The following is a 46134-nucleotide window of genomic DNA, read 5'->3' as shown; positions in this document are numbered from 1 at the left end:
CACCATCCGCGGTGATGTCACGATTCAGGGCACCGGCGGCGCGATCACCCTGCGCCCGTTTCGGGTGAACCACGGGTCGATCGACGCGCTGGGGTTTCGTATCAACGACCTGGCCTATCTGCCCGATGTCGCCGAAATGCACGAAGAAAGCTGGCCGATGCTGGAAGGGCTGGATTGCCTGATTTTGGATGCGCTGCGTCGCACTCCCCATCCCACGCATATCCATCTGGCCAAGGCGCTGGACTGGATCGCACAACTGGCCCCGCGCCGCGCGATTCTGACAAACATGCATATCGACCTGGATTACGCCACGGTCGCCGCCGAAACGCCGGATCATGTGACCCCGGCACATGATGGGCTGATCATCAGTTACGATCTGTAGATGGGCACGCTGATCGGGATCATTCTTCCGGTCTTTTTGGTGCTTGGCTTTGGATATGCCGCCGCCTGGCGCGGAGTGATGAGCGAAGCCGCCATTGATGGCATCATGCGGTTCGCGCAGACGATCGCCCTGCCCTGCCTGTTGTTTCGGGCGATTTCCCAGCTGGATCTCGGCCACACCTTCGATCTGCGCCTGCTGTCCAGTTTTTATACCGGCGCGACCATCTGTTTTGTTCTGGGCATTCTGGGCGCGCGGCACCTGTTCGGGCGCGCCTGGATCGACAGTATCGCGATCGGCTTCGTTGCCCTGTTTTCAAACTGCGCGCTGCTGGGGCTGCCACTGACCGAACGCGCCTTTGGTGCAGGAAACCTGACCGGCAATTACGGGATCATCTCGATCCATTCGCCTTTCTGCTTTGGGCTGGGCATCCTGACCATGGAGATCGTGCGCAACCGCGGAGGCGGCATTCTGCAAACAGCGCAGGCGGTGATCCGGGCCATGTTTTCCAATCCGTTGGTGATAGGCATCGGGCTGGGCTTTGTGGTCAATCTGGGCGGCATACCCATCCCCGCCTTGCTGGCCGAGTCGCTGGACATGATCGTGCGCGCGGCTATTCCGACCGCGCTGTTCGGCATGGGCGGCGTTCTGATGCGCTATCGCCCCGAGGGTGATCTGCGCATCATCGCCTATGTCTGCGGCCTGTCGCTTTTACTGCACCCGACGATCACCTGGGGCATGGGCCGCGCGGTCGGGCTGGACCCGTCACTGTTTCGCTCGGCGGTGCTAACCTCCGCCATGGCGCCGGGCATCAGCGGCTATCTGTTCGCCGGAACATATGGTGTGGGCAAACGGGTGGCGGCATCGGCCGTGCTGATCGGGACGGCCACGTCGGTGGTGACGGCCATGTTCTGGCTGAACCTGCTGACCTGACGAAGCACCCGAAAAATTCTTTCGTTTTTCAAGCTCATCGCGCATAACTGGCACCATCGAAACAGCGCCGAACGACATGGAGCCCCGATGACCAGCCAAGCCCCCGCCTATAAAAAGGCCAAACGCCACGGGCTGAACAAGCTTTCACTTCTGCGGAACGTCCTGGTGGGGATGAAGCGGCTGTATTACACAAGGCTGTGGGGAATGGATATTCACCCCACAGCCCAGTTTTCGCTGTCGGCCAAGTTCGACCGGACCTTTCCCAAGGGTGTACATGTCGGCGAACACAGCTATGTGGCCTTTGACAGCCGCATTCTGACACATGACCGCACGCGCGGTCTGTATCTGCATACGCGCATCGGCAAGAACTGTTTCATCGGCGGGCAGAGCCTGATCCTGCCGGGGGTCGAGATCGGCGATAATTGCGTGATCGGGGCCGGGTCGGTCGTCACCAAGTCGATCCCGCCACGATCGGTTGCCGCGGGCAATCCGGCGCGCATCCTGCAATCGGATATCGAGGTTGGCAGCTATGGGCGTTTTGCAACCGCCGACGCCACCGAAAGCGCATTGGCCGAAAAAGGTGAAGCCTAGCCGCGCCCTTTCCGCCGTCGCGCTGATCCTTGTCCTGATTGGCGCGGGCTGGCTGTTGCGGGGCGCAGCGCCCGGCGCGGTCGATCGCCCGATCCGGCCGTTTGATGATGCCGTGCAGCCGGCCCGGATCGTTGCATTCGGCACCAGCCTGACCGCCCGCCCCGACTGGCCCCAGCAACTGCAAAGCGCATTGGCGGATTGTCTGGGCCACCCCGTCACCGTTATCCCGGTCGCGAAGGCGGGCGCGAATGCCTCATGGGCGGTCACGCAGATGGATAGTGTGATCGCATTGAACCCCGATGTGATCCTGATCGAATTCGCGATCAATGACGCCGATCTTGGCGACGGGTTATCGCCCTGGGCCAGCCTGGCCGCGCACCGGCAGATACTGACAGGTCTGACCGGCGCCCTGCCCCAAACCCGGATCGTGCTGATGACCACAAGCCCCGCCCATGGCCTGCGTGGCATGATCCGGCCGCTGCTGGGCCGATACTATGCCTCTTATCGCGATCTGGCGGCTGAGTTTGATACCGGCCTGGCCGATATCTATCCGCGCTGGCTGGACCTGCCGCGCAGCGCGCGCGGGCTGCAGCGTGACGGATTGCACCCCGATGCCACAATTGCTGCCGAGATGATGCTGGGCGTGTTGCTGCCGCTTCTGGGAGAGGCCGCCGGCACGCAGTGCGACCTTTCGCCCCGATCACACTGACGGCCCGCACCGGCGAAAGGCATATGCCATGCGATCCGGACTTTTGCAGATGATCCAATCCGCCTATAGTCCGGGAAAACGCAATGGCAGGGGCAGATGCAGGCAGGGCGGCAGAACTTTAACATCGTCATCGTCGCCCAGGGCGGGCGCCTGCAATACGAAGCGGTCCTGTTCGCGGCATCACTGCGCCACAGCGATCCGGGCTTTTCAGGCCGCCTTCTGGTGGCGGAACCGCAACCGGGGCCGGCCTGGCCCAGCGATCCACGCATCAGCCACCCTGAAATTCGCAGCCTGCTGACTGCGCTGGACGCCGAGATCGTGCCCTTCACCAGCCAGAGCTTCGGCGCAACCTATCCTTTCGGGAACAAGATCGAGGCCCTGTCCGCCCTGCCCACGGATGCGCCTTTCGTCTTTTTCGACACGGATACGCTGATAACCGGCCCGGTGTCGGATATTGCCTTTGATTTCGACCGCCCATCCGCCTCGATGCGGCGCGAAGGCACCTGGCCCGAGATAGAACTGTATGGCCCCGGATATGGCGAGATCTGGAAATCGCTTTACGACAAGTTCGGGCTGGATTTCGAAACCTCGCTCGATCTGTCGCGGCCCGACGAATACTGGCAGCGATACCTTTATTTCAACGCCGGATGGTTCTTTCATCGCGATGCGGCGGTCTTCGGTGCACGGTTTCGGGACTATGCAACGGCGATCCGCGACGATCCGCCCGCAACACTTGTGTGTCAGTCGCTGAACCCCTGGCTGGACCAGATTGCACTGCCGCTTGTCATTCACGCATTGGGCGGCGGGCGACCCGGCCCCGATCTGGCCGGGCTGGATGGCGATGCCAGTTGCCACTGGCGCGTATTGCCGCTGCTTTATGCCCGTGAAAGCGATCACACGGTCGAGGTGCTGGAAACCGTCACCGCGCCCAACCACATAAAGAAGGTTCTGAAACAATATGATCCGATGCTGCGAATGATCTATCAGGGGCGCGGTCAGAAAGTGCGCGCGATGTTCGATCGTGCAAACCTGCCGCCACGTGAACAGATGATCAGAAATCAGATCAAGAAGGCCGGGTTTTGGATGCGCTGAGCAGAACGTCGTTCAAGGAATTGGATAAGCCAGCTCTCGCGCCTCAAAGCGATACGAATAACGCGCCGAAGTTATGACCCTGAAGCCAATATCCGGCGCGTTATTCGTGTCCCCCTCCCCGAGGTAAGGCAGAGTTTCCGTTGCTCGAAGGCCGCAGTCAACAATTTCGAAAGGGTTACGACGAATAAAATGCGGCCTTCATGTTTGGAGCACTTCAAATCATACAGATGTCGCATATGGCAGAAAAATTGATGACAACCTGTGCCGCAACCTATCTGACATTCACTGAAGTGAACGAAGTTCAATGGTCCAAAGCCAAGCATTCGAATCACATCCCCTCTGAACAGAGGCCCTGAAAGGCTAATGCGCGATCGCAAAAACCATGCTGATTGATGCACGCAAGGTCAGTTCCCCTTCGGCGATCGGCAGGGCCTTGTCCGCCCGCGCGGCTTCCATCATCATCATCGGGGCAGGGCTTGACCCGCCCTGCTCGGTCAGGCTGATGACAGGGCCCAGCGCCAGATCGGCGGCCTCGGCATATAAGCGAGCCTTGCGCAGCGCATCTGCCACGGCGGCGCGGCGGGCCTCGTCCTGGGCCTGCTCGGGATCTTGCAGACCAAATGTCAGCCCCTGAAACATATTCGCCCCCTGCGTCAGCGCGCCATCCAGCAGCCCGCCCAACATCGACAAATCGCGCACCCGCACCGAAATGGTATTGCTGGCCTGATACCCTGTGATACGCGGCGGCTCCGAATCCGAGCGGCGATTGTTCCATAGCGGCGAAAGATTAAGACCGCTGGTCTGCATATCGCGCGGCGCAATGCCTGCCTTGGCAAGCGATGCCAGAACGTCGCTTGCCAACCGGGCATTATCCTTCATCGCCGCTGCGGCTGTTTCGGCCTGGGTTGCAACGCCAAGCGTAATCGTTGCCATGTCGGGGGCCAGCGTCACCATGCCTTCGCCCGCGACGCTGATCGTCGGTGGCATGTCCTGGGCCCAAGACATGCCAGACAGGAATATGGTCGCGGCAAGAACAATAACAAATCGCATGGAACACCTCTTTTGAACAGGCTTCAGGTCTTTGATCGTCAATACAAGCCAAGACTGGTTTTGGCCCCTCGTCGTCGGCAATTTCCTGCTATAGTCTGACTCGCGCGCGGGCAGGTCCTGCCCTTTCGATCCTCACCCCTATAGACAGATAATATGAAACCGCGCTTTGCCCTTACACTATCTCCCGAAGGTATCGTGCTGCAACATCGCAGTGCGGGGGGCTGGCTGCGCGTTGGCCAGGTTTCGCCGGCTGATCCAGATCTGAGCAGCGCCATGAAGATGATGCGCGAAACCGCCGCCGAGCTGGACAGCGGCGGTGTGCGCAGCAAACTGGTTCTGCCCGACGAGCAAATTCTTTACACCCGCATCACCCTGTCAGGAGACGCCCCGCCAGAAGACCAGATACGTGCAGGTCTGGAGGGGCTGACCCCCTATGACGTGGCTGATATCGTCTTTGACTGGGCGCGTGACGGCGACACGGCGCGCATTGCCGCCGTGGCCCGCGAAACCCTGCAAGAGGCCGAAAAATTCGCGGCGCAACACCGTTTCAACCCGGTCTGCCTGACCGCGGCCCCACCGGCTGATCTGTTCCCGCGCGAAGCATGGTTCGGGCCTACGCAGGCCGCGGCGGATCTGCTGGCCGCGGGCGATGCGCCGGAACGTGAAACCGCTCTTGCTCCGGCCACACCTGGCACGCCTGTCACTGATGTGGTGGCCACCCCGTCGATCCCGCCCGCAGCCATGCCGCAACAAGCTGCCGGATCGTTCCGGGTTGGCAGCGTCGTGGTGGCTGTGGGGTTGGCCGCGATTCTGATCATCGGGGCGGTGTTGTTGTGGAACATCGTCTTCGACAGCCCGCAAAATGCCCCGCTGCAATCGTCACAAGACATATCGATGCCCGCACCGGTCGCGCAGGATGTCCAACCCCCTGTGCCGCAACTGCAATCTGAACCGTCTGCGGCCGATACCGTGCAGCCGGATCAGACGGCGGCAGCCCCGGCCCCGCAACCGGGGCCTTATGAGGGCGATGTAATTTCCCTCTCGGCCCAGACCCAGCCTGGTGCCCCGGCTGCCGACGATCTGGACCGGCTGACCATTGCGGCCATCGACCCGGTGATCCTCAGCCAGGACGCCGGCGCGCTGCGCGCCGAAGAAGGGGCACTGCCGGATGATCAGATGCCGCCGCCCGCCCCGCTGGCCGGACCGGGGCAGAAATTCGATCTGGATGAGCGCGGGCTGGTCATCCCGTCGCCGCAAGGCACACGCAATCCCGACGGCGTACTTGTGTTTGCGGGGCCGCCGCCACTGGTTCCCCGCGCCCGCCCGACCGCCAGCGCCCCGGCTGCGGTCGATCCACAGCTTGCACAGCGAATGGCGCAGCTTGCTGGCTTTCGCCCCAAGGCGCGCCCTGCCAATCTGGCCCAGCGTCAGGAACGCGCCGAGAACTTTGGCCTGACACGGGCGGATCTGGCCACGCGTTTGCCCCGCCCCCGTCCCGATCTTCCGCCGCAGGCGCAACCTGTGCCCGTGGCCCCTGCAGTGGTTGACGATGGCGCTGCAATGGCAAGCTCGCGCATCCCCGCAGCACGGCCCCGAAATTTCAGCGCCGCGGTTGACCGCGCCCTGAAAGAGGCCGCACCCCCCCCTGCCGCTGCCGTTGCAACGGCGGTCAAACCGGCTATCCCCACCAAGGCGTCGGTGGCAAAGCGCGCAACCCAGACCGACAAGATCAACCTGAGAGCCATCAACCTGATCGGAGTCTATGGCGGATCCGGCGACCGGCGGGCGCTGGTTCGGCTGACATCGGGGCGCTATGTGAAGGTGCAGGTTGGCGACAAGATTGATGGCGGCAAGGTCGCCGCGATCGGCGACAATGACCTGCGCTATATCAAGGATGGTCGAAGCGTGGTCCTGGTGGTTCCCAGCGGTGGCTAGCCATTGCCGGAAAGAGCCGCAAACCGCCCGCCAGACGGGCATCCCCCACCGCAAACGCATTTGCCGCGTATGGATGCTCATCAAAGATATACCTCACGCGACCAAGATGAAATAACACCGTTACGGCGAGTGACGGGCACCTGCGGAATCTGGAACGGTTAATGGAAAGTTTTCTTCTGTATGCGACGATTTACCTGACGGCCGCAGTCATCGCTGTGCCGATCGCCACACGTCTGGGGTTGGGGTCGGTGCTGGGCTATCTGGTGGCGGGTATTGCAATCGGTCCGATCCTGGGTGTCGCCGGGTCCGAAATGGAAGACCTGCAACATTTCGCCGAATTCGGTGTGGTGATGATGTTGTTCCTGATCGGGCTGGAACTGGAACCCCGCGCCCTTTGGGACATGCGCCACAGGCTGTTGGGCATGGGCGGCCTGCAGATCGTTCTGACAACGACGGCAGTGATGCTGGTTGCCATGCAGATGGCGCTGGATTGGCGCACGGCGCTGGCGGTGGGGATGATCCTGGCACTGTCGTCAACCGCTATCGTATTGCAGACACTGACTGAAAAGCGGCTGGTGCGAACGCCGGGGGGGCGGGCGACATTCTCGGTGCTTCTGACGCAGGATATCGCGGTGATCCCGATGCTGGCACTGCTACCCTTGCTGGCCATCGCCTCACCCATGGCTTTTGCGCCCGATGGATCGGTGCAGCGGGCTGAGCCCGGAGCCGCCGATGCGCATGGCCCGGCAATGTCATTGGTGGCAGAATTGCCCGGCTGGGGCGTAACGCTGGTCACATTGGGCGCGGTCGTCGCGATCATCCTGGCCGGTCACTATCTGTCGCGCCCGCTGTTCCGGTTCATCCACGCAACCAAGCTGCGCGAAATGTTCACCGTTGTCGCCCTGCTGATCGTGGTGGGCATCGCCGTCACCATGATCGCCGTCGGCCTGTCGCCCGCACTGGGGACATTCCTGGCCGGTGTGGTTCTGGCCAACTCGGAATTCCGGCACGAACTGGAAAGCAATATCGAACCCTTCAAGGGGCTGTTGCTGGGTCTGTTCTTCATCACCGTGGGGGCAGGCATAAACTTCCATGTTCTGTTTGCCGATCCGCTGCGCATTGTTGCGCTGACGCTGGCGCTGATGATCATCAAGGGAATAATCCTGTATGGGATCGCGCAGTTGTTCAAACTGCGCAGCAGCAACAAATGGCTTTTCACCCTGGGGCTGGCCCAGGCGGGCGAATTCGGCTTCGTTCTGGTCAGCTTCACGCTGCAAACGCGGGTGATCACCCAGACGCTCGGCCAGACGCTATTGTTGGTCATCGCGCTGTCGATGCTGCTGACGCCGCTGTTTTTCTTTCTGCATGATTACCTGTCCCGGCGCATGTCCGAGGGCACCAAACCGCAAGAGGCTGATGAGATCGACGAACAGCAGCCCATCATCATCGCTGGCGTTGGCCGGTTCGGGCAGGTCGTGAACCGGATGCTGCAGGCCTCCGGCTTTCGGGCCACGGTGCTGGATCACGATCTGGCCACCATCGAGCTTATGCGCAAATTCGGCTTCAAGGGTTTTCTGGGCGACCCCACCCGGCCGGATCTTCTGCATGCCGCCGGCCTGGATGATGCCAAGGTCATCGTCGTGGCGCTGGATGACAAGGATGCCGTAACGCGAGTGGTACAATACGTTCGGCGCGAACGCCCCGATATCAGCATCGTCGCCCGCGCCCGTGACCGGGTGCATGTCTATGAACTGTATCGCGCCGGCGCCGATCACATCGTGCGCGAAATGTTCGACAGCAGCCTGCGCGCCGCGCGTTATGTATTGGAGGATATGGGCCTGACCGATTTCGAGGCCAACGAGATGGAAACGGCCTATTACAGGCATGATCGCGAAACGCTGCGCGAACTGGCCGAACTATGGAAACCGGGCGTGCCGCTGGACCAGAACCAGGCCTATATCGAACGGGCGCGCGCGCTGGACAAGGAACTGGAAACCGCGCTGGTGCGACAGGATCAGGCCAAGGATGGCGCGGGCTGAAACAAAAGGGCCGCGCCAATGATGGCACGGCCCCCTGTCAAGACTGTCAGGCGCGATCAGGCGGCGCGGGACACCAGGACCTCGCCCACATGTTGCTGGGCAGATCCTTCATCCATACCGCTGACAGCGGCCACTTCACGGGTCAACCGTTCCAGCGCAGCCTCATAGAGCTGGCGTTCGGAATAGCTTTGTTCGCGCTGATCGTCGGTGCGGTGCAGGTCGCGCACCACTTCGGCGATCGAAATCAGATCGCCGGAATTGATCTTCTGTTCATATTCCTGCGCGCGGCGCGACCACATGGCGCGTTTGACGCGGGCCTTGCCTTTCAGCGTGGCCATGGCGCGCGACACCACATCGGGCGACGACAGCGACCGCATACCGACCTCGGTGGCCTTGTTGGTGGGCACGCGAAGGGTCATCTTGTCCTTTTCGAACGAGATCACGAACAGTTCCAGCGAGATGCCGGCGATTTCCTGTTCCTCGATCGAAATGATCTGGCCCACACCATGCGCCGGATAGACGACATATTCGTTCGGGCTGAATTCAGACTTCTTGGTCTTGCTCATTCAATGCTTCCTTAACAGGGACACCAAATTCTGGCGACAAAACCTTGTCCGAAAACCAAAGCTTTCGGCTGCAAGGCAATCTTGGCGTCAGAAGTCCACATCACAGGCGAGCAGCACTGCGTATGGCAAATCAGGTTTTCACGTCCAGTTGTAACAAGAATATAGCAAAAAAATCGGGCAATTTAAACTGCCACGTGACGTCACAGGCGGCAAACCGCTGTGTTCACAAGATATATTTCGCGAATGCAGCGTAAATTCCCGAAAGAATCCGCTTGGTCGCCACATTATAACCCGATTCGGGCCTCAGCCGCCCTCGCCCGCTGATTCGGAAAAATATTTTTCCAGTTTTCCGGTTTCACCGTCGCGCTCCTCTGCCTCGGGTAGGGGGTCTTTCTTGGTGACAATGACCGGCCAGGCCTCGGAATACTTGCGATTGAACTCGACCCATTTTCCCATGTCCGGCTCGGTATCGGGGCGGATCGCATCGGCGGGGCATTCGGGTTCGCACACGCCGCAGTCGATGCATTCATCCGGGTGGATGACCAGCATGTTCTCGCCCTCATAGAAACAGTCTACCGGGCAGACTTCGACACAGTCGGTATATTTGCAGGCGATGCAATTGTCGGTGACGACATAGGTCATGCGCGTGGTCCTGTATCCGCTTTACAGCCGTTAGCTAGACCAGCGGGCCGCATCATTCAAGCGGCGGCCGGCGGGTAAGATCAAGGCTGCGGCGATCTTTCTTAGTAGGACGTCCTTTTCCGTCGAAACCGGGCGCATTCGGAACACTGTCCCGCGCAGGGGTCATGTCGTCGTATAATGTTTGCGCCTCGAATGCCGGGCCGCGGCGGGTGCCGACCGCCAGAACGCGCACCACGCGAATCTGGTCGCCCTGCACTAAGGTCAGCGCATCGCCCGGCCCGACCTGCTGGGCCGGCTTGCCCACCTTTACACCGTTCACCCGGACATGCCCCGCGGCGATCAGGCGGGCCGACAGGCTGCGTGTCTTGAAGAACCGCGCCTGCCACAGCCATTTGTCCAGCCGGATCAGGGGGCGCGGCGCGGTCACCTATTTGTTGACTTTCAGCCCCATCAGGGCGGCCGCAAACGGATTGTCGGGGTCGATCGGCTTTTCATGGCGCGGCGGCCGGGCCTGCATCGGCTTGTCACGATCTTCGCGCGGAGGGCGCTTGCCGCCCGGTTTACCCTTGCGGGGACGCGGGGCACCATCGGTCTGTTTTGGCCGGTCATCGCGCGGTTTTGCCTGCCCGCGGCCTTGCCGTTCGCCCTGTTCGCCACGCGGGCGACCGCCGCCCTGCCGCCGCGGCGCCCATTTGAACGTATAGAATACCTCGGTCGCGGGCGGTTCCTCTTGGGCCGAAGCATCTGAAGCGGCACCGTCATCGGGTTGATCTTCCTGCGCCGCGACCTCGACCGGGGGTGCGGCATCAACCGCCGCATCAGAGGGCGCGGCCTGTTCAGCCACAACCGCCCTGGCCTTTTCGCGTTCGCCGCGCTCGGCGCTATACCCAAGCCCCTGCATCAGATCGGCGAACTGGTCCAACGTCATGCCTGTGATCGACAGCATGTCCGGGTTGGCTTCGAATCCGGCGCGGCTGTCCTTGGCGCGCAACAGATCGGCCAGACGTTCCAGCATGTCGATACGGATCGCCCGCTGCCCGGCAGCACGATAGCCGGCCATGGCGTAATATCCGTCGGGCATGTCAGTGATATTGGGCACCGTCACCAGACCCGGTGGCGGGCTTTCGGGAAATTCCTGAAACCCCCGGGCCAGCGACCACAGCACCAGCCGCAACCGTGTAGGTGCGGGTTTCAGCAGCAGGGGCATGAATACGGTGAACTGGCCGAACCGGATGCCATGCTTGCGCAGCGCGCCGCGTGCGTCCTGATCCAGCTCTTTCACCTCGGCCGCGACCTGATCGCGCGGGATGATCCCCAGACCTTCGACCAGGCGGAAGGCAAAGCCACGGGCCAGACCGGTCAGCGCCTCATCGCGTTGCAGAGCCAGCATCGGTTCAAACAAGGCGGCGATCTTGCGGTCTATGAAATGCTGCAAACGGCGCTTGACCTTGTCGGCGACATCGGGGCCGGCTTCGTCATCGACGAAAACCTCGACCTGCGGCTTCAGGGCGTCTGGCCCTGCCACCAGTTTGCCGATGGCGTTGTCGCCCCACATCAACCCGCCCTGTTCGGTAAAGTCGATTTCAGTGTCTGGCGCGTTATAGAAACGGTCGGCACGCAGATGCAGCGCGGGGCGCAGGGCGGCGGTGCTGGCCTGTCGCAGCGTCTTGGCCTCATCCGCGCTGGCGCTGGCATCCTGACGAAAGCGGAACCCTTCCAGACGACCGACAAACTGGCCCTCGACCGTCACTTCACCCTTGTCATTCACTTCGGCCACCAGGCTCTCCTTCTGCTTCAACCGGCGAAGCAGAACAGAGGTCCGCCGGTCAACAAATCTTTGGGTCAGCGCACCATGCAGCGCATCTGACAGGCGATCTTCTACAGCGCGAGTCGCGTCACGCCAATGCGATTCGTCAGCCACCCAACCGGTGCGCTGTGCCACATAGGTCCAAGTGCGAATATAGGCCAAACGTTTCGACAATGTATCAATATCGCCATCGGCCCTGTCGATGCGCCGAATCTGGCCGGCAATCCAGTCATCCGGCACCTGCCCGCCCCCATGCAGAAAGCCGAAGATCCGATCCAGCAACCCCGCATGTTCCGCCGGCGATATGCCGCGAAAATCCGGTATGCGGCACACATCCCACAACAGGCGCACATCCGGCCCAGTGGTCACACGGGCGCGGATATCGGCGTTTTGCGACAGGGCGCGCAGGGCCTGCAGATCGTCCACCTCACGCGTGCGTGTCAGCCATTCGTCATGGGTAAACGTCTCAAGCGAGGCAATCAGCCGGTCGATACCGCCGAAATCCAGCGCCGCATTGCGCCACTGCAATTTGGTTACCGGTGCAAAGCGGTGATTGGTGATGGCCTGCACCACATCATCGTCCAGCGGCGGCGCCTCGCCGGTTACGCCGAAGGTGCCCGGCTGCATATACCGCCCCGCGCGCCCGGCGATCTGGGCCAATTCGCCCGGTTGCAAGGGCCGCATCCGGCGTCCGTCGAATTTGCGCAACCCTGCAAAGGCGATATGCTTGATATCCAGGTTCAATCCCATTCCGATGGCATCGGTTGCCACCAGGAAATCGACATCGCCATTTTGATACAGTTCCACCTGCGCGTTGCGCGTGCGGGGCGACAGCGCGCCCATCACGACGGCGCAGCCGCCCTTCTGACGGCGGATCAATTCGGCGATGGCATAGACGTTCTCGACCGAAAATCCGACGATCGCCGATCTGGGCGGCATGCGGCTTATCTTTTTCGAACCTGTATAAGTCAGCTCTGACAGGCGTTCGCGCCGGGTGAATTGCGCCTCGGGCACCAATGCTGCGATCGCGCCGCGCATCGTATCGGCCCCCAGGAACAGGGTTTCATGCAATCCCCGCGCCCGCAACAGGCGATCGGTAAAGACATGGCCGCGTTCGGGATCGGCACATAACTGAATCTCGTCGATCGCCACGAAATCGGCGCCGATCTCCTGCGGCATCGCCTCGACGGTGCAGACCCAATATCGGGTGCGCGGGGGCACGATACGTTCTTCGCCCGTCACCAGCGCCACCACCGACGGGCCGCGCAGCGCCACGATCCGATCATAGACCTCGCGCGCCAGCAGACGCAGCGGCAAGCCGATCACCCCGGTGCGATGCGCCAGCATACGTTCGATTGCATAATGAGTCTTGCCGGTATTGGTCGGCCCCAGGACCGCCACGACCCTGCCGTTCTGCCGCATCGGATTGCCCTTCAGAGAGTGACGCCGCCGGTTGCCTTTTCCAGCCGTTCGATGGCGTCTTTTAGGTCTGGTTCATGCGGATGTATAGCGGCAGCGGCGCGGAAGGCCGCCAAGGCGTCACCGGTCCGGCCGACCTCTTCCAGAATTGACCCCAGCCCGATCATCGCGCCGAAATGCTGCGGGTTCAGCACAAGCGCGCGCTGGATATCCGCCAGGGCAGGACCGAACAGCCCGGCCCGGAAATAGGCGGTGGCGCGGGCATTGAATCCTTCGGCGAAATCCGGCGCATGATCGGTCAGCGCTGTGAAATGCGCGATGGCAGTGGCGATATCGTCAGCCTCCAGCGCATCGCGCCCGCGCTGCAGCAGCAGATCCATCGCCGCCGAACCCGATCTGGACCATTCCGCCCATATCTCGGCCTCGACCATCTGCCAGTTGGGCAATTCGGGGCTGCGCAATTCCTGCAACAATCCTTCGACTCGCGCCTGATCTGCCCGCACCGGCGCACCCGAAGCGCCGGTCAGTAAAATTGCCGCGAGGACAGCATTGAGTAAGAGGCGCAAAGATACCATAACAATACCGATAGTAATACATCGGCCGGGAAAGCCAAGCACCCCGCCTTTCACATTCGGAGGATCGCCATGAGCGACTTGATCGACGCCGCCGTCAGCACGCTGAAACAAAAGATGCAAGGCGGGCTGGATGATGGCACCGCGAAATTCGTGATCGGCGACGAGGGCGCGATCATGGTTGATGCCAATGGGCCGCGCGCCGGGGATGAACCTGCCGATGTGACCCTGACCGCCGATGCCGAAACATTTCAGGCCATCATGGCAGGCGACATAAACCCGGCCGCCGCCTTCATGACCGGCAAGCTGTCGGTTGATGGCGACATGGGGCTGGCGATGAAACTGGGTGGCCTGATCGGCTGATCCATGCAGCCTGCCCCGCTTCATGACGACGTGGCCGATGGCCCGCCGGAGGGGCGGGCTTTTTGGCTGCGGGCGAAGGACGGGGTACGGCTGCGGATCGGGGTCTGGTCCTCGGGCACCCGCGGCACGGTTCTGCTGTTTCCCGGCCGCACGGAATATATCGAAAAATACGGCCGCGCCGCCACCGACCTTGCCGCACGCGGCTTTGCCACGGTGGCCGTAGACTGGCGTGGTCAGGGCCTGGCCGACCGGCTGTTGCCGGATACGGCGGTGGGCCATGTCGGGGCTTTTGGCGATTACCAGCGCGACGTCGCGGCCGTCATGGCCGTCCTGCCCGCGCTGAACCTGCCGCAGCCGCTGTTCCTGCTGGCCCATTCCTTGGGTGGATGTATCGGGCTGCGGGCGCTGATGCACGGCCTGCCGGTGCGCGCCGCCGCCTTTACCGGGCCGATGTGGGATATCCTGATGCCGGGCGCGATGCGGCCGCTGGCCTGGATTATCGGCGCCGGGTCCGGGCTGCTGGGCAAAAGCGGCGCTTATGCGCCCGGCACATCAGGCCGGCGCGCCTATGTCGAGGCCGCAGCGTTCGACGGTAATTCGCTGACCTCGGATGCGGATATGTATCACTATATGCAGGCACAGCTTGCGGCCCATCCCGGGCTGCGGCTGGGCGGGCCAAGCATCGGCTGGGTGCATGCTGCACTGGCAGAAACACGTGATCTGGCGCGGCGCCCATCACCACCGTTGCCGGCCTTGTGTTTTCTGGGCAGCGACGAACAGATCGTGGCCCCCGACGCCATCCGGTCACGCATGGCGCGATGGCCGGGCGGGCGGCTAGAGGTGATAGAAGGTGCCCGGCACGAGATCATGATGGAGACGCCCGCCATTCGCGCCGCCTGTTTCGACAAGATCGCCCGGTTTTTCGAAACGACCCCCTGACCGCAGGCCTGGCCTTGAACCTGCCCCCCGACCCCGCCTATGTCTGGAATGAACAGCTGAAAGGTAAACCAATGCACCCATTTCCCCGCCCTGTTTTCGATGCACATACCGGCTCCGGGGGCGCTTTGGGTGATTTGCCCGAATGGGATCTGACCGATCTTTATACCGCCGAGGACGCCCCCGAACTGGTCCGCGACATGCGCTGGCTGGAAACCGCCTGCGCCGGGTTCGCCGCCGATTACGAAGGCAAGCTGGCCGGGCTGGACGCCGCCGGGCTGCTGGACTGCGTGCAGCGCTATGAACGGATCGAAACCATTGGCGGTCGGATCATGTCCTTTGCCGGTCTGCGCTATTACCAGAACACGATGGATGCCGACCGGGGCAAGTTCTTTTCCGACTGCCAGGACCGGATCACGACGTTCACCACGCCGCTGGTCTTTTTTACCCTCGAAATCAACCGGCTGGACGATGCGGCGCTGGACGCGCTGTTCGGCCAGAATACCGATCTGGCCCGCTATCGCCCGATCTTTGAACGACTGCGCGCGATGCGGCCCTATCAATTGTCGGACGAGCTGGAAAAATTCCTGCACGATCAATCCGTGGTCGGGGCGGCCGCCTGGAACAAGCTGTTTGATGAAACCATCGCCGGGTTGCAGTTTGTTGTGGATGGCGAGGAATTCAACATCGAAGGCACGCTGAATTTCCTGACCGATCCCGACCGCGACAAACGCGAAGCCGCCGCGCGCGAACTGGCAAGCGTTCTGGGCGAAAACGTCAAGCTGTTCGCCCGTGTCCACAACACGCTGACCAAGGACAAAGAGGTCACGGACCGCTGGCGCAAGATGCCCACGCCGCAGACCGGACGCCACCTGTCCAACCATGTGGAACCCGAGGTCGTGCAGGCCCTGCGCGACGCCGTTGTCGCGGCCTATCCCAAGTTGTCGCACCGCTATTACGCGCTGAAGGCGAAATGGCTGGGGTTGGAGCGGATGCAGGTCTGGGACCGCAACGCGCCGCTGCCGCAGGAGAATCCGGCGCTGGTCAATTGGCCGACCGCGCAGAAAACCGTGATGGATGCCTATGCCAGCTTTGCGCCGCAAATGGCTGATATCGCAGCGCCATTCTTCAGCAAGGGATGGATAGATGCGGGCGTGAAACCCGGCAAGGCGCCCGGTGCCTTTGCCCATCCGACCGTCACGGATGTGCACCCTTATGTGATGCTGAACTATCTGGGCAAGCCACGCGACGTGATGACGCTGGCGCATGAGCTGGGCCATGGCGTGCATCAGGTTCTGGCCGCGGGTCAGGGTGAATTGCTGTCCTCGACCCCGCTGACGCTGGCCGAAACCGCCTCCGTCTTTGGCGAGATGCTGACCTTTCGTAAGCTGCTGTCGCAGGCCGAAACGCCCGCCCAGCGCAAGACCCTGCTGGCCGGCAAGGTCGAGGATATGATCAACACCGTGGTGCGCCAGATCGCGTTCTATGACTTTGAATGCAAGCTGCACGAAGCCCGGCGGAACGGCGAACTGACGCCCGACGACATCAACGTCCTGTGGATGAGCGTCCAGGCGCAAAGCCTTGGCCCCGTTTTCGATTTCATGGATGGTTATGAAACCTTCTGGGCCTATATCCCGCATTTCGTGCATTCGCCGTTCTATGTCTATGCCTATGCGTTCGGCGATGGTTTGGTGAACGCGCTTTATGCCGTTTACGAAGAAGGCGGCGCGGATTTCCAGGACAAGTATTTCGACATGCTGCGCGCGGGCGGGTCCAAACATCACAAGGAACTGCTGGCCCCGTTCGGGCTGGATGCCAGCGACCCGAAATTCTGGGACAAGGGCCTGTCGATGATTTCCGGGATGATCGACGAGCTTGAGGCCATGGAGGGGTGAGCCTTTGCGGCCCGCGCATCGTTTTCCACGTCGCTGGCCATATGGCAGGCCGCGACGGGCAGGATCTGCCGGGCTTTCTGAAAAAGCTGCATCGTGGCTTTGGTGGCCTTGGGGCAGAAACGACGATCCTGCCCCGCGATCTGGACGTTCTGAACAATCTGGGCGATACGCGCGACCTGCATATTGTCCATAACGGGCGTATCCGACACCCGGCCGTGCTGAATACCGGTTTGGCCTATATCCAGCCCTTCTGGTATCTTGATCCGGCTGGGGTCTTCGCCGACTCCAGCCTGACAGAGGCCCGGTTCGACCCGTCCTTGGTCGATCCAGCACAGGCGCAGGCCTTTCTCGGCCGCCTCGTTCATCGCCTGCGCGACCGGCGGATCAGCCGCTATGACCAACCGCAAGCCCGTCAGGCAGTGCCACCCGATTGTATCGCGGTTTTTCTTCAAGGCAGGTCAGATCCCGTGACGCGCGCGCGGCACATGCCTGACGACAGGATGATCGAAACGATAATTGCGCATCGCGACGGGCGGCCCGTGGTCATCAAACCCCATCCCCGCACCATAGACCCTGACATGATAACGCTGGTCGATGCGTTGAAAGGCCGGCCCGGCGTGACGATCAGCCAGGCCAATATACATGACATCCTGTCCGTCGCGGCAGTGTCGGTATCGGTCTGTTCGGCGGTGTCGCTGGAAGGGCTGATGCATGATGTGCCCGCGATCCTGTTCGGCCGGTCAGATTTCCACCACTGCGCCGAAACCGTGCGTGATGCGGATGACTGGCCCCTTGCCCTGAACCGCGCGCTGTCGCGGTCCTATCCTTTCGCGGCATTCCTGTACTGGTTCCTGGGCCAATCCATGATCGCGGCAGGGCGCGACGATCTGATGATGCAGGTTCTGACCCGAATGCGCCACCTCGGGCTGTCGCCAGCGCGCTTCGGTCTGCGCGAACCGCGCTGATCCTCAGGGCACCGCGATTTCGGCCAGCAACCCGCGATGGTTCGACCCAAGATCGGCCCCGAAAGGCCGCAGCGACACCAGCCGCGCCCCGTCACGCACCAGCATGTGGTCAATCGGAAGTCCCCAGCCGCCAAGCCCTATCGGCCAGGTGCCGACCGGCAGGCGTGGCGGGGCCAGACGCCCCTGTTTGAATACCTGCCTCATCGACCAGCTCCAGGGGGCGGCGTTGAAATCGCCCATCACCAGCAGCGGATCATGGATACGCGACAGGCGCGAAAAAAAGTTTTCATGTTCGTGCACCGCCGGATCCTGATACCAGGGCTTGGACATGTGCACCGCCATCAGGTGAAACGGCCGCCCCCCCGGCAATGTCAGCCACAGTTCGGCCCGCCGATCCGGGCGCATGTCGGACAGGGTTGCAATTTCCATCCGGTCGGGCTGGCGCCGCGACAACATCAGCAATTCGCACCGCGTTTCGCAGCCCACATTCCAGGGAAACGCCGCGCGCAGCCGATCCAGTTGCGGCACCAGCGGCAAGGCCTCGGAAAAGACCACGATATCGGGATTCTCGGCAAGCACCGCATCGACGATGCGCGCGGGGTCAGTGGTGTTTTCAAACAGCGAGTTGAACCAGATCACCCGCAAATCGGCGCGCAGGTCGGGGCGCAGGGGTGCCGATACCCCCAGATGCTGACCGACCAGCCAGATTGCCGCCAACAGCGACCCCGCCAATGTCACACGCCCCACCCAGCGCGCGCGCAACGCCAGCAATATCAGCCCGGCCAACGCCGAAAACGTGATAAGTAATGGCGACAGGCTGTCAAAGACCCGCGCCAGAACGCCCAGTGTCGGGTTTGATCCTACGCTGGGTGCACCAGTCGCGATCAACAGCGCCAGCGCGCCCAGAACGAATACGCCACCAATCATCCGCTGCCTGACGACCGCCACCCGGTTCTGCATCCCTGCCCCTTGCGATTTGCGATTTGCGATTTGCTGCGCTGCAGTGTGGCGCGAAATCAAGGCGATGCAAGGGCCGCCGTCAAAACACAATATGATCTTCAAAACATTCCGGCAGCTTGCCTGCCGGAACCGTCAGAAAATCCTTGGGCAGTTCAGCCACCATGGCGGTACGAACAGGTTCCGCCAATTCGGCGCGCAACGCCCCCAGCATCTTTGGCGGCGCGGCCAGAACGGCGCGATCAAAACCGCCTCCCTGCCAAAGCCGACTCACCTCGGCCGCCAATTCTGCGGCAAAACTGGCGCGATCCTGTGCCTCTTCACTGGTGCTGCGATCCAGCCCATGCCGTGCAACGCCCGGTACAGCCGTTCCGCGCCCCGGCGCATCGGCATAGCGGGTCTTGTCCGGCTTGATGAAATCAGCTTGCTCGACCAGCCCCTTGCCCGGCCCCTGATTGATCAGGAACCGCGCCCGGCGGTCATCCGCCAATATGACAAGCGTTCGGATCGTTTTCATTATGAAGCCCCCTGTATCGACAAGCGGCATCAAGCCCGATTCTGCCCGATGCCGCCTTGATTCAGTTCAAGCAAAAGTAAAATCAGACCTCGGCCAGCATACCTTTTTTCCTGGCCAGTTCCGTCATGCGCTTTTGCAGTTTTTCAAAGGCCCGCACCTCGATCTGGCGAATCCGCTCGCGGCTGACGCCATACTGGCCGGACAGGTCTTCCAGCGTCACGGGCTGATCCTCCAGCCGACGCTGCATCAGGATGTCACGCTCGCGCTCGTTCAATACGTCCATCGCCTGCATCAGAATTTCGCGCCGGTTTTCAAGTTCGTCCCGCTCGGCATAATCCGAGGCCTGATCGGCATCTTCATCCTCCAGCCAGTCCTGCCACTGGGCAATGCTGTCGCCATCCGCAGCGCCGACCGTCGCATTCAGCGACGCATCGCCGCCCGACAACCGGCGGTTCATGCTGATCACCTCTTCTTCGCTCACGCTCAGATCATGGGCGATGCGGGCCACGTGTTCGGGCGTAAGATCGCCCTCTTCCAGCGCACCAATCTTGGCCTTCGCCTTGCGCAGGTTGAAGAACAGCTTTTTCTGCGCACTGGTCGTGCCCAGCTTTACCAGGCTCCAGGATCGCAGGATATATTCCTGGATGCTGGCACGGATCCACCACATCGCATAGGTGGCCAGACGAAAGCCCTTTTCGGGATCGAACCGCTTGACCGCCTGCATCAACCCGACATTGGCCTCGGAAATCACCTCGGCCTGCGGCAGGCCATAGCCGCGATAGCCCATGGCGATTTTCGCCGCCAGGCGCAGGTGGCTGGTCACCATCTTGTGGGCGGCCTCGGTATCTTGATGATCGACCCACCGCTTGGCCAGCATATATTCTTCTTCCGGATCGAGCAGCGGAAACTTGCGGATTTCCTGAAGATAGCGGTTCAGCCCCTGTTCCGGGCTGGGTGCCGGCAGATTTGCGTAACTGTTCATGGCTGTCCTCTCAATCGCTTTGGGAACAAGATAGGACACGCGGGCGTCCCTTCAAGTTAACCCTCTTAACATTATTAAACGGCAGTTGTGCGAGTTTCCGTCGAAATTTCTTTAACATTTCGTATTTTCACGAAATCTTGCACGGATCAGCCCCGCAAGGCCTGCAATAGCGCCTGCATATCTTCCGGCAGCGGTGCCTCGAATTCAAGTTTTTCGCCCGAAACAGGATGGTCGAACCCCAGGATCGCCGCATGCAGCGCCTGACGGGGAAACGCGGCAACAGCCGCCACGGCACCGGCACCGATGGATTTTTCCGACAGCTTGCGCCGCCCGCCATAGGTCTGATCCCCGATCAACCCGCAACCCACATGGGCCATATGCACCCTGATCTGATGCGTGCGCCCGGTTTCCAGCCAGCAATCCAGCAAGGCGGCAACCGGCGGCGCGCCAAAGGCTTCCTCGACCCGCGCGCGGGTGATGGCATGTCGCCCACCGGTAAAGACAACCGCCTGCTTCTGACGGTCGGTCTTGTGCCGCGCCAGATGCGTCGTCACCTTCAGAATATTGCCCGGCTCAAAGCTGACCCCCCTTATCCCGCGCAATCGCGGATCGCCCGCATCGGGCAGTCCATGCACCACGGCCTTGTAATGACGGTTGACCGTATGCGCCTCGAACTGTGCGGCCAGCCCCTGATGGGCGACATCCGACTTGGCCGCAACGATCAGCCCGCTGGTATCCTTGTCGATCCGGTGCACGATGCCCGGCCGCCGCTCGCCCCCGATCCCAGACAGGGTATCGCCGCAATGGGCCAGCAATGCGTTGACCAATGTGCCAGACGGGGTGCCGGGTGCCGGATGCACCACCATGCCCACCGGCTTGTTCACCACGATCAGCGCATCATCCTCATAGATCACATCCAGCACGATCGCTTCGGCTGCGGCGGCCACCTCGGCCACCTCGCCAAAGCAGATCTCCAGCACGTCGCCCTCATCGACCCTGGCGCGCGGGTCGGCCACCACCACCCCGCCCCGGCTTATGCCACCTTCGGCAATGATCTTGGCCAGGCGCGACCGCGACAGCCCCACACCCTCTGGCACGTCACGCGAAAGCGCCTTATCAAGACGAGAGGGCGGATTTGGCCCGATAACCACCGAAAGCCGGCGCATGACAGACATGGAAAAAGGCTCACTTCCCGGGGACGTTCCCCCCAACCTGCGGTTTCTGCGTGTTCTCGTCACGGTTCTGACGGCAACGATGATCGCAGGGCTTGTAATCGTGATCGCCCTGCTTGTCATCCGCCTGTCCCCCGAAAAGACATCCGTGCCGCTGCCCGACCCCATCCGGCTGCCTGCGGGGAAAACGGCAGTCGCCTTTACCCGGGGAACGGGCTGGTATGCCGTGGTGACAGAAGACCAGCACATCCTGATCTTCGACAGCATGACCGGAACCCTTCGCCAGACCGTCTCGATCGAATCTGGCGACTGACCCCTCTTCTGGGCCCAAATACTCTTGCCGAAGGCATCAAAGTTTTCCTGAAAACTTTATCCCTTGCCGAAAACCTGCCAGGCCAGCAAGACACGCGCCCCGGCCGTCACAAAGCACAGCGCACCGAACACCCAGGCCAGCGGTGCAAACCAGCCAGGCAACAGGCAAAGCAACACGAAAAACAATATCGTTTCGGTCCCCTCCAGCAAGCCGCCGGTAAAGTATAGCGACTTTGCACCCCGCGCCGCGCTGACCATCCGGCCCTTTTCGGCCAGAACCGCATAGCCCAGGAAAGAAGCCCCGTTGGTGTAAAAACTGGCCAGCAGAAACGCCCCCGCCGCGCCATTTCCACCCGGATCGGCCCAGACGAACCCCATCGGCACTGCCCCGTAAAAGGCGAAATCGCTGACGATATCCAGAAAACCGCCGAAATCGGTGCGCTGCGTGGCGCGTGCCACGGCACCGTCCAACCCATCCGCCAGGCGCGACAATCCCAGCGGTATCAGCGCCCACCCCGGCACGCCTGATGCGATCATCGCTGCTGCGACCAGCCCCATTACCAGCCCGGCCAACGTGATCTGATTGGCCCCCAGGCCGGTCCGCGCCAACAACCGCCCCGCCCGGTTCAGCCCCGGATCAATGATCTTTCTGACAGCCCCATCCAGCATCGCATTCTCCGAATTGCATCAGGGTGTCGGCCATAAAGCCGCCATTGCGCAAGCCCGCGCCGCCCCATTTGCCGGCAATGTGAAGGATGGTACCACCTCCTGGTCTCGAACCAGGGACCTCTTGATCCACAATCAAGCGCTCTAACCAACTGAGCTAAGGCGGCACTGGCGCGGGATTTAGCGCCACAGGCAGACAATTGCAAGGGTGCAAGACCTGAAAACGATGCGCCCCTTGCCAGTGCCGTGATGACGGGTTACGCCCCGATCGGAACAGACCGGAGGCCAAAATGGGCATCGACAAGCAAAGCGATATCGCGGCCAATCTTCAGATCGGACCGACGACCGAAGGCATGGTGCGCATCTATGTCGAGGGCAGCGGCATAGACCTGCCGCTGGATTTCGACCCCGAAGAGGCCGAAGAGATCGCCGAGGAAATCCGCGCCGCAGCCGCCCGCGCCCGGGCGATCGGCACAGAACAAAAGCCGAAAAAGAAACGCTGAGCGGTCAGCCCCCTGCACAGATGCAAAGTTTCGTGTCACGCACGAATCACATGATCACGCCGCCGGGCCCCGGATCGCGCAGCGCCTGCAACCGGCTGGCGGCGTGGCGGGCGAATTTCTGCGTCATGACCTTGCGCCTTGCGGGGGGCAGGCGCGATTCCGTGCCAAAACGCAGAATCTCGGCATCATACCCATCCGCGATCATCAATCCCGTTTCGTCAGGCAACAGATCCACGGGAAAATCGGCATCGACCGCCCAGAAAAACCTGTCACACCAAGGCAGATAACCCTGCCATTTGCTGTCGGCCAGAAAATCGCCGCGCGAGGATTTGCATTCAATCACCCAGATTTCCCCGCCTGGCCCCAACGCCATCACATCAACCCGCAGCCCGCGCGTCGGCACCAGTTCCTCGACACTGACAAAACCGTGGCTGCGCAAGTGGCGGCAAACGCCACGCGCCAGAATCTGTCCGGGTTGTCGAAACTCATTCATCAGCACAAATATGAACAATACGTGAACATCTCGCAACCCTTGCTAAGGCCAGAGCAGAGGCTTATCTATCGCGATGGCGGGTTCTGCCCTTCTCGTGCCGAGGTCAAATTCCGGTGGCCTTAAGCAACTCCGAGGGAACTGGCTCTGTCCGGACCCTGGTCCGGTTACCCGGTTCCCACCTGTAAGAACAGGTCCTCGGGAATTAGCTTACCTCTACGGTTGTCTGGTGGTTCCCGCCGCTTCACCGACACCCCGGCGAAGATTCCGCACCGGCACCGGCTGCAATTCGAGTGCCACGTTCCTGGGGCGGCTTCCGCCATCGGGGGGCGTATCTTCAGCCATCCGCATGATGGTGATCCCGAACTGGACGCCGGAAAACACGATGCCATTGAACATGAACAGCATGAACCCGGCCAGCCAGCCAGCCGATGACCCTGACACCAGATGCCACAGATTGGCAACGTTCAGCCACAAAAGCGCGGCAACGAACACGCCCGACAAGGCAAAGCCGATCAGCGTGTGATGAATGTAAAGGCGCACGAGCTTTGGCATGACACATTCCACTATAAGAATATTAATAACATAGCGCAGCCCATGACGTTTCCAAGCGTCAATATCGTCGCATCAGCGGAATTTGCCGAAAAACGCCCGGTTCAGCCGGACGAATTCTTCGATCAACCCGCTGAGCCCGCCAAATTCACGCTTTTTCAGCCAGAAGAAGCCGACCAGTGCCACGATACCGGCACTGATGGCATCAACGATCAGATCACCCATCGTATCGTCCAGCCCGGATTTCTGCATGTTCATGCCAAAGGCCTTGTCCATGCCGAATTCGAATATTTCCCATAATGCACCGATGGTCAGTGCAAAGCTGAACGAGATCAGCGCCATCGCCCAGGCCGGCGCGGCATAGCGGTCGCCCTCGAACAAAAACAGCGCGAACAGGAAGCCAAGTATGCTCATCCCGGCGGCCGAACCGCTGTGCAGCAGCAGATCCCACCACCAATAGCGCTCGTAAAAGCCGGATGCCTCGCCCAGAAACAACGTGGCAAAGACGAAAAGCGTGATGGCGGCGATGAAACTGACAGGCAGCTGCACATTGAAACGGCGCACGACCAGTTGCGGCAGCATCGACAGGACCAGCGTCGCCAGCGCGACAAAAACCAGCGGCATCTTGCCCAGGATCGCGGCGCGCAATGCCTCGGCAATCAGGATCGCCCGGATACCATAGATAATGATCGGATCACGGCGCATACGCATCCTGCCAGACTAGGCGCGGTCCGTCTCTGCGGCAAGGCCGGTGAAGACGGGCTTTTCTGGCGGCATGCGCACCACCATATGATATTCATGCTTCATACCCGTCCGGACGCCGCCTCTGTCAGGCTGGCCAGCTATAACATCCGCAAATGCGTGGGCCTTGACTGGCGCCGCCGTCCCGGGCGCACGCTTGATGTCATCGCCGCCATCGGCGCGGATATCATCGCCCTTCAAGAGGCCGACAAACGGCTTGCGCCGCGCCATTCGGCGCTGCCCCTGGACGAGATCGCCGACCGGACCGGTCTTGCGCCCGTGGTGCTGGCAGACAATGACACCAGCCTGGGCTGGCATGGCAACGCCATTCTGGCGCGGCCCGGTCTGGCAGTGCGCCGCACTGAACGCATCGCCCTGCCCTCGCTGGAGCCGCGCGGCGCGGTGCTGGCCGAATTCGCGCATGCCGCTGGGCCATTGCGGGTTATCGGAACGCATCTTGGCCTGACCCGCAGCCATCGGAAACGGCAATTGACGGCGCTGGCCGCGCATCTGGCGGCCTTGCCGCCGATGGCCACCGTGATTCTGGGGGATTTCAACGAATGGTCTGCCCAAGGCGGGCTGGCGCCACTTGCCCCGGCCTTCCGCATCCACGCGCCCGGCCGAAGCTTTCATGCCGCGCGCCCGCTTGCGGCGCTGGACCGGATCGCCTTTTGTTCGAATCTTTCGTTGCGGGCATCGGGCGTGTCGGAAACCGCGCTGGCCGTGCGGGCCTCGGATCACCTGCCCATCTGGGCCGATCTGGATTTTGCGGGCTGACCGGCTTGCGGTGCCTCAGAACCCGTCCGGTCGGGCCTCGTGCGCCATATGGTCCAGAACGGCATTGACGAATTTGGGTTCGCGCCCTTCGGGAAAGAAGGCCCGCGCCACATCGACATATTCGGTGATGATCACCTTGGGCGGCACCTGGCTGGCCACGAGTTCGGCGCCCGCCGCCCGAAACAGTGCACGCAGGGTGGGATCGATCCGGTCGATCGGCCATTTGGCGACCAAGGCGCGGTCGGTCATCTGGTCGATATCGGCCTGGTGTTCGACCACTGCCTCCAGCGTGGCGCGAAACAGCCCGATATCGGCCTCGGCCATTTCATCGCCCTCATAGACAGCGCCGATGCGGTGCGTCTCAAACTCGTCACGCACCGCATCCACGGTCTGGCCGGAATGTTCCATCTGGAACAGGGCCTGCACGGCATAGAGCCGCGCGGCCGATTTCATCAGACGCTTTTCGGAAATGCGGCTCATGTGCGGGTCGATCCGTCATCGGCGACCTGAAAACCGCCCCCCGGAACAAAGCCCACGCCCTTGGTGGCGCGGCCCCAGCGGCGTGACAGCGCGATCAGATGCAATGCAGCCGCCGCAGCCCCGCCCCCCTTGTTCTGGCCCTGCGGATCGGCGCGCACCACCGCCTGATCGCGGTTTTCGACGGTCAGGATACCGTTACCCAGACAGGCCCCCTGCAAGCCCAGCATCGTCAGCGCGCGCGCGCTGTCATTGCACACGGTATCGTAATGTGTCGTCTCGCCCCGGATCACGCAACCCAGCGCGACATAGCCATCGAAATTCGACAGCCGGTGCGCCAGCCCGATGGCGGCTGGAATTTCCAGCGCGCCGGGCACTTCGACCAGATCGAAGGTCGCCCCGGCCTGCTGCAGCACGTCACGCGCCCCCGCCACCAGATTATCGGCGATGTCCTTGTAATATGGCGCCACGACAATCAGCAGCTTGACCGGCTTGTCGAAGCCCGGCAAGGGCAACTGGTGATGGATTTCGGTTCCGGCCATGTTCAGTCCTCTTGCGTGATTCTGCGGGTGCCCGCGATGGACAGCCCATAGCCATCCAGCCCGACCAGCCTGGGCCGCGGCGCATCTGTCAGCAGGATCAGGTTATGAATTCCCAGCGACGCCAGGATCTGCGCCCCGATTCCGTATTGGCGCAGCGTCTGCGGCGAGGCCGAACCGCCGGTCACCAGCTTCATCGTGGTATCGCGCAGCAGAACGATCGCACCACGACCTTCGGCGCCGATGATCTCCATCGAGCGCCCCGTTTCATTCACGCGCGCCGGATCAAGGCCCAGCACATCGCGCAGCGGGTCCATTGCGTGGATACGCACCAGCGTGGGTTCGTTCCCGCTCAGATCGCCCTTGGTCAGCACGATATGTTCGGCGCCCTGGGTTTCGTCGGTATAGACACGCATCATCCAATCGCCACCATGCACCGAATGCACCGATTGCACAGCGGTTTCCTTGACCAGATTGTCATGCTTGCGCCGATAGGCGATCAGATCGGAAATCGTCCCGATTTTCAGATTGTGCCGCTGGGCAAAGGCCACCAGATCCGGCAGGCGCGCCATGGTGCCATCCTCGTTCATGATCTCGCAGATCACACCAGAGGGATTCAAACCTGCCAGCCGCGACACATCAACGGCCGCTTCTGTATGGCCCGCACGCGACAGAACGCCACCATCACGCGCACGCAACGGGAAGACATGACCGGGCGTTGCGATATCGCCCGGGCCCTTGCTGGCGTCGATGGCGACCGCGACTGTATGCGCCCTGTCATGGGCCGAAATGCCGGTGCTGACACCTTCGCGCGCCTCGATCGACACGGTAAAGGCAGTTTCATGGCGCGAAGAATTCTGCGAGGCCATCAGCGGCAGGCCCAGTGCATCAATGCGCGCACCAGGCAGCGCCAGACAGATCAACCCCCGGCCATAGGTCGCCATGAAGTTGATGGCCTGCGGCGTCGCCATCTGCGCGGGGATCACCAGATCGCCTTCGTTTTCACGATCTTCGTGATCGACCAGAATGAACATCTTGCCGTTGCGGGCATCTTCAATGATGTCTTCGATCCCCGAGATCGCGTCCGTGTATTCGGTTTGTGACATGACCGCCCCCCTGTTGCTTCGCGCCGGGATACTGCAAGTTTTACGCCTTGGCCAGTGCGCGCAGCATCCCCGTGTCAGGCGGGATCTTGCGCGATCAGGCGCCGAATTCCGCCAGCCGGGCCACATAGCGGGCCAGCGTATCTATTTCCAGATTGATACGGTCGCCCAGCGCGATATCGCCCCAGGTCGTGACCTGCTGCGTGTGTGGTATGAAATTCACCCCGAAGTCACATCCGTTGACCTCGTTCACGGTCAATGATGTGCCGTTCAGGGCAACCGATCCCTTGGACGCGATAAAGCGCGCCAGCGGCGCGGGCGCGCGAAAGGTCACGCGCAGGCTGTCGCCTTCCGGGATCATGGCCACAATCTCGGCCACGCCATCGACATGGCCCGAAACGATATGCCCCCCCAGTTCGTCACCCAGCCGCAGCGCGCGTTCCAGGTTGATACGTTTGCCCTTGCGCCAGCCCCCGTCACCCAGATTGGATTTCGATACGGTCTCGGCCGAGATATCGACATCGAACCAGCCGCCCTGATCATCGCTGCCGCGGTCGGTCACCGTCAGACAGACGCCATCACAGGCAATCGACGCCCCGATTGCGATGCTTTCGGGCGGATAGGCGGTGGTGATGCGGGCGGTCAGATCGCCCTTTTGCGTAAGATCGCGGATTATTCCGATATCGCTGATGATACCTGTAAACATGGGCCGTCCCCTTTTGCCTTGTCCTGACCTAGCCCCGGATCGCGCGCAGGGCAAGACGGTGCATCACAATGCCGCCGCGCGCGGGACGAGGATGCCAAAGCGGATGACAAACCCGTGGATTGCAGGCAAGACTGTCGGCAATGAGGGACAGACGCGCAGATCACACAGGGCCAGACGCCCGACACAGGCGCTTTCTCATGCTGCAGGGGCCGCATGGGCCGTTTTTTCATCAGCTTGCCATGGCACTGCGCCGTGCCGGTGCGCAGGTCTGGCGGGTGGGGTTCAACCAGGGCGATCGCGCCTTCTGGCACGACCGTGCCAGCTATATCGCCTTTCGGGGCGGGCCCGACGACTGGCACGACACCTGCAGCGATCTGATCGCGCGCCATGCCATCACCGATCTGGTGCTCTATGGCGATACGCGCGCCGTACATGCCCGCGCGATCGCAATGGCCCGCCAATTGCAACTGACCGTTCACGTATTCGAGGAAGGCTATCTGCGCCCCTATTGGGTAACCTATGAGCGCGACGGATCGAACGGGCATTCGCGGCTGATGTCCCTGTCGCTGGATGACATGCGCGCAACCCTGGACGCCACCGGCGCCGATCACCCCGAAGCGCCCGCCCATTGGGGCGACATGCGCCATCACATATTTTACGGGGCCTTGTATCATTTCTTCGTGCTGGTCATGAACCGTGACTATCCGAACTTCATGCCGCACAGGGCGCTTGGCGTCCGCAGTGAATTTCGCCTGTATCTGCGCAAGTTGCTGGGCATGCCGGCCCATGCGCTGGAACGGTTCCTGGCCACACGGCGGATCAATCGCGGCGGGTTCCCCTATCATCTGGTGTTGCTTCAACTGGAGCATGACGCCAGCTTTCAGGTGCATGGAACCTTTGACGACATGGACGCATTCCTGCGCCTGTGTATCGACAGCTTTGCACAAGGGGCCCCGGCGCATCACCATCTTGTCTTCAAGGCGCATCCTTTGGAAGACGGTCGCCTGCCGTTGCGGCGCGACATCCGCAGGCTTGCCCGCGCCGCAGGGCAGGAACATCGGGTGCATTTCGTGCGCGGCGGCAAACTGGCGCGGCTGCTGGACAATGCCACCAGCGCCGTAACGGTCAATTCCACCGCCGGGCATCAGGCGCTGTGGCGCGGGTTGCCTCTGAGGGCTTTTGGGCGGGCGGTCTATTGCAAGCCTGAATTCGTTTCCGATCAGCCACTGGCCGAATTCTTTTGCGCGCCCCAGCGGCCGGATGTCGTGGCCTATCGTGATTACCGGCGGTTCCTGCTGGAAACCTCGCAGATCGCGGGCGGGTTCTATTCGGCGCGCGGAAGGCGACAATTACTGCGGCAGATCGTCGACATGATGCTGGCCCCCCAAGACCCCTATGAAACCCTGCGCCAGTCTGGCGCGGCACCACGGCAACAGTTGCGTTTGGTTGAATAAGCCTCTGCAATCGCAGGCTGGTTTTTTATCCACAGTTGTGTAGGATCGAAAAAAACGAGGCAGTGAAAACAGGACCGGGGAACAGGGCCGATGTCATCTTGCTGATACGCGCCATCAGGGCGGTTGCCCTTATGGGTGCCGTGCTTGGCGTTTCCGGATGCGGCGTGCCATTTGTTCCGCTGGTGTAAACCAGGGAGTTTCTTAGTGAACAAGTTAGTCGTCCGCACAGCCCGGTCGCTGATCCTGATGGCGCTTGTATCTGGCGTCGCGGCATGCGGCCTGCCCAGATCGGGCCCGAACAAGCGCGAAATCTACAGCGGTTCCGTTGAACGCCAGGGCGATGCCTTTGTCGTGTCCGTCAATGATCGTGTCACACGCGCAACCGCCGTTGTGCCCGCGCTGGGCTTTTCCAGCGCCTTTCAGCGCGCCGGGCTTGTCGGGTCGGACATGATCCAGCCGGGCGATACGCTGGGGCTGACGATCTATGAAAACGTGGATGACGGGCTTTTGGCGCAAAAAGGCGCCAATGCCAGCATTCTGGAAGAGGTGCAGGTCGACGGTGCCGGGTTTATCTTCATCCCCTATGCCGGACGCATTCGCGCGGCGGGCAACACGCCGGAACGGCTGCGTGAAATCATCACTGAAAAGCTGGATGCCCAAACCCCCGATCCGCAGGTCGTGGTGCGGCGTCTGGCGGGGAACGGGTCAAGCGTGTCGATCATCGGCAGTGTCGGCGCCCAGGGCATCTATCCGATCGAGCGCCCCACGCGCACATTGTCCAACATGCTGTCAGCCGCGGGCGGCGTTACAATCGCCCCGGAAATTGCCCAGATCACCGTGATCCGCGGCGATCAGCGCAGCAAGGTCTGGTTTCAGGACCTGTTCGAACAGCCCGGCTTTGACATCGCCCTGCGGGGCGGCGACCGCATTCTTGTGGAACCGGACAAGCGCGCCTTTACCGCGCTTGGCGCGACCGGAGCGCAAAGCCGTGTAACCTTCAACACCCAGACCCTGTCAGCGCTGGAAGCGATCGCACAGGTGGGCGGGCTTAGCTCCGGGCTGGCCGATCCCAAGGGCGTCTTCGTGCTGCGCAACGAACCGGCGGAAATCGCCAATGCGGTTCTGGGCCGAACCGATCTTCAGGGCGACCAGCGCATGGCCTATGTTCTGGATCTGACCGAACCCACCGGCATGTTCATGGCCCGCGATTTCGTGATCCGGGATGGCGATACGGTCTATGTCACGGAAGCGCCATTCGTTCAGTGGATGAAAACACTCAGCGCAATCACCGGCGGAGCGAATTCGGTCAACTCGGTCACCGCGCTGAGCAAGCCGTAATTCGTGATGCGGCAACCGGCGCCGACCGGTCATCATGCCTTCGGGGGTGCAACCAGCCCCCGAAGGCTTTTCGTTTATAATGGCGGTTTTCTGACCCAGGGCCGGGTCCGTCGGATGCTGGAGCTTGCGGGGTATCAGATCAAGCTGGGTCTTCCCGGCCCCGATGACATGATCGGTGTCTGGGGACAATCGCCAACCGCCCCGCGCGGTCAGGCGATATCGCGCGCGAGGGATGTTCCTGTCTTGCGGGTCGAGGACGCTTTCTTGCGCTCTGTCCTGCCGGGGCGGGCGGCGGGCGGCCCGCCTTCGGGCCTGTTGCTGGATCGTTCGGGCCTGCATTTCGATCCCGCCACACCCTCTGATCTTGAGCGCCTTCTGGCCACGCATCCGCTGGACGACACCGCCCTTCTGGGCCGCGCGCGCGACGGCATCGAACGGCTGCGCGCGCTGGATCTGTCGAAATACAATGCCTTTGACCCCGTCGCGCCGCTGCCCGATCCGGGGTATGTTCTGGTGATCGACCAGACGGTGGGCGATGCTTCCGTCACGGCCTCGGGTGCGGGGCGGGACCGGTTTCGCGAAATGCTGGCCTTTGCCCAGATCGAACATCCTGGCGCGCGCATCCTGATCAAGACCCATCCCGAAACCGCGGCCGGCCATCGTGACGGCCATTTCGGCCACGAAAACGAAGATGCCCGCACGCACCTGTTTTGCGATCCCGTATCACCCTGGCGCCTGCTGGAAGGCGCTGTGGCGGTGTATACGATTTCATCCCAGATGGGGTTCGAGGCCATCCTGGCCGGACACCGGCCGCGTGTCTTCGGGCAGCCCTTTTATGGTGGTTGGGGCCTGACCCAGGATGAAAACCCCGTGCCACGCCGTGAAAGGATGCTGACGCGGGCGCAACTGTTTGCCGCCGCGATGATCCTTGCCCCGATCTGGTACGATCCCTTCCGCGACCGGCTGTGCGATTTTGAAACCGCCACGGATATTCTGGCCGCGCAGGCCCGCGCATGGCGCGAAGACCACGCCGGATGGATCGCGATGCATATGCGGCTGTGGAAACGCGCGCCCCTGCAACGTTTTTACGGTGGATATGCGCGGCTGCGGTTCACCGATGATGCGGCCAAAGCCGCGCAACTGTCTGCGGACACCGGTCGGCGGATCATGGTCTGGGCCTCGCAGGGCAAACATGCGCCTGCCGGGGCCGTGCGTGTCGAAGACGGGTTTTTGCGCTCGAACGGATTGGGGGCGGATCTGGTGCCGCCGCTGTCGCTGGTGGCAGATGATCTGGGCATATATTACGATCCCAGCCGCGAAAGCAGGCTGGAACGCCTGATCGCCGCCAGCCCGGCGCTGCCCCGCGCCGAACTGGACCGTGCCACACGGCTGATACGGCAACTGACGCGCGACCGGCTGTCGAAATACAATTTGCCGCCGCGCGATCTGCCTGCCCTGCCGCCGGGCCGTCGTATTCTGGTGGTCGGCCAGGTCGCCGATGATGCCTCTATCCGGCTTGGGTGCTTTACCGAAAACACCAATCTGGCCCTGCTGCAGCGTGCGCGCGCCGAAAATCCTGATGCGGTTCTGATCTACAAGCCCCACCCCGATGTCGAGGCCGGCCTGCGTCCCGGTGGCATTGACGCCGCCAATCTGGCAGATCTGGTGGCCACACGGGCCGATCCAATATCGCTGATCGACACCGCTGACGAGGTCTGGACGCTGACATCATTGCTGGGCTTCGAGGCGCTGATCCGCGGCAAGCCCATCACATGCCTGGGCACGCCGTTTTACGCGGGATGGGGGCTGACGCGCGATCTGGGCCGGATTCCGGCACGCCGGGCCGTCACGGTAACGCTTGCGGGGCTGACCCATGCCGCGCTGATCGGCTATCCGCGCTATTTCGATCCGCTGACCGGTGCGCCCTGCCCCGCCGAGGTCGCCGCCGAACGGCTGGCGCAGGGCACGAATGCGCCCGCCGGCCCCTTCAACCGGCTTTTGTCCAAGGCGCAGGGCCTGCTGGCCAGCCGCGCCGCGCTGTGGCGGCCCTGACGGGTCAGGCCCGTTCCCAGCGATGCAGGATATCGCCACCGATCGGTCGTGTCTCGACCAGACGAAACCGCGCGGCCTCGGCCAGCGCGCCTACTCCCAGCGCGCCGATGGCCGGGCGGCCTTCGGCACCGATAACCACGCCCGCCGTGAACCCCACCAGTTCATCCACAAGCCCCGCCCCCAGCAAGGATGCCGCCAAGGTGCCGCCGCCTTCGCAAAACACCCGCGTCAGCCCCGCCTGCCCCAGCGCCTGCATCAGCGCCACCGGATCAAGCTGCCCACCGGGGGCAACAGCCACAGGCAACAAACGCGCGCCGGTTGCCTGCCAATCGGCCATACGGGCCGCGGGCGCATCCGCACCGTGGCAAAGCCACAGCGGATACTGACCCGCGCTGGCCGCCAGCCGCCCCGACACCGGAACATCCAGCCGTGTGGCACAGATCACCCGCACAGGTTGGCGCGGCATCCCCAGATCGCGTACATTCAGCATCGGATCATCGGCCCGTGCCGTGCCGCCGCCCACCATCACCGCATCATGGCTGGCGCGCAGCGCATGAACCATCCGGCGCGCATCCGGGCCGGTGATCCACTGGCTGTCGCCATTGGCGGTCGCGATACGCCCGTCAAAGGACGTGGCCAGTTTCAGTGTCAGGGCCGGACGACCCTGCACCCGGTTCAGAACAAAGCCGCGATGCGCACTTTGCGCGGTATCGGCCATCACCCCGGTCGTCACCCCAATTCCGGCGCTGCGCAACATCGCATGGCCCCGCCCCGCGACGCGGGTATCGGGGTCTTCCATGGCCGTGACCACCCGCGCCACACCCGCTGCAATCAGCGCAGCGGCACAGGGGGGCGTCTGGCCGGTATGGGCGCAGGGTTCCAGCGTCACATAAGCCGTGGCCCCGCGGGCGGCATCGCCGGCCTGTGCCAATGCCACCGTTTCAGCATGGGGCCGGCCGCCCGGCCGGGTCCAGCCGCGCCCGATAATGCGACCATTGTGAACAAGAACACATCCCACGGCGGGGTTCGGCCAGACCTGCCCCATCCCGCGTGCGCCCAACGACAGGGCCAACGCCATGTAACGGGTGTCGTCGGCGGCGGTCACTCTTCGCTTTGGCCTGTGGGGCGCAGTTCACTGACGAATTTGTCGAAATCGTCAGCCGCCTGGAAGTTTTTGTAAACACTGGCGAAACGCACATAGCCCACGGTATCTATCCGGGCCAGGCTTTCCATCACGATTTCGCCGATCACCTTGGACGAAATATCGGTTTCGCCCATGCTTTCCAACCGGCGCACGATGCCGGATACCATCTGGTCGATCCGCTCGGGCTCGACGGGGCGTTTTTGCAGCGAAATGCGGACAGAGCGTTCCAGCTTGTCGCGATCGAAATCCTCGCGGCGGCCGTTTGATTTTATGACTACCAGATCGCGCAACTGCACCCGCTCATAGGTGGTGAAACGCCCGCCACAGGCCGGGCAGAACCGCCGCCTGCGGATCGCAACGTGATCCTCGGCCGGGCGCGAATCCTTTACCTGTGTATCGACATTTCCACAAAACGGGCAGCGCATGGCCCCTCCCTCGGTGCTCTGGTTCGGTTATCCACAGGCACTATAGGCGAGCCGCTAGACTTTGGGTAGGGGGGAAATTACGCCCAATATATTGGGTTACAGGGAAAACATCACCTTGCCGGGCAAAGCGTCAGCAACCGCGTTCCTGCGTGGTTCAACGAGTGTTCCGACCGGATGGCAAACCCCGCCCGGAGGAAGATTTCGACCGGATCGCCCGCCCCCTGCCCCGAAAAGACCGGCAGGCCCGCGCCAAAGCGCAGCGGCTCGACCGTCAGATGAACCTCGTCGATCGCGCCATGGGCCAAAAACCAGTCGTGCACCCGCGTGCCACCCAGGATCAGCCCGTTCCGCAACGCGTGAACATGGCCCACCAGCGCGGGCAAATCATGCGGCCGATGGCGTTCGGGATTCAGCCAAAGCTGGTTCGGGTTGCGCCAGCCGGATTCAGATGTCGAAAACACGATGCGGCGTCGGCTGGGATTTCGGGCCGCCTCATGCGTGCCGCGCCCCATGATCGACCAGTCGGCGGCACTGACAGCGGCAAAGAATATATCCTGCTCTTCCGCACTGGCCCAGGATTGCGGCGCCTGGCCCCGATAGCGGGCGATAAAACCATCAGCCGTGGTGACGACGGCAAGGGTGAAGCGAGGGGTCATTCTGTCTGCCTGTCTTGGAGCGGGAAGACGGATAGCGCAGGGTCGCACCCAAGGTGCTGCCCGGTCCGATGAACCGGGCAGAAACGATCGTTTCCCTATTGATCCAGAAAGCTCCGCAACTTTCTGCTGCGGCTGGGGTGTTTCAGCTTGCGCAGGGCCTTGGCCTCGATCTGGCGGATGCGTTCGCGGGTGACGCTGAACTGCTGGCCGACCTCTTCCAACGTGTGATCGGTATTCATACCGATGCCAAAACGCATGCGCAGAACCCGTTCTTCGCGGGGGGTCAGGGAGGCCAGCACCCGGGTTGTGGTTTCCTTCAGGTTTTCCTGAATCGCGGATTCCAGCGGCAGGATCGCGTTCTTGTCCTCGATGAAATCGCCAAGCTGGCTGTCTTCCTCATCGCCGATCGGGGTTTCCAGACTGATCGGCTCCTTGGCGATCTTCATCACCTTGCGGACCTTTTCCAGCGGCATCTGCAGCTTTTCGGCCAGTTCTTCGGGCGTGGGTTCGCGACCGATTTCATGCAGCATCTGACGGCCGGTGCGCACCAGCTTGTTGATTGTCTCGATCATATGCACCGGAATGCGGATCGTGCGGGCCTGGTCGGCGATCGAACGGGTGATCGCCTGACGGATCCACCAGGTCGCATAGGTGCTGAACTTGTAGCCCCGGCGGTATTCGAACTTGTCCACCGCCTTCATCAGGCCGATATTGCCTTCCTGAATAAGATCAAGGAACTGCAGCCCGCGATTGGTGTATTTTTTCGCGATGGAAATCACCAGGCGCAGGTTGGCCTCGACCATTTCCTTTTTGGCCTGGCGGGCCTCTTTTTCGCCCTTTTGAACCTGCTGTACGATGCGGCGGAATTCGGAAATGTCAACGCCGACATACTGGCCGACCTGCCCCATCTCGGCGCGCAACTCGTCGACCTTGTCGCCCGACCGCTCTACCAGCGCCTGCCAGCCGCGCCCGGATTTTTCGGCCATACGGTCCATCCAGGTCGGGTCCAGCTCGTATCCACGATATTCATCGATGAATTCGCGCCGGTTGATGCGGGCCTGGTCGGCCAGTTTCACCATGGCGCTGTCGATCTGCATGATCTTGCGATTGATGCCATATAACTGGTCGATCAGCGCCTCGATCCGGTTGTTATGCAGGTGAAGTTCATTCACCAGCACCACGATTTCGCTGCGCAGCTTCTGATAGGCGCCCTCTTCCTTGGCGGAAAAGGTGCCATCTTCGTTCAGCGTGGCAGACATCCGCAGATCCTGCATTTCGGCCAGCTTCGCGTAATCGCGCGCGATGATTTCCAGCGTCTCCAGCACCCGCGGTTTTAGAACGGCCTCCATCGCGGCAAGCGACATGTTGGCCTGTTCGTCGTCCTCGTCATCCTCGTCATTGCTGATCGGGTTGCCGTCGGCATCCAGTTCCTGCGTATCTTCGCGCGGCTTGGGCGCGCCGGTTTCAACACGCACGCTGTCGACAACGGGTTCATCGGCGTCGGCGTCATCTTCCAGGGACCGACCGAAGGTGGCATCCAGATCAATCACGTCGCGCAGAAGAATGTCTTCGTTCAGCAATTCGTCGCGCCAGATCGTGATGGCCTGAAAGGTCAGCGGGCTTTCGCACAGGCCCGCGATCATGGTGTTTCGGCCGGCCTCGATCCGTTTGGCGATGGCGATCTCGCCCTCGCGCGACAGCAGTTCGACCGACCCCATCTCGCGCAGATACATGCGCACCGGATCGTCGGTGCGATCCAGTTTTTCGGTCTCGGTCTTGGCGACCGCGACTTCGCGCGATGTCGAGGTTTCGACCAGATCGGTGGCGCCCTTGGCCTCTTCTTCTTCGGCTTCTTCTTCCTCGATGATATTGATGCCCATCTCGGACAGCATCGACATCACGTCTTCGATCTGTTCGGAAGACACCTGATCAGGCGGCAGAACCTGGTTCAGCTGGTCATAGGTGATATAGCCGCGCTCGCGGGCTTCGGCGATCATCTTCTTGACGGCCGACTGGCTCATGTCCAGCGTCTGTTCGCTGTCCTCGTCTTCCTGAATTTCGGTGTCGTCGTCGTTCGCGTCTTTCGCGGCCATGCTCTGCTCCTTGTGCGGGGAAGCTGATTCGGTCCCTCTGGTGATCCGAATCAATAGCGCGAATCACGCGCCTGCACACCCGTTTAGCCGTGTTTATTTAGCCCTTCGTAACCATGGAGTCACGACGTGGACCCTTTTCCCTTGTCGAATCCTATCTCGTCCAGCAAGCGACCAAAGGCGTGACGCTCGTCACGCTTGATCCGTGCGCCGTTCGGACCGACATCATATTCAGCCCTGTCATCGGTATCACCGCCCCGATCTGCCCGGCTCCGGGCTTCGGCCAGTTGCCCCATACGGCGGGTCAGCCCTTCATCGGCGTGACCAGAAATTTCCTGCATCGCATCCTCGATCTCGCGGGCGGCACCGTGCATGACCGACAGGCGGGCCAGTTCCTCGGCAAGGCACATCCGCGCCTTTTCGACATTTGTGCGATCCTTGACTGCGGGCGCGATTTGCACATGGCCAAGCGAGAACAGTTTTTCAAGGGGCCCCGGCCCAAGAGTGGACCCCACCGCCGCATGAAGCTTATCGCGATCAACCGTATCGCAATGGGTCAGCAACGCGCCACGCAACCGGCGGTGATCGTCGGTCTGAAAATCCAGCCCCTCCAGTTCCGCCAGAAATTCGGCGATCAGCGTGGGGTGGCTTAGCAAGGTGGCAAGGATAACCGCCTCGTGCAGTTCTTCCTCGAACCGGGGATGGCCTGCGACAAGGGCGCTGGCCTTGGTGCTGGGCATCGACATCGGTGCCGCATCGCGCGGGCGCCATTTGCCTTTGGCGGCAGGCGCGCGGCGCGGGTTGAACAACGCCCAGCGCAATTGCTTGATCTCTTCGCCGTAATGGTCACGGATAGAGCGATCGGCGATTCTGGCGATGGCGGCGCGCAGATCCTTGTCCAGCGCTGCCTTGCGTTCGGGGCTGTCAAACACGCGGCCCTCGGTTTCACGCTGCCACAACAGGCGCACCATGGGCTGGGCCGCATCCAGCAGCTTGCGCATCGCATCCGCCCCACCCGCGCGAATCACATCATCAGGGTCTTGCCCCGGCGGCATGACGGCAAAGCGTAGCGACTGTCCGGCTTGCAGCAGCGGCAAGGCCAGATCAATAACCCGCATGGCAGCCGCGATTCCGGCGCGATCGCCATCCAGCGCGATGATCGGTTCCGGGTGGATACGCCACATCAGTTGCAACTGCGTCTCGGTGATGGCCGTGCCCAGCGGCGCGACCGCCGCGCCAAATCCGGCCTCGGCCAGGGCGATGACATCCATGTATCCTTCGGCCACGATCAACGGCTGGCCCTGGCCTGCGGCCGTGCGCGCGGGGCCGTGATTGAACAGGCTGCGCCCCTTGTCGAACAGGTCGGTTTCAGGGGAATTCAGGTATTTGGCCCGCGCGTTCGGGTCCATCGCCCGCCCGCCCAGCGCAATCGCCCGCCCCCGCGCATCACGGATCGGAAAGATGATGCGGCCGCGAAACCGGTCATAGGGTGCGCCGCCATCATCGGGCCGGGCCGCCAGACCCGCATCTATCACCAGATCGGGCGCGATGCCCTTGCCGGTCAGATGACCGAAGACACCCTGGCGCGCATCGGGCGCAAAGCCGATATCCCAGCGCGCCTGCGCCTGTTCCGACAACCCGCGCTGGGCCAGATAGGCGCGCGCAGCGGCGGCGGCACCCGTATTCAGCTGCAACCGGTAATATTGCACCGCCTGTTCCATCACATCGGCCAGTTGGCTGCGGCGATCGGCCTGTTTCGCGGCAACCGGGTCGCGCGCGGGCATCGTCATGCCCGCCTCGCGCGCAAGGATCTCGATCGCTTCCATGAAACCGACATTCTCGGTTTCACGCACGAACGCCACCGCGTCGCCCTTGGCATGGCAGCCAAAGCAGTAATAAAACCCTTTTCGGTCATCCACATGAAAAGAAGCGGTTTTTTCCTGGTGGAACGGGCAAGGTGCCCACATGTCGCCCTTGCCTTGGTTGGACTTGCGGGCATCCCACATGACCTTGCGGCCCACGACCTGGCTCAGGGACGTGCGGCTGCGCAATTCATCAAGGAAACCGGGTGGCAGACTCATACCCGCCAATATGGCACGAGGCGCGGCAGAGTGCACCAGCCCTGTTGGGCTTTACAGCCCCTTTGCGCGATAGCTGGCCGCGACCCGCCAGATTGCCACCAGAAAGGCGGCGGTGCGCAGATCGTCGACATCCTGCCGGCCATGCCAGACCTCGCGCATCGACTGATAGGCGGTCCGCATCGTGTCATCCAGACCCGAGCGCACCAGCTCCAGCTCATCAGCGCCGCGCAGATAGCGTTCCTTGAAATCCGGCGAAAGCGTCCACCCCAGATTCTTGTCTTTCGACAGGCGCTCCAACTCGGTCAAAAGCAGGTCATGGCGCGATTCTTCCTGACGGCGCTGCATCCGGCCAAAGCGGATATGCGACAGGTTCTTGACCCATTCGAAATAGGAAACCGTGACCCCGCCCGCATTCGCATACAGATCGGGGATGATGACTGTTCCCTTGTTGCGCAGGATTTCGTCCGCGCCGGCGGTAACGGGACCGTTCGCCGCCTCGATGATCAGCGGGGCACGGATGCGTTCGGCATTCGACAGGTTGATCACACCCTCGACCGCCGCGGGGATAAGGATGTCGCACTCATCCTCCAGCAAGATCGCGCCGTCCGGCAGATAGACCGCATCCGGATAGCCGGTGATGCCGCCATGGGTGGCGATCCAGTTGCGCACCGCCTCTATGTTCAGGCCGGTTTCGGAATGCAGCCCGCCATCATGTTCGACAATGCCGGTCACGATCGCGCCGTCCTCCTCGGACAGAAATTTGGCGGCGTGATAACCGACATTCCCAAGCCCCTGGACGATCACCTTTTTTCCATCCAGCGTGCCGGTCAGGCCTGCGCGCGCGATATCTTCGGGATGGCGGAAAAACTCGCGCAGGGCATATTGCACACCGCGCCCCGTTGCCTCTACCCGGCCCTGAATGCCGCCGGCATTGATCGGCTTACCGGTCACGCAGGCGCGGGCGTTGATATCGGTGGTGTGCATCCGCGCATATTGATCGGCGATCCAGGCCATTTCGCGTTCGCCCGTGCCCATGTCGGGCGCAGGCACGTTCTGACTGGGATGGATCAGGTCGCGCTTGATCAGTTCAAAGGCAAAGCGGCGGGTGATCTGCTCCAGCTCGTGCTCTTCCCATTGGCGTGGGTCGATGCACAGCCCGCCTTTCGCTCCGCCAAAGGGCGCCTCGACCAAAGCGCATTTATAGGTCATCAGCGCCGACAGCGCCTCTACCTCGTCCTGGTTCACGGACATCGAATACCGGATGCCGCCCTTGACCGGTTCCATATGTTCGGAATGCACGGCGCGATAGCCGGTGAATGTATGGATATGGCCACGCAGCCGCACCCCGAACCGCACGGTATAGGTCGCGTTGCAGACCCGTATCTTTTCTTCCAGACCCGGCGACAGGTCCGTCAGCGCCGCCGCGCGGTTGAACATCAGATCGACGGATTCACGAAAACTGATTTCCACGTTTCTTTTCATTTTCATGCCCCTTGCCGCGATTCGTTGCCATGCGGAACGCATTGGCGCACCGAATGGATGCACCCCACCCTGCCTTTACTATCGGAATATAGCCCAATTGTATCGGAAGCGTTACCAATCCTTCCCCCAGGCAAACATCATGCCGCTGCCAGGTGTCCTGCCTCATTTTAGCCAGATTCACGTCCAAGATTCACCAACGGAAGGGGGGTAAAAACGCGATGCGGGGATTCCGCAATGTGACGGGAACCTGTCGGGGGAACCCGGAAAGGATGAGTATAATGCTGCTTGAGAATGTGCGTGGCGTCGAAAAACGAATGCAGGCAGGCAAAGCGGGCCGAATTCATACCCGTATTGCGGCATTCAAGGCCAGCGAAGCCGGCTCGATGCTGGTGTTCGGAATGTTCATTCTGATCCTCATGCTGATGTCAGCCGGTATCGCGATCGACGCGATGCGCATGGAAACCACCCGCACCAAGCTGCAAAATACCAGCGACCGCGCCGCACTGGCAGCCGCCGATCTGGACCAGACCGAAGATGTGCAACAGGTCGTCGCCGATTACTTCGAAAAAGACGGGTTGGGCGATTATCTGGACAGCGTGACTGTCAGCAACTCGACAGCGGCCGGTCAGCTCAGTTTTCGGCGCGTGTCGATCACGACATCGGCCGAAGTCGATTCGATGTTCATGCAGATGCTGGGCATCGACACCATGACAGCATCCGCCGCCAGCACCGCCGAAGAAGGCATCACCGATCTGGAAATTTCACTGGTTGTGGACGTTTCCGGCTCGATGGGGTCCAACTCGAACAGCGGACATTCAAAGATTTACGATTTGCGCGAAGCCGCCAAGGATTTCGTGTATTACATGCAGTGCAATCCGAATGCGACCCGCGCCTCGAACGCGGCCTGCACGGTTGAATCCGGCAAGGTTTCGGTCTCGCTCATTCCCTATTCGGAACAGGTGGTGGCCGGCGATACGCTGCTGGACCAGCTTCAGGTATCCGACGAACATGACTGGTCGCATTGCGTGACCTTTGATGCCCAGGATTTCCTGACTCCGATGCTGTATTGGGACATGTTGAACACCGATAACGAGGCCCAGCGCACCGGCCATTTCGATCCCTGGAGCGGCTACAGCAGTTCCAGCAATATCAGCAACAACTATGCCAGCGATGGAAACCGCACCTGCCGCACTGACAGCTGGCGCGAAATTCGGCCATTCCTCAAAACACATACCGAAGTGATCAGCCGCATCAACAGCCTGTCGGCTGGAGGAAACACCTCGATTGATGTTGGCATGAAATGGGGCGCGGCCCTGCTGGACCCCACCGCGCGTGATGCGATCAGCGCCCTGACGCTTGTCAGCAATGGCAGCGGCGGCACCGTGGTCGATCCGGTTTTCACCGGACGCCCCTACAGCTATACCCAGGATTATTCGATGAAGGTCATCGTGCTGATGACCGACGGTGTGAACACCACGCAGCATTTCCTGAAAGACGGTTATCGCGAAGGCATGTCGCCCATCTATCGAAACACATCCGACAGCAGCAAATACTCGATCTACAGGGCCAGCACGAACCAGTATTACTATGTGCATGACGGCAGCTGGAACTCGGCCCCCTATGGCGATATCGACAACCAACAGGTGACGACCACCCAGACAAGCTGTTCCTATTCCTGGTGGTATGGGTATCGGTGCACGACCACCACCTCGACGCAGACCATCAACCAGCCTGGCTCGGCGGTTCAGATGACCTATCAGGAAGTGTGGCAGAAATTCAGAACCGATTGGTACGCCCATTGGAGCTGGCTGGAAGACCCGGTCGATACCGTCAATAACAGCGAAAAGAACACCCGACTGCAGGAAATCTGCGATGCGACCAAGGATTCCGGCGTGATCGTCTATACGATCGGGTTCGAGGTTGACGGCAATGCCGATGACGTCATGAGCGACTGCGCCAGCACGCCCGGGCATTACTTCGCCGCCAATGGCACCAACCTGGCCGCAACCTTTGGCACAATCGCCAGTTCGATCAACCAGCTGAGGCTGACACAATGACCCGGCTTACCTCATTTGCCGCGCGGGCGATGCGCAAGGTGCGCGATCTGTCCCGGCGCGAAGATGGCACCGCGACGCTCGATTTCGTGATCCTGGTGCCGCTGTTCATGTCGGTATTCGTGTCCAACTTCGAACTGTCCTATCTGATGATCCGCCAGACGATGCTGGAACGCGGTCTGGACATGGCCGTGCGCGATCTGCGCCTGGGCACCTGGCCCAACGTAACCACGGATATCCTGAAAACAGAGATTTGCAGCCGCACGATCAACCTGATCCCGGATTGTGAAGACGTGCTGCTGCTGGAACTGACGACGATCTCAAATTCCAGTTGGTCAATGCCCGATCCGCAAGCCACCTGTGTGGATCGCAGCGCCGATGTGCAGCCTGTCGTTTCCTTCGATCCCGGCACCGAAAACCAGATGGTGATCATCCGGGCCTGCGTGATTGTCGATCCGTTCTTCCCGGGCACCGGGCTGGCCCTGAAACTGGAACAGAATATCGGCGACGGATACGCGCTGGTGGCGACATCGGGCTTCGTCAATGAACCGGGGAACGGGACCTAAGGCCATGATCCAGAAACTGAAACACAGCATCAGACAATTCGTCGCCGACGAAACCGCCAGCCTGACCGCCGAAACGGTCATCATCCTGCCGCTTCTGGCCTGGTGGTATGTTGGCAGCCTGGTGTTCTTCAACGGTTATCAGGCGCGCAACGTCAACCTCAAGGCCGCCTATACCATCAGCGACATGCTCAGCCGTGAAGACGGAACCGTCAACGCGAACTATATCGAAGGCCTCGGCGAGGTCTTTTCATATCTGACCGCCGGCAATGGCACCAATTCCTGGATCCGGGTGACGCTGGTGCGCTGCGATGACAATTGCGACCGCAACAATTCCGACCGCGAACTGGGTCTTGACTGGTCTTACAGCACCGGTCCGGGCGCGGCGCTGGTGGCTGCCAATCTGACCGGCTATCAGGACACGATCCCCCTGACACCATTGGGCGACAGGGCCATTCTTGTCGAAACATTCATAGATTATTCACCCGCATTCAATGTGGGGCTGGATGTCGAAAGCTTCGAGAACAAGATCGTTACCCGCCCCCGCTTCGTGCCGGTCCTGTGCTTTGACGGCGTGACCTGCTCGGCCGGAAGCTGACGCCGCGACCCTAGGCGCCGACCGCCTTGCGCAACATGTTGCAACAGGCGCGTTCGATACGGTCGGGGTTCAGCCGTCCGTCGTCACGCCGCAACAGCGTAAGCCCGTCCAGCAAGGCAATGGCCGCCTGCGCCGCAAGACCGGCATCCGGCAGGGTAAACAGGCCCACTTGACGCCCGTCGCGCAGGATATTTTCCAGCCTGCCGCAATACTGGGCCTGCAAGGTCTCAACCTGCGCCAGATTGTCAGGGGTCAGGTTGCGCAGTTCCATCGCCGCAATCAACGCCGCGTCGCGCTGGTCACGATTTGTGGCGATGTGAAAGACACAAAAAGCCTCCAGCTGCTCCAACGGGTCATCGCCGTGCACCGCCGCATCCCAGCCCGCCAGCCGCTGTTGCAGATGCGCCACCAGCAAATCCGACAGCAGGCTTTGCTTGTCGCGAGTATAATTATACAGCGCCCCGGCCTCGACCCCGACTGCGGCGCCGATCTGCCGCATCGTTACCGCCGCAAAACCATGCTGCGCGAACAAGGCGCAGGCCACTGCCCGCACCCGCGGTCCTGTGATGTCTGCATGTGATCCCGATTTGCGCCCCATGGAACCATTGTATCTGAACATGCGTTCATTTCAACCCCGACTGTTCGGCTTGCACCCTGATCGCCCGGCGCGATACACTTGGAAAAACGATCGGAACAGCCATGCTGCGCATCGGGATCATTCTGTCAATCCTTGTGGTTCTGGGCGGCTGCACCCAGTTTCCCGACCTGCAATCTGACCGCACCGTGGGCCGCGATCTGGCGTTTCCGGTTCTCGCGCCGCTGGATCAGTTGCTGGCCCCAGCGGCGGCACGATCCCCCCAGGATGACCCGGCCGCAACGCTGCAGGCACGTGCGGCAGCGTTGCGTGACAAGGCAAACGCGCTACAGGCGCAAGAGTTCTGAGCCACCGCCTGCCTGTCACGTTGCAAGCATCGGCGCAAAAGGCTAACACCCGGTCGATTGCGGCAAGTTGCAGGAGCATCCCTTAATGTCCACCCCCCTGCGGCTCGGTATTGCCGGGCTAGGCACCGTCGGCACCGGCGTTGTGAAGATTATCCAGACCCATGCCGCGCTGCTGGCCGAACGCGCCGGGCGTCCGGTGCAGATCACCGCCGTGTCCGCGCGTTCCAGGACCAGGGACCGCGGCATCGACCTGTCTTCCTATGACTGGGAAGATGATCCCGTCGCCCTTGCCGCGCGCGATGATGTCGATGTGTTTGTCGAGCTGATCGGCGGATCAGATGGCCCTGCCAAGGCCGCCGTCGAAGCCGCCATCGCGGCGGGCAAGGATATCGTCACCGCCAACAAGGCGTTGCTGGCTCTGCATGGCCAGGCCCTTGCCGAAGCCGCCGAGGCGCGGGGCGGCGTGATCCGGTTCGAAGCCGCGGTTGCAGGCGGCATTCCGGTCGTAAAGGCCCTGACCGAAGGCCTGGCGGGCAATGTCACACTGCGGGTGATGGGCGTTATGAACGGCACCTGCAATTATATCCTCACCCGGATGGAGCGCGCGGGGCTGCCCTATGACCAGGTCTTTGCCGAGGCCGAGGCGCTGGGATACCTCGAAGCCGACCCGACGCTGGATGTGGGCGGCATAGATGCTGGGCACAAGCTGGCGCTGTTATCCGCGATTGCCTTTGGCACGCGCGTATCCTTCGAGGCAATGGAACTGGAAGGCATCGAACGCATCTCGATCGAGGATATCGGCCATGCTGCCGATATGGGGTTCAGGATCAAGCTGCTGGGCGTGGCGCAGATAGATCGGAAGAGCACA

General features: G+C 61.8%; 47 protein-coding genes and 1 tRNA gene. 22 read left to right on the top strand and 26 right to left on the bottom strand.

The genetic code is table 11. From position 1 onward, the window contains the following. The 5 genes from ACTCHC_RS12525 to ACTCHC_RS12505 form a co-directional block, all read left to right on the top strand. On the top strand, nt 1-382 hold a 382-nt coding region (locus ACTCHC_RS12525; RefSeq protein ID WP_463022837.1), incomplete at its 5' end, for an MBL fold metallo-hydrolase. After that, nucleotides 383-1312 (top strand): AEC family transporter, encoded by a 930-nt coding sequence (locus ACTCHC_RS12520; RefSeq protein WP_463022836.1) that lies wholly within the window; start codon nt 383-385, stop codon nt 1310-1312. It begins immediately after the preceding gene. Between the two features lie 87 nt (nt 1313-1399). Further along, nucleotides 1400-1903 (top strand): acyltransferase, encoded by a 504-nt coding sequence (locus ACTCHC_RS12515; RefSeq protein ID WP_463022835.1) that lies wholly within the window; start codon nt 1400-1402, stop codon nt 1901-1903. Continuing rightward, complete coding sequence (locus ACTCHC_RS12510) at nt 1893-2612, top strand: SGNH/GDSL hydrolase family protein (RefSeq protein ID WP_463022834.1); 720 nt, start codon at nt 1893-1895, stop codon at nt 2610-2612. The genes ACTCHC_RS12515 and ACTCHC_RS12510 overlap by 11 nt, the downstream gene beginning before the upstream one ends. Before the next feature lie 96 nt (nt 2613-2708). Then, the gene (locus tag ACTCHC_RS12505) at nt 2709-3704 is read left to right on the top strand and encodes a hypothetical protein (protein WP_463022833.1); all 996 of its coding nucleotides are present in this window, start codon (nt 2709-2711) and stop codon (nt 3702-3704) included. Between the two features lie 360 nt (nt 3705-4064). Here ACTCHC_RS12505 and ACTCHC_RS12500 read toward each other — a convergent pair whose 3' ends face one another. Continuing rightward, nucleotides 4065-4754 (bottom strand): SIMPL domain-containing protein, encoded by a 690-nt coding sequence (locus ACTCHC_RS12500; protein WP_463022832.1) that lies wholly within the window; start codon nt 4752-4754, stop codon nt 4065-4067. 153 nt (nt 4755-4907) lie between these two features. Between ACTCHC_RS12500 and ACTCHC_RS12495 the strand changes: the two genes are divergently transcribed. Further along, entirely contained in the window at nt 4908-6689 is a 1782-nt protein-coding gene (locus ACTCHC_RS12495; RefSeq protein ID WP_463022831.1) for a hypothetical protein, read from the top strand. 161 nt (nt 6690-6850) lie between these two features. Beyond that, complete coding sequence (locus ACTCHC_RS12490; RefSeq protein ID WP_463022830.1) at nt 6851-8728, top strand: monovalent cation:proton antiporter-2 (CPA2) family protein; 1878 nt, start codon at nt 6851-6853, stop codon at nt 8726-8728. Between the two features lie 56 nt (nt 8729-8784). Here ACTCHC_RS12490 and ACTCHC_RS12485 read toward each other — a convergent pair whose 3' ends face one another. From ACTCHC_RS12485 to ACTCHC_RS12465, 5 genes are all read right to left on the bottom strand, one after another. Continuing rightward, a complete protein-coding gene (locus tag ACTCHC_RS12485; RefSeq protein ID WP_463022829.1) occupies nt 8785-9294 on the bottom strand; it encodes a CarD family transcriptional regulator in 510 nt (169 codons plus the stop codon). 303 nt (nt 9295-9597) lie between these two features. Then, on the bottom strand, nt 9598-9936 hold the full coding sequence (fdxA, locus tag ACTCHC_RS12480; RefSeq protein ID WP_463022828.1) for a ferredoxin FdxA: 339 nt from the start codon (nt 9934-9936) through the stop codon (nt 9598-9600). A gap of 52 nt (nt 9937-9988) precedes the next feature. Next, nucleotides 9989-10363 carry an RNA-binding S4 domain-containing protein gene (locus tag ACTCHC_RS12475; RefSeq protein WP_463022827.1) on the bottom strand — a complete coding sequence of 125 codons (375 nt, stop codon included), beginning with the start codon at nt 10361-10363 and terminating at the stop codon, nt 9989-9991. After that, the gene (locus tag ACTCHC_RS12470; protein WP_463022826.1) at nt 10364-13165 is read right to left on the bottom strand and encodes a helicase-related protein; all 2802 of its coding nucleotides are present in this window, start codon (nt 13163-13165) and stop codon (nt 10364-10366) included. An 11-nt stretch (nt 13166-13176) separates the two neighbouring features. Continuing rightward, nucleotides 13177-13665 (bottom strand): tetratricopeptide repeat protein, encoded by a 489-nt coding sequence (locus ACTCHC_RS12465; RefSeq protein WP_463022825.1) that lies wholly within the window; start codon nt 13663-13665, stop codon nt 13177-13179. 141 nt (nt 13666-13806) lie between these two features. On the opposite strand from ACTCHC_RS12465, the gene ACTCHC_RS12460 reads away from it, so the two are divergent. The 4 genes from ACTCHC_RS12460 (at nt 13807) to ACTCHC_RS12445 (ending at nt 17893) form a co-directional block, all read left to right on the top strand. Then, nucleotides 13807-14097, top strand: a complete 291-nt coding sequence (locus tag ACTCHC_RS12460; protein WP_463022824.1) for an SCP2 sterol-binding domain-containing protein — start codon at nt 13807-13809, stop codon at nt 14095-14097. A 3-nt stretch (nt 14098-14100) separates the two neighbouring features. After that, entirely contained in the window at nt 14101-15036 is a 936-nt protein-coding gene (locus tag ACTCHC_RS12455) for an alpha/beta fold hydrolase (RefSeq protein ID WP_463022823.1), read from the top strand. Between the two features lie 71 nt (nt 15037-15107). Further along, nucleotides 15108-16928, top strand: a complete 1821-nt coding sequence (locus tag ACTCHC_RS12450; protein WP_463022822.1) for a M3 family oligoendopeptidase — start codon at nt 15108-15110, stop codon at nt 16926-16928. Further along, nucleotides 16925-17893, top strand: coding sequence for a hypothetical protein (locus tag ACTCHC_RS12445; RefSeq protein ID WP_463022821.1), 969 nt, complete (start codon nt 16925-16927; stop codon nt 17891-17893). Before ACTCHC_RS12450 ends, ACTCHC_RS12445 begins: the two co-directional genes overlap by 4 nt. A gap of 3 nt (nt 17894-17896) precedes the next feature. Here ACTCHC_RS12445 and ACTCHC_RS12440 read toward each other — a convergent pair whose 3' ends face one another. The 4 genes from ACTCHC_RS12440 to ACTCHC_RS12425 all read right to left on the bottom strand — a co-directional run bounded on the left by ACTCHC_RS12440 (nt 17897) and on the right by ACTCHC_RS12425 (nt 21524). Further along, on the bottom strand, nt 17897-18853 hold the full coding sequence (locus ACTCHC_RS12440) for an endonuclease/exonuclease/phosphatase family protein (protein WP_463022820.1): 957 nt from the start codon (nt 18851-18853) through the stop codon (nt 17897-17899). Between the two features lie 79 nt (nt 18854-18932). Continuing rightward, entirely contained in the window at nt 18933-19367 is a 435-nt protein-coding gene (locus ACTCHC_RS12435) for a baeRF12 domain-containing protein (protein ID WP_463022819.1), read from the bottom strand. Between the two features lie 82 nt (nt 19368-19449). Further along, a complete protein-coding gene (gene rpoH / locus ACTCHC_RS12430; protein ID WP_463022818.1) occupies nt 19450-20349 on the bottom strand; it encodes an RNA polymerase sigma factor RpoH in 900 nt (299 codons plus the stop codon). 146 nt (nt 20350-20495) lie between these two features. Next, complete coding sequence (locus tag ACTCHC_RS12425; protein ID WP_463022817.1) at nt 20496-21524, bottom strand: RluA family pseudouridine synthase; 1029 nt, start codon at nt 21522-21524, stop codon at nt 20496-20498. On the opposite strand from ACTCHC_RS12425, the gene ACTCHC_RS12420 reads away from it, so the two are divergent. Further along, nucleotides 21514-21834, top strand: coding sequence for a DUF6476 family protein (locus ACTCHC_RS12420; protein WP_463022816.1), 321 nt, complete (start codon nt 21514-21516; stop codon nt 21832-21834). The genes ACTCHC_RS12425 and ACTCHC_RS12420 overlap by 11 nt on opposite strands. A gap of 56 nt (nt 21835-21890) precedes the next feature. Here ACTCHC_RS12420 and ACTCHC_RS12415 read toward each other — a convergent pair whose 3' ends face one another. Together ACTCHC_RS12415 and ACTCHC_RS12410 are read right to left on the bottom strand one after the other, a co-directional pair. Continuing rightward, nucleotides 21891-22502, bottom strand: a complete 612-nt coding sequence (locus ACTCHC_RS12415) for a CDP-alcohol phosphatidyltransferase family protein (RefSeq protein WP_463022815.1) — start codon at nt 22500-22502, stop codon at nt 21891-21893. A gap of 87 nt (nt 22503-22589) precedes the next feature. Beyond that, nucleotides 22590-22666: transfer RNA gene (locus tag ACTCHC_RS12410), tRNA-His, on the bottom strand. 123 nt (nt 22667-22789) lie between these two features. Between ACTCHC_RS12410 and ACTCHC_RS12405 the strand changes: the two genes are divergently transcribed. Beyond that, nucleotides 22790-23002, top strand: coding sequence for a DUF6324 family protein (locus ACTCHC_RS12405; protein WP_463022814.1), 213 nt, complete (start codon nt 22790-22792; stop codon nt 23000-23002). Nucleotides 23003-23048: 46 nt separating this feature from the next. Here the strand turns inward: ACTCHC_RS12405 and ACTCHC_RS12400 are convergent, their stop codons facing one another. The 3 genes from ACTCHC_RS12400 to ACTCHC_RS12390 form a co-directional block, all read right to left on the bottom strand. Next, nucleotides 23049-23495, bottom strand: coding sequence for an MmcB family DNA repair protein (locus tag ACTCHC_RS12400; protein WP_463022813.1), 447 nt, complete (start codon nt 23493-23495; stop codon nt 23049-23051). Nucleotides 23496-23708: 213 nt separating this feature from the next. Next, on the bottom strand, nt 23709-24047 hold the full coding sequence (locus ACTCHC_RS12395) for a hypothetical protein (protein WP_463022812.1): 339 nt from the start codon (nt 24045-24047) through the stop codon (nt 23709-23711). A 72-nt stretch (nt 24048-24119) separates the two neighbouring features. Continuing rightward, nucleotides 24120-24749: a hypothetical protein gene (locus ACTCHC_RS12390; RefSeq protein ID WP_463022811.1), complete on the bottom strand. Its 630-nt coding sequence runs from the start codon at nt 24747-24749 to the stop codon at nt 24120-24122. 93 nt (nt 24750-24842) lie between these two features. On the opposite strand from ACTCHC_RS12390, the gene ACTCHC_RS12385 reads away from it, so the two are divergent. Next, the gene (locus tag ACTCHC_RS12385; protein WP_463022810.1) at nt 24843-25562 is read left to right on the top strand and encodes an endonuclease/exonuclease/phosphatase family protein; all 720 of its coding nucleotides are present in this window, start codon (nt 24843-24845) and stop codon (nt 25560-25562) included. 15 nt (nt 25563-25577) lie between these two features. Here ACTCHC_RS12385 and nusB read toward each other — a convergent pair whose 3' ends face one another. The 4 genes from nusB to ACTCHC_RS12365 all read right to left on the bottom strand — a co-directional run bounded on the left by nusB (nt 25578) and on the right by ACTCHC_RS12365 (nt 28387). Then, nucleotides 25578-26042 (bottom strand): transcription antitermination factor NusB, encoded by a 465-nt coding sequence (gene nusB, locus ACTCHC_RS12380; protein ID WP_463022809.1) that lies wholly within the window; start codon nt 26040-26042, stop codon nt 25578-25580. Continuing rightward, nucleotides 26039-26581, bottom strand: coding sequence for a 6,7-dimethyl-8-ribityllumazine synthase (locus ACTCHC_RS12375; protein ID WP_463022808.1), 543 nt, complete (start codon nt 26579-26581; stop codon nt 26039-26041). Before ACTCHC_RS12375 ends, nusB begins: the two co-directional genes overlap by 4 nt. 2 nt (nt 26582-26583) lie before the next feature. After that, entirely contained in the window at nt 26584-27684 is a 1101-nt protein-coding gene (gene ribB, locus ACTCHC_RS12370) for a 3,4-dihydroxy-2-butanone-4-phosphate synthase (RefSeq protein WP_463022807.1), read from the bottom strand. 94 nt (nt 27685-27778) lie between these two features. Continuing rightward, nucleotides 27779-28387 carry a riboflavin synthase gene (locus tag ACTCHC_RS12365; RefSeq protein ID WP_463022806.1) on the bottom strand — a complete coding sequence of 203 codons (609 nt, stop codon included), beginning with the start codon at nt 28385-28387 and terminating at the stop codon, nt 27779-27781. Nucleotides 28388-28527: 140 nt separating this feature from the next. On the opposite strand from ACTCHC_RS12365, the gene ACTCHC_RS12360 reads away from it, so the two are divergent. From ACTCHC_RS12360 to ACTCHC_RS12350, 3 genes are all read left to right on the top strand, one after another. Further along, entirely contained in the window at nt 28528-29841 is a 1314-nt protein-coding gene (locus tag ACTCHC_RS12360) for a capsule biosynthesis protein (protein ID WP_463022805.1), read from the top strand. A gap of 246 nt (nt 29842-30087) precedes the next feature. Next, entirely contained in the window at nt 30088-31179 is a 1092-nt protein-coding gene (locus ACTCHC_RS12355; RefSeq protein WP_463022838.1) for a polysaccharide biosynthesis/export family protein, read from the top strand. A 6-nt stretch (nt 31180-31185) separates the two neighbouring features. Beyond that, nucleotides 31186-33231 carry a capsular polysaccharide biosynthesis protein gene (locus ACTCHC_RS12350; RefSeq protein ID WP_463022804.1) on the top strand — a complete coding sequence of 682 codons (2046 nt, stop codon included), beginning with the start codon at nt 31186-31188 and terminating at the stop codon, nt 33229-33231. Nucleotides 33232-33235: 4 nt separating this feature from the next. Here ACTCHC_RS12350 and ribD read toward each other — a convergent pair whose 3' ends face one another. The 6 genes from ribD to ACTCHC_RS12320 all read right to left on the bottom strand — a co-directional run bounded on the left by ribD (nt 33236) and on the right by ACTCHC_RS12320 (nt 41109). Beyond that, complete coding sequence (ribD, locus tag ACTCHC_RS12345) at nt 33236-34336, bottom strand: bifunctional diaminohydroxyphosphoribosylaminopyrimidine deaminase/5-amino-6-(5-phosphoribosylamino)uracil reductase RibD (protein WP_463022803.1); 1101 nt, start codon at nt 34334-34336, stop codon at nt 33236-33238. Further along, nucleotides 34333-34800, bottom strand: a complete 468-nt coding sequence (gene nrdR, locus ACTCHC_RS12340; protein ID WP_463022802.1) for a transcriptional regulator NrdR — start codon at nt 34798-34800, stop codon at nt 34333-34335. Before nrdR ends, ribD begins: the two co-directional genes overlap by 4 nt. Nucleotides 34801-34910: 110 nt before the next feature. Further along, complete coding sequence (locus ACTCHC_RS12335) at nt 34911-35456, bottom strand: dihydrofolate reductase family protein (RefSeq protein ID WP_463022801.1); 546 nt, start codon at nt 35454-35456, stop codon at nt 34911-34913. A 95-nt stretch (nt 35457-35551) separates the two neighbouring features. Next, a complete protein-coding gene (rpoD, locus tag ACTCHC_RS12330; RefSeq protein WP_463022800.1) occupies nt 35552-37549 on the bottom strand; it encodes an RNA polymerase sigma factor RpoD in 1998 nt (665 codons plus the stop codon). Between the two features lie 119 nt (nt 37550-37668). Further along, nucleotides 37669-39627 carry a DNA primase gene (dnaG, locus tag ACTCHC_RS12325; protein WP_463022799.1) on the bottom strand — a complete coding sequence of 653 codons (1959 nt, stop codon included), beginning with the start codon at nt 39625-39627 and terminating at the stop codon, nt 37669-37671. A gap of 51 nt (nt 39628-39678) precedes the next feature. Further along, a complete protein-coding gene (locus ACTCHC_RS12320; RefSeq protein ID WP_463022798.1) occupies nt 39679-41109 on the bottom strand; it encodes a Glu/Leu/Phe/Val family dehydrogenase in 1431 nt (476 codons plus the stop codon). Between the two features lie 278 nt (nt 41110-41387). On the opposite strand from ACTCHC_RS12320, the gene ACTCHC_RS12315 reads away from it, so the two are divergent. The 3 genes from ACTCHC_RS12315 to ACTCHC_RS12305 are packed head-to-tail and all read left to right on the top strand — an operon-like array spanning nt 41388 to nt 44324. Beyond that, nucleotides 41388-43166, top strand: coding sequence for a Tad domain-containing protein (locus tag ACTCHC_RS12315; protein ID WP_463022797.1), 1779 nt, complete (start codon nt 41388-41390; stop codon nt 43164-43166). After that, nucleotides 43163-43729: a TadE/TadG family type IV pilus assembly protein gene (locus ACTCHC_RS12310; RefSeq protein WP_463022796.1), complete on the top strand. Its 567-nt coding sequence runs from the start codon at nt 43163-43165 to the stop codon at nt 43727-43729. Before ACTCHC_RS12315 ends, ACTCHC_RS12310 begins: the two co-directional genes overlap by 4 nt. A 4-nt stretch (nt 43730-43733) precedes the next feature. Beyond that, nucleotides 43734-44324, top strand: coding sequence for a TadE/TadG family type IV pilus assembly protein (locus ACTCHC_RS12305; RefSeq protein WP_463022795.1), 591 nt, complete (start codon nt 43734-43736; stop codon nt 44322-44324). Between the two features lie 10 nt (nt 44325-44334). Here the strand turns inward: ACTCHC_RS12305 and ACTCHC_RS12300 are convergent, their stop codons facing one another. Beyond that, on the bottom strand, nt 44335-44823 hold the full coding sequence (locus tag ACTCHC_RS12300) for a TetR family transcriptional regulator C-terminal domain-containing protein (protein ID WP_463022794.1): 489 nt from the start codon (nt 44821-44823) through the stop codon (nt 44335-44337). A gap of 200 nt (nt 44824-45023) precedes the next feature. On the opposite strand from ACTCHC_RS12300, the gene ACTCHC_RS12295 reads away from it, so the two are divergent. Together ACTCHC_RS12295 and ACTCHC_RS12290 are read left to right on the top strand one after the other, a co-directional pair. Further along, nucleotides 45024-45266, top strand: a complete 243-nt coding sequence (locus tag ACTCHC_RS12295) for a hypothetical protein (protein ID WP_463022793.1) — start codon at nt 45024-45026, stop codon at nt 45264-45266. 85 nt (nt 45267-45351) lie between these two features. Then, nucleotides 45352-46134: homoserine dehydrogenase (locus tag ACTCHC_RS12290; RefSeq protein ID WP_463022792.1), on the top strand; the 783-nt coding region annotated here is incomplete at its 3' end.

This window comes from Actibacterium sp., from assembly GCF_055134745.1.
Note: the sequence above shows the minus strand (reverse complement) of the source record. Positions and strands in the feature narration are given on the sequence as shown.

What these genes read in the sequence shown, in the direction of transcription:
- ACTCHC_RS12470 (WP_463022826.1), bottom strand. Translation starts at nt 13,165, where the DNA reads ATGCGGCAGAACGGCAGGGTCGTGGCGGTCCTGGGGCCGACCAATACC.
- ACTCHC_RS12360 (WP_463022805.1), top strand. Translation starts at nt 28,528, where the DNA reads ATGAGGGACAGACGCGCAGATCACACAGGGCCAGACGCCCGACACAGG.
- ACTCHC_RS12440 (WP_463022820.1), bottom strand. Translation starts at nt 18,853, where the DNA reads ATGCAGAACCGGGTGGCGGTCGTCAGGCAGCGGATGATTGGTGGCGTA.
- ACTCHC_RS12335 (WP_463022801.1), bottom strand. Translation starts at nt 35,456, where the DNA reads ATGACCCCTCGCTTCACCCTTGCCGTCGTCACCACGGCTGATGGTTTT.
- fdxA (WP_463022828.1), bottom strand. Translation starts at nt 9,936, where the DNA reads ATGACCTATGTCGTCACCGACAATTGCATCGCCTGCAAATATACCGAC.
- nusB (WP_463022809.1), bottom strand. Translation starts at nt 26,042, where the DNA reads ATGAGCCGCATTTCCGAAAAGCGTCTGATGAAATCGGCCGCGCGGCTC.
- ACTCHC_RS12305 (WP_463022795.1), top strand. Translation starts at nt 43,734, where the DNA reads ATGATCCAGAAACTGAAACACAGCATCAGACAATTCGTCGCCGACGAA.
- ACTCHC_RS12455 (WP_463022823.1), top strand. Translation starts at nt 14,101, where the DNA reads ATGCAGCCTGCCCCGCTTCATGACGACGTGGCCGATGGCCCGCCGGAG.
- nrdR (WP_463022802.1), bottom strand. Translation starts at nt 34,800, where the DNA reads ATGCGCTGCCCGTTTTGTGGAAATGTCGATACACAGGTAAAGGATTCG.
- ACTCHC_RS12415 (WP_463022815.1), bottom strand. Translation starts at nt 22,502, where the DNA reads ATGCTGGATGGGGCTGTCAGAAAGATCATTGATCCGGGGCTGAACCGG.
- ACTCHC_RS12435 (WP_463022819.1), bottom strand. Translation starts at nt 19,367, where the DNA reads ATGAAAACGATCCGAACGCTTGTCATATTGGCGGATGACCGCCGGGCG.
- ACTCHC_RS12355 (WP_463022838.1), top strand. Translation starts at nt 30,088, where the DNA reads ATGGCGCTTGTATCTGGCGTCGCGGCATGCGGCCTGCCCAGATCGGGC.
- ACTCHC_RS12460 (WP_463022824.1), top strand. Translation starts at nt 13,807, where the DNA reads ATGAGCGACTTGATCGACGCCGCCGTCAGCACGCTGAAACAAAAGATG.
- ACTCHC_RS12395 (WP_463022812.1), bottom strand. Translation starts at nt 24,047, where the DNA reads ATGCCAAAGCTCGTGCGCCTTTACATTCATCACACGCTGATCGGCTTT.
- ACTCHC_RS12485 (WP_463022829.1), bottom strand. Translation starts at nt 9,294, where the DNA reads ATGAGCAAGACCAAGAAGTCTGAATTCAGCCCGAACGAATATGTCGTC.
- ACTCHC_RS12505 (WP_463022833.1), top strand. Translation starts at nt 2,709, where the DNA reads ATGCAGGCAGGGCGGCAGAACTTTAACATCGTCATCGTCGCCCAGGGC.
- ACTCHC_RS12425 (WP_463022817.1), bottom strand. Translation starts at nt 21,524, where the DNA reads ATGTCTGTCATGCGCCGGCTTTCGGTGGTTATCGGGCCAAATCCGCCC.
- ACTCHC_RS12520 (WP_463022836.1), top strand. Translation starts at nt 383, where the DNA reads ATGGGCACGCTGATCGGGATCATTCTTCCGGTCTTTTTGGTGCTTGGC.
- ACTCHC_RS12515 (WP_463022835.1), top strand. Translation starts at nt 1,400, where the DNA reads ATGACCAGCCAAGCCCCCGCCTATAAAAAGGCCAAACGCCACGGGCTG.
- ACTCHC_RS12295 (WP_463022793.1), top strand. Translation starts at nt 45,024, where the DNA reads ATGCTGCGCATCGGGATCATTCTGTCAATCCTTGTGGTTCTGGGCGGC.
- ACTCHC_RS12365 (WP_463022806.1), bottom strand. Translation starts at nt 28,387, where the DNA reads ATGTTTACAGGTATCATCAGCGATATCGGAATAATCCGCGATCTTACG.
- ACTCHC_RS12400 (WP_463022813.1), bottom strand. Translation starts at nt 23,495, where the DNA reads ATGAATGAGTTTCGACAACCCGGACAGATTCTGGCGCGTGGCGTTTGC.
- ACTCHC_RS12490 (WP_463022830.1), top strand. Translation starts at nt 6,851, where the DNA reads ATGGAAAGTTTTCTTCTGTATGCGACGATTTACCTGACGGCCGCAGTC.
- ACTCHC_RS12385 (WP_463022810.1), top strand. Translation starts at nt 24,843, where the DNA reads ATGCTTCATACCCGTCCGGACGCCGCCTCTGTCAGGCTGGCCAGCTAT.
- ACTCHC_RS12495 (WP_463022831.1), top strand. Translation starts at nt 4,908, where the DNA reads ATGAAACCGCGCTTTGCCCTTACACTATCTCCCGAAGGTATCGTGCTG.
- rpoH (WP_463022818.1), bottom strand. Translation starts at nt 20,349, where the DNA reads ATGAACAGTTACGCAAATCTGCCGGCACCCAGCCCGGAACAGGGGCTG.
- ACTCHC_RS12315 (WP_463022797.1), top strand. Translation starts at nt 41,388, where the DNA reads ATGCTGCTTGAGAATGTGCGTGGCGTCGAAAAACGAATGCAGGCAGGC.
- ACTCHC_RS12420 (WP_463022816.1), top strand. Translation starts at nt 21,514, where the DNA reads ATGACAGACATGGAAAAAGGCTCACTTCCCGGGGACGTTCCCCCCAAC.
- ACTCHC_RS12310 (WP_463022796.1), top strand. Translation starts at nt 43,163, where the DNA reads ATGACCCGGCTTACCTCATTTGCCGCGCGGGCGATGCGCAAGGTGCGC.
- ACTCHC_RS12320 (WP_463022798.1), bottom strand. Translation starts at nt 41,109, where the DNA reads ATGAAAAGAAACGTGGAAATCAGTTTTCGTGAATCCGTCGATCTGATG.
- dnaG (WP_463022799.1), bottom strand. Translation starts at nt 39,627, where the DNA reads ATGAGTCTGCCACCCGGTTTCCTTGATGAATTGCGCAGCCGCACGTCC.
- ACTCHC_RS12300 (WP_463022794.1), bottom strand. Translation starts at nt 44,823, where the DNA reads ATGCGGCAGATCGGCGCCGCAGTCGGGGTCGAGGCCGGGGCGCTGTAT.
- rpoD (WP_463022800.1), bottom strand. Translation starts at nt 37,549, where the DNA reads ATGGCCGCGAAAGACGCGAACGACGACGACACCGAAATTCAGGAAGAC.
- ACTCHC_RS12390 (WP_463022811.1), bottom strand. Translation starts at nt 24,749, where the DNA reads ATGCGCCGTGATCCGATCATTATCTATGGTATCCGGGCGATCCTGATT.
- ribB (WP_463022807.1), bottom strand. Translation starts at nt 27,684, where the DNA reads ATGTCACAAACCGAATACACGGACGCGATCTCGGGGATCGAAGACATC.
- ACTCHC_RS12405 (WP_463022814.1), top strand. Translation starts at nt 22,790, where the DNA reads ATGGGCATCGACAAGCAAAGCGATATCGCGGCCAATCTTCAGATCGGA.
- ACTCHC_RS12375 (WP_463022808.1), bottom strand. Translation starts at nt 26,581, where the DNA reads ATGGCCGGAACCGAAATCCATCACCAGTTGCCCTTGCCGGGCTTCGAC.
- ACTCHC_RS12350 (WP_463022804.1), top strand. Translation starts at nt 31,186, where the DNA reads ATGCGGCAACCGGCGCCGACCGGTCATCATGCCTTCGGGGGTGCAACC.
- ACTCHC_RS12450 (WP_463022822.1), top strand. Translation starts at nt 15,108, where the DNA reads ATGCACCCATTTCCCCGCCCTGTTTTCGATGCACATACCGGCTCCGGG.
- ACTCHC_RS12500 (WP_463022832.1), bottom strand. Translation starts at nt 4,754, where the DNA reads ATGCGATTTGTTATTGTTCTTGCCGCGACCATATTCCTGTCTGGCATG.